This is a genomic window from Myroides sp. LJL115 (genome assembly GCF_054871665.1).
The window spans coordinates 57,672-115,342 of record NZ_JBTXLS010000002.1 but is presented as its reverse complement, the minus strand read 5'-3'; the positions used below and the strand labels follow the sequence as shown (position 1 = coordinate 115,342).

Annotated in this window: 39 protein-coding genes (2 of these 39 cut by a window edge); 13 read left to right on the top strand and 26 right to left on the bottom strand. The window is 33.5% G+C overall.

Features of this window, described 5'->3' with window-relative positions; all coding sequences use genetic code 11:
- The 5 genes from ACYSNX_RS01170 to ACYSNX_RS01150 form a co-directional block, all read right to left on the bottom strand.
- A protein-coding gene (locus ACYSNX_RS01170; RefSeq protein WP_461752860.1) for a hypothetical protein crosses the window boundary here: on the bottom strand, positions 1-447 show its 5' portion. Its footprint begins 3 nt before the window's first position; the window shows 447 of its 450 coding nt (coding positions 1-447); its start codon is at positions 445-447; the stop codon falls past the left edge of the window.
- A 105-nt stretch (positions 448-552) separates the two neighbouring features.
- The gene (locus ACYSNX_RS01165) at positions 553-1,134 is read right to left on the bottom strand and encodes a hypothetical protein (protein ID WP_461752859.1); all 582 of its coding nucleotides are present in this window, start codon (positions 1,132-1,134) and stop codon (positions 553-555) included.
- Between the two features lie 6 nt (positions 1,135-1,140).
- Positions 1,141-1,638: a hypothetical protein gene (locus ACYSNX_RS01160; protein WP_461752858.1), complete on the bottom strand. Its 498-nt coding sequence runs from the start codon at positions 1,636-1,638 to the stop codon at positions 1,141-1,143.
- A gap of 329 nt (positions 1,639-1,967) precedes the next feature.
- On the bottom strand, positions 1,968-3,209 hold the full coding sequence (gene dcm, locus ACYSNX_RS01155; protein ID WP_461752857.1) for a DNA (cytosine-5-)-methyltransferase: 1,242 nt from the start codon (positions 3,207-3,209) through the stop codon (positions 1,968-1,970).
- Between the two features lie 66 nt (positions 3,210-3,275).
- Positions 3,276-4,739 (bottom strand): Sau3AI family type II restriction endonuclease, encoded by a 1,464-nt coding sequence (locus tag ACYSNX_RS01150; protein WP_461752856.1) that lies wholly within the window; start codon positions 4,737-4,739, stop codon positions 3,276-3,278.
- An 885-nt stretch (positions 4,740-5,624) separates the two neighbouring features.
- On the opposite strand from ACYSNX_RS01150, the gene ACYSNX_RS01145 reads away from it, so the two are divergent.
- Positions 5,625-5,948, top strand: a complete 324-nt coding sequence (locus ACYSNX_RS01145; RefSeq protein WP_461752855.1) for an NINE protein — start codon at positions 5,625-5,627, stop codon at positions 5,946-5,948.
- Between the two features lie 66 nt (positions 5,949-6,014).
- Here the strand turns inward: ACYSNX_RS01145 and ACYSNX_RS01140 are convergent, their stop codons facing one another.
- The 9 genes from ACYSNX_RS01140 to ACYSNX_RS01100 form a co-directional block, all read right to left on the bottom strand.
- On the bottom strand, positions 6,015-6,161 hold the full coding sequence (locus tag ACYSNX_RS01140) for a hypothetical protein (protein ID WP_461752854.1): 147 nt from the start codon (positions 6,159-6,161) through the stop codon (positions 6,015-6,017).
- A gap of 444 nt (positions 6,162-6,605) precedes the next feature.
- Positions 6,606-6,812, bottom strand: coding sequence for a hypothetical protein (locus ACYSNX_RS01135; protein ID WP_461752853.1), 207 nt, complete (start codon positions 6,810-6,812; stop codon positions 6,606-6,608).
- A 777-nt stretch (positions 6,813-7,589) separates the two neighbouring features.
- Positions 7,590-9,035 carry a hypothetical protein gene (locus ACYSNX_RS01130; protein ID WP_461752852.1) on the bottom strand — a complete coding sequence of 482 codons (1,446 nt, stop codon included), beginning with the start codon at positions 9,033-9,035 and terminating at the stop codon, positions 7,590-7,592.
- A 195-nt stretch (positions 9,036-9,230) separates the two neighbouring features.
- Entirely contained in the window at positions 9,231-10,481 is a 1,251-nt protein-coding gene (locus ACYSNX_RS01125; RefSeq protein WP_461752851.1) for a hypothetical protein, read from the bottom strand.
- 147 nt (positions 10,482-10,628) lie between these two features.
- Positions 10,629-10,988, bottom strand: coding sequence for a YkvA family protein (locus tag ACYSNX_RS01120; protein ID WP_461752850.1), 360 nt, complete (start codon positions 10,986-10,988; stop codon positions 10,629-10,631).
- A 56-nt stretch (positions 10,989-11,044) separates the two neighbouring features.
- A complete protein-coding gene (locus ACYSNX_RS01115; RefSeq protein ID WP_461752849.1) occupies positions 11,045-11,641 on the bottom strand; it encodes a hypothetical protein in 597 nt (198 codons plus the stop codon).
- A 63-nt stretch (positions 11,642-11,704) separates the two neighbouring features.
- Positions 11,705-12,601: a helix-turn-helix transcriptional regulator gene (locus ACYSNX_RS01110; RefSeq protein ID WP_461752848.1), complete on the bottom strand. Its 897-nt coding sequence runs from the start codon at positions 12,599-12,601 to the stop codon at positions 11,705-11,707.
- 105 nt (positions 12,602-12,706) lie between these two features.
- Positions 12,707-13,339: a YcjF family protein gene (locus tag ACYSNX_RS01105; protein ID WP_461752847.1), complete on the bottom strand. Its 633-nt coding sequence runs from the start codon at positions 13,337-13,339 to the stop codon at positions 12,707-12,709.
- Between the two features lie 93 nt (positions 13,340-13,432).
- On the bottom strand, positions 13,433-14,323 hold the full coding sequence (locus tag ACYSNX_RS01100; protein WP_461752846.1) for a helix-turn-helix transcriptional regulator: 891 nt from the start codon (positions 14,321-14,323) through the stop codon (positions 13,433-13,435).
- A gap of 334 nt (positions 14,324-14,657) precedes the next feature.
- On the opposite strand from ACYSNX_RS01100, the gene ACYSNX_RS01095 reads away from it, so the two are divergent.
- The 6 genes from ACYSNX_RS01095 (at position 14,658) to ACYSNX_RS01070 (ending at position 19,198) form a co-directional block, all read left to right on the top strand.
- Positions 14,658-14,906, top strand: a complete 249-nt coding sequence (locus tag ACYSNX_RS01095) for a type II toxin-antitoxin system ParD family antitoxin (protein ID WP_461752845.1) — start codon at positions 14,658-14,660, stop codon at positions 14,904-14,906.
- Positions 14,907-15,144: 238 nt separating this feature from the next.
- The gene (locus ACYSNX_RS01090; protein WP_461752844.1) at positions 15,145-16,053 is read left to right on the top strand and encodes a hypothetical protein; all 909 of its coding nucleotides are present in this window, start codon (positions 15,145-15,147) and stop codon (positions 16,051-16,053) included.
- Positions 16,047-16,682, top strand: a complete 636-nt coding sequence (locus ACYSNX_RS01085; protein WP_461752843.1) for an ATP-binding cassette domain-containing protein — start codon at positions 16,047-16,049, stop codon at positions 16,680-16,682. The genes ACYSNX_RS01090 and ACYSNX_RS01085 overlap by 7 nt, the downstream gene beginning before the upstream one ends.
- Positions 16,683-17,182: 500 nt before the next feature.
- A complete protein-coding gene (locus ACYSNX_RS01080) occupies positions 17,183-17,905 on the top strand; it encodes a GLPGLI family protein (protein ID WP_461752842.1) in 723 nt (240 codons plus the stop codon).
- A gap of 92 nt (positions 17,906-17,997) precedes the next feature.
- Positions 17,998-18,747, top strand: coding sequence for an SDR family NAD(P)-dependent oxidoreductase (locus ACYSNX_RS01075; protein ID WP_461752841.1), 750 nt, complete (start codon positions 17,998-18,000; stop codon positions 18,745-18,747).
- A 256-nt stretch (positions 18,748-19,003) separates the two neighbouring features.
- Positions 19,004-19,198 carry a hypothetical protein gene (locus ACYSNX_RS01070; RefSeq protein WP_461752840.1) on the top strand — a complete coding sequence of 65 codons (195 nt, stop codon included), beginning with the start codon at positions 19,004-19,006 and terminating at the stop codon, positions 19,196-19,198.
- 158 nt (positions 19,199-19,356) lie between these two features.
- Here ACYSNX_RS01070 and ACYSNX_RS01065 read toward each other — a convergent pair whose 3' ends face one another.
- Together ACYSNX_RS01065 and ACYSNX_RS01060 are read right to left on the bottom strand one after the other, a co-directional pair.
- A complete protein-coding gene (locus ACYSNX_RS01065) occupies positions 19,357-20,787 on the bottom strand; it encodes an RtcB family protein (protein ID WP_461752839.1) in 1,431 nt (476 codons plus the stop codon).
- Positions 20,788-20,890: 103 nt separating this feature from the next.
- Positions 20,891-21,985, bottom strand: a complete 1,095-nt coding sequence (locus ACYSNX_RS01060; RefSeq protein WP_461752838.1) for a slipin family protein — start codon at positions 21,983-21,985, stop codon at positions 20,891-20,893.
- Positions 21,986-22,726: 741 nt separating this feature from the next.
- On the opposite strand from ACYSNX_RS01060, the gene ACYSNX_RS01055 reads away from it, so the two are divergent.
- On the top strand, positions 22,727-23,749 hold the full coding sequence (locus tag ACYSNX_RS01055; RefSeq protein ID WP_461752837.1) for a helix-turn-helix transcriptional regulator: 1,023 nt from the start codon (positions 22,727-22,729) through the stop codon (positions 23,747-23,749).
- Between the two features lie 34 nt (positions 23,750-23,783).
- On the opposite strand, the gene ACYSNX_RS01050 is transcribed toward ACYSNX_RS01055, so the two are convergent.
- The 4 genes from ACYSNX_RS01050 to ACYSNX_RS01035 all read right to left on the bottom strand — a co-directional run bounded on the left by ACYSNX_RS01050 (position 23,784) and on the right by ACYSNX_RS01035 (position 42,876).
- Complete coding sequence (locus tag ACYSNX_RS01050) at positions 23,784-24,398, bottom strand: hypothetical protein (RefSeq protein ID WP_461752836.1); 615 nt, start codon at positions 24,396-24,398, stop codon at positions 23,784-23,786.
- A 229-nt stretch (positions 24,399-24,627) separates the two neighbouring features.
- Positions 24,628-25,599: an outer membrane beta-barrel protein gene (locus ACYSNX_RS01045; protein WP_461752835.1), complete on the bottom strand. Its 972-nt coding sequence runs from the start codon at positions 25,597-25,599 to the stop codon at positions 24,628-24,630.
- A gap of 4 nt (positions 25,600-25,603) precedes the next feature.
- Positions 25,604-41,083: an MBG domain-containing protein gene (locus ACYSNX_RS01040; RefSeq protein WP_461752834.1), complete on the bottom strand. Its 15,480-nt coding sequence runs from the start codon at positions 41,081-41,083 to the stop codon at positions 25,604-25,606.
- A 329-nt stretch (positions 41,084-41,412) separates the two neighbouring features.
- The gene (locus ACYSNX_RS01035; RefSeq protein ID WP_461752833.1) at positions 41,413-42,876 is read right to left on the bottom strand and encodes a hypothetical protein; all 1,464 of its coding nucleotides are present in this window, start codon (positions 42,874-42,876) and stop codon (positions 41,413-41,415) included.
- Between the two features lie 1,360 nt (positions 42,877-44,236).
- Here ACYSNX_RS01035 and ACYSNX_RS01030 point away from each other — a divergent pair.
- The 5 genes from ACYSNX_RS01030 to ACYSNX_RS01010 all read left to right on the top strand — a co-directional run bounded on the left by ACYSNX_RS01030 (position 44,237) and on the right by ACYSNX_RS01010 (position 48,600).
- Positions 44,237-45,688 (top strand): ATP-binding protein, encoded by a 1,452-nt coding sequence (locus ACYSNX_RS01030; protein WP_461752832.1) that lies wholly within the window; start codon positions 44,237-44,239, stop codon positions 45,686-45,688.
- Between the two features lie 870 nt (positions 45,689-46,558).
- Complete coding sequence (locus tag ACYSNX_RS01025; RefSeq protein WP_461752880.1) at positions 46,559-46,939, top strand: metallophosphoesterase; 381 nt, start codon at positions 46,559-46,561, stop codon at positions 46,937-46,939.
- A gap of 186 nt (positions 46,940-47,125) precedes the next feature.
- A complete protein-coding gene (locus ACYSNX_RS01020; protein ID WP_461752831.1) occupies positions 47,126-47,344 on the top strand; it encodes a helix-turn-helix domain-containing protein in 219 nt (72 codons plus the stop codon).
- Positions 47,329-47,649: a HipA N-terminal domain-containing protein gene (locus tag ACYSNX_RS01015; protein WP_461752830.1), complete on the top strand. Its 321-nt coding sequence runs from the start codon at positions 47,329-47,331 to the stop codon at positions 47,647-47,649. Before ACYSNX_RS01020 ends, ACYSNX_RS01015 begins: the two co-directional genes overlap by 16 nt.
- A 6-nt stretch (positions 47,650-47,655) precedes the next feature.
- Positions 47,656-48,600 (top strand): HipA domain-containing protein, encoded by a 945-nt coding sequence (locus ACYSNX_RS01010; RefSeq protein ID WP_461752829.1) that lies wholly within the window; start codon positions 47,656-47,658, stop codon positions 48,598-48,600.
- 480 nt (positions 48,601-49,080) lie between these two features.
- On the opposite strand, the gene ACYSNX_RS01005 is transcribed toward ACYSNX_RS01010, so the two are convergent.
- The 6 genes from ACYSNX_RS01005 to ACYSNX_RS00980 form a co-directional block, all read right to left on the bottom strand.
- Complete coding sequence (locus ACYSNX_RS01005) at positions 49,081-50,190, bottom strand: efflux RND transporter periplasmic adaptor subunit (RefSeq protein ID WP_461752828.1); 1,110 nt, start codon at positions 50,188-50,190, stop codon at positions 49,081-49,083.
- Positions 50,191-50,209: 19 nt separating this feature from the next.
- Positions 50,210-53,386 carry an efflux RND transporter permease subunit gene (locus tag ACYSNX_RS01000; RefSeq protein ID WP_461752827.1) on the bottom strand — a complete coding sequence of 1,059 codons (3,177 nt, stop codon included), beginning with the start codon at positions 53,384-53,386 and terminating at the stop codon, positions 50,210-50,212.
- 10 nt (positions 53,387-53,396) lie between these two features.
- Positions 53,397-54,782 (bottom strand): TolC family protein, encoded by a 1,386-nt coding sequence (locus tag ACYSNX_RS00995; RefSeq protein WP_461752826.1) that lies wholly within the window; start codon positions 54,780-54,782, stop codon positions 53,397-53,399.
- Between the two features lie 102 nt (positions 54,783-54,884).
- The gene (locus tag ACYSNX_RS00990; protein WP_461752825.1) at positions 54,885-55,313 is read right to left on the bottom strand and encodes a hypothetical protein; all 429 of its coding nucleotides are present in this window, start codon (positions 55,311-55,313) and stop codon (positions 54,885-54,887) included.
- A gap of 311 nt (positions 55,314-55,624) precedes the next feature.
- Positions 55,625-56,143 (bottom strand): ankyrin repeat domain-containing protein, encoded by a 519-nt coding sequence (locus tag ACYSNX_RS00985; protein WP_461752824.1) that lies wholly within the window; start codon positions 56,141-56,143, stop codon positions 55,625-55,627.
- A 38-nt stretch (positions 56,144-56,181) separates the two neighbouring features.
- On the bottom strand, positions 56,182-57,671 hold the 3' portion of the coding sequence (locus ACYSNX_RS00980) for a catalase (RefSeq protein WP_461752823.1). Its footprint extends 34 nt past the window's final position; the window shows 1,490 of its 1,524 coding nt (coding positions 35-1,524); its start codon lies off the right edge, out of view; the stop codon is at positions 56,182-56,184.

The following is a 57,671-nucleotide window of genomic DNA, read 5'->3' as shown; positions in this document are numbered from 1 at the left end:
TTCAAATGTATCTATCATATTGAAGTTTGTGTCAAAGTAATTAGTAGAAATCTTTACTTTATCTCTCTCTAAATTATACTTGCGAATTTCCTCTAGTTCGAAAGCCGTCAGCTCCTTTTTATAGTTCTTGTCTTTTTGAGCTATAATATTTTCATTATAAAATAGAACATACCCCACAACAGGTAGACTTTTATCCATTTGATTATCTAGAAAATTAAAATAGTAAAGAATAGATTCTTCGTTGTAAAAATCCACTTTAAAATCTATTCTTTGTCTAATTACCTTCAAACCTTCCTTACCATGAACCGCCAATAAGGCTACTTCCTTGGCATCACATACTAAACTAAACCACTCAGGTAAAGCGTATATAACTTTATGAGAGTACCACTGGTCTTCTTTTTGTTTTACTTGAGTGAGCATCTGCTCTATCATTGTGTTTCCTTCCATATTCAGCTTTTTGTACATCTTTTTAAGAATACTTCTTACTACTTAACTTTTCGCTTGAGAGTGTCTTTGTCAACAGATGTAACACTTATTTTAAATCTACCTTTTCTACACAGCTTTAAGGCGTGGTAAAACTTCTTTCATCTCTTGTATAGTCTGCTTTATTAAAGCAATTAAACGTTGTCCTTGCTCTGTATCCTTGTTTACATGTACTAATAATTGTAATACTTTTGAAATGACTCCTGTACCATAATAAAAGTAATCTAGGTCGTCTTTGCTCTGTTTATATTTATTTAAAGCAGCCTCTACATGTTCCTCTTTACAAATACGTGTGATTCTTTTTTCTCTAAGCACCGCATCTCCTTTCTCCGTTAGGATCGTATATACCTTTTCTTTATTCTCTTTAGAGTCTACAAAGCTTAGATACCATAAAGCTACTTCCCTAAAATAACGGTAATTACTATGTATAGAGGTAACTTCATTTTCTAAGAAAAGCTGTCCTATTTTTACGCAGTACTCGAAGTTGGGATATTCTCTTATAAAAAGAATTTCTAATAGCTCTAATAGTGGTTCATAAGTCATTTTATTAGCCATGTTAAAAGGCTTATTCACTATTTTAGTGATTAACCTACTCTCTACCTCTAATAGGTTATCTTTTGGTAGAATATTTTCTAATTCCTGTGTTGTCATCTTTGTTTAGTTTAACTCTGTTTTAAAGTAGCTATCATGCACGCTGAAATAAGCCTTTGTATCCCATTTATCCTTACCACTTGCTAAAGACCAACAAGACAAGAACCACTTTTCAAACATCTCACATCTTTGCTGGTTGAAGTGTTCTATTTGATCTAAAATATCCTCATCAGATAATTTATCTTCCAGGTATAAGTCATCTTCTAAATCCATAATACTATCTAAAAGGACTTTAGGTAAAACTCCTTCTGGATTATGTGTTGGAAGCTGAGTGACAGAAGAACCAATTAGATCCCCACTTTGATCCTCTCTCCAATAGTAAAGTTGTAAATCATCAAAACTATATTCGAAATAGATAGTACTTACTTTATCAGTACTAGAGGTACTATTCATAGTTGATAAAGTCTCTTGGCCAATAAGTTCTATATCACTAATTAGACTAGAGGTTAAACTATCTAAGCGCTTTTGTATTTGTTCAAGTAAGGAAGTCGTTTTCTTTTGCATTCTATTTTATTTAAAAGCTATAGGCACAATCCCGAGCAATTATGACAAGGTAAAGGTAGTACTTAGGGGTATAAAGTGAAATCCCTATTTTCCATGATATTCACCCATAAACCTTTTGTTTGAGTTATCTAACTTCTAGACAAACAAATACTCATAAAAAACACTTACTTTCCTTTTCCTAAAATAAAGTTATTAGTAATTTTTTGTTCTTAAATAACTTATACTCAAACACTAGCTCTTTAAATGCAGAAGGGTTAAATTTTATAAAATAAAATTTAACCCTTCTAATATATTTTGTCCTTCTTCAGTTCAAGAACAATTCTTTTTTCTTACAATTCATCCTGAATTTTTACCTCCAATGCTAATCGTTCGATGATTCCAATAACTAAAGCATTCCCCATTAAGAAGGCTCTCTTTGTATCACTAACATTATCGTGTTTAGTATGATTATCAGGAAACATATTTAAACGTTCTAATTCCACTGGAACTAGTCTTCTTAACCTATTATTCTTATCTAGTACTACGTGTTTAAAACGTGAAGGACTCTTTCCTCCTTCACCTGTAATTATAGTTCTAGAAGCATCATTTAAGTTATCTGGGAATACCATTCCCCCTTCTGAATAATTATATTCAAAACCTGAGGTACTCTTGCGTACTTCTTTTTTAGCTCCTTTTAAATAATTCCACTTATCAATATCTTTATCCTCAATGTAGTACTCTTGTGGAACATCTTGTTCTTTTACTAAAATGTCTTTCAATAAGGTCTTTTCTCCATCATATGCACAAGTTACTTTAGCTGTATAAATCTGACCGTTATACATCATTCCAGCATTTTGAAAATCAGATATTTTCTTCCCTATTCCAAAGGTTTCACTAACCTCTTCTAAATTTTGGGTAAAAGGAATATACTGTTCATTGGTAACTTGATTGTTAATAGGAAATGATTGAGACATTACCCCTTGGTTTAAACACCAATGGTCTAATTGATCAGCTTGAATCCTATTATAAATAGCACTCCCTTTTAAGTAACCTATAAAGAATACGCGACGACGACGTTGTGGCATACCGTATTCTGCAGCATTGATAACACGCCACTCTACTGCATAGCCTAAGTCATCCAAGCATTTTAACATAATAGCAAAATCTCTTCCTCTTTGAGTAGTAGGAGATTTTAATAAACGGTCAACATTTTCAAAAATTAAATATTTTGGTTTATTTTCTTTTTCACTTAAAATACGGTTGATTGTCCACCATAGCACTCCTTTCTTCCCTAATATACCTTTAGAATTTTTTAAAGTTGTCGCTACAGAATAATCTTGACATGGAAAACCTCCGACTAAAATATCATGGTCTGGTATATCAGAAGTAGGTACCTCTTCAATATTTTCATTACTATGGTTTTGGCTTCCCCATCTATTTTCGTAGATCATTGATGCGTGCTGAGCTTTCGTGGATGGTTCCCATTGACTACTCCAACGCACTGTAAAATAATCTTCTCCAATACTTTGGTTTGCTTTTTCAAACCCTAAACGAAATCCGCCTACACCTGCAAATAGCTCTACTATATCCATTAACTATAAAAATTTAAGGCCCCAAAGATAAAAAATAAAAAACTAGGGATCAAGACTTAAATGCATTTAGCTAAAATATATAGCATCTCGTACGTAATCACCGTTTAACCACAAACATTGTTTGCTATAAAACATTTCCTGGTTTACTTTTAAGGGTACTGGTAATGGAAAAGTATCTTGTGCATTTCCCCCATGTGGTCTTACGTGAGTAATATTATTAAAAAATTTACCAGGTAAATTTGTTTTCCTTTTTCCCTCGGGAGAAATACTATGTAATATTGTACCTTCTTGAATTAATTCTTTCATTCTGTCAAACATGACTTCCACCTTTTCTAAATCTTGCACAGGCATATTCCAAAGTTTTATTTTTTCATAATAATAATCCCCTTGCCCATTGTCTTTTAAAAATACAAATAGAAATTTATTAGAAAGCTGATTGTAAAAATCAGAATCCTCCCATTGCTGCTCATAAATGTCCATAAACTCAAAAGCAGGAAATGAGGTCTGTTCTTTTGGTGTATTGTTATGATCTAATCTTACTGTCCTAATTGTTATACCAGCTTTAACAAACTCCTCAATTTCACTATGTATGTCAACTCCTAGTAAGGACTTAGTAACTGATGCATACTTATTTTTAGCACTTTGCTTTACGTTGTATTTTTCCATCAACTCCTTGGTAGGAGTTTTATTTTTAATGACTTTTTTAAACTTGCTGTATATAATATCTTCAATAGAAGTAGATACTTGTAAAGAATCTAAAATCTTACCATAGGATTTCTTTTTGTCTCCTGCTATACTTGCAATAATATGATTTACATAAGATTGTTTATAAGAGAATGCTCTTTGCATTGCTTTTATATCACTATAAGGCTGCTGGCGAAGACTCTTTGCATTTGCTCCTTTTGTGCAAGCTCCTAAATAAAAAGTGTCTCCTTCAGACAATGTATGGGCATTACCTTGCTCAATTTTCTCTTTAATTGTCAACCAATCCTTTTCAATCATTATAAGGTCTTCCCCTATTAACTTCCATATTCCAACTAGATGTATTTGTAAGTCATAAGCAGATACTCCACTTTGATGAAGATAAAAAATAAGCAAAAGATAAGCATTCTTCGTGTAGAATGAACTTGTTAAGAAATCAGGCTCATTAACTAAAGTCATGTAGTTTATAATATTTAAAACTAGTCTTTCTTTAGCCCTGAACGTTCCGTTTTTCAACCTTTTTAAAGGAGTAGATTTTAATTCTATTCCTATTTCATGAAAATCAGCCCTAGCCTCACTATTTAAATCCTGCCCAAAATAATCACGCTCTAAATATTGGCCAAACTTTCCTTTACCACCTAGTTCTTCACTAATTTTAGGTAAGAAAGATTCTTGTGTATCATAATTTGTTTGCTGTTCATTAAACATTTCTATTATACTCTTTAAGCTGTGCCCTTTTAGCGCATTTGCATAATCTAAAACAGACTTTTCATCGGTAGGATCATAAGGATACTTCTTTCCTTGGTATTCAAACATAATATGACTCATCTAAAATAATTTACTTTTGCTCATTAGTTAGAAAACATTCTTATATTTTTGAGCAACTCTAAGGGCTAAGCTAACTAAAATCTTCTCTTTTTGCAATAATAAAAGGGGAAACAACTAAATCATAGTATTCTATTTAAGTCAACAAAAACAGTACGCTAACCTTAATAATCTACTGTTTCAAGTATATAACAAGTAGCTGTTTTTGATAATCCACCACAATGTAATTATGAGATTTTCTAATTACTCTCATGAAAAACTAGAAACAAAAAGAGATGCACACTATTTGATAAGAAAGTTATTAAAAATAGTAATCGACTAAAATACATTATGAAATGGACATCGTATGGTTATTTCTACTAGGGACATTTTAAGATAGTTACCCTAAAAAGAAATCATCTATTTTAAAAGATTATTTTGGTAGAAAAAACAAATGTCATAGCAGCTATGACATTTTGAAAATCTATTGATTAAAGGCTACACAAGCCCCAATTACTAGTCCTACTAAGAAAAGTCTAAAAGCAAAAGTAATTACTTTGCGTTTATCAAGTTTGAATTCCATATGCTTAGATTTACTATTTAAATTAAATATAGCAATTATTTCTGAAAAGAAAGCTTTTAAAAAAACATTACTTCAATAACATTCAATACTTTAAAAACAACCTAGCCAGGCTCTTTTTATACTCTATCAAATGAAAATAAATATACAAAATAACACCTACTATCTATTTTAAACTTTGCGGCAAAGATTAAAATCACTTTAGAATCACTTTTGTTTACAGTAACTCTTTCTTTAAAAAAAATGGAAAAATAGATTAATACACCATTAAATAACTTTTATTGTTCTAAAAAAGGTATTTTTGTCAAATAATCAACATAACAACTATCATGAAATCTACTGGCTTAGCATATGTATTATTAATCTTTTTTGGCTATTTAGGTATACATAAGTTTTATTTAGATAAAAACTTAATGGGAATCTTATATATATTTACCTTTGGTTTTCTAGGTATCGGTTTACTTATTGATCTTTTTACCTTAGGTATCCAAGTAAGGAACTACAACCGAACACATCAATTAGAATACTCAAACTTCAATAGTAGACCTCAATCGGATATAGCTGATCAATTAAGTAAGCTAAATGAATTAAGACGCCAAGGCGTCATTACAGATAGAGAGTTTTCTGAGCAAAAAGCTAGAATATTACGTTAAGATAACTCTGAAAATATAGAAAGTAACTAACCTATATCCCTTGCGGTATTGGTTAGTTATTTTTTTTCACCAACCTAAATCTGTGTTGTAATCCTCTACCTTCTCTTTCTTCTTTACTCGTTTTGGTAAGTTTTTCTTCCCCTTGGCTAAGCGTAAAGGACTAATTTCTTCTCTTTCTTCAAATTGTTTCAAAATATATAAAGCATCTAGCATTCTTAGTATTTTGATTAAATTAAGTAATGAAATACCTTCCCCTCGCTCTAAAAGGCTAACCGTAGATCTACTCAGTGCAGAGATATTTGCCAGTTCTTGTTGACTTAAATCTTACTTAGAATTACCTTATCTGATAAAATGTTAATGTCGGATATATTACTCATAAACTTCGTTTATATATTAATGAATGATATTTCATTCGTTATCGTATTCTTTTATTCAATAAAATCCTTTATAAATAAACATTACAATGCTTATCCAAACACAAATAATGTATCTTGCCCTTTCAAATGCACATAATACTACTAATAAACTTATTACGTGTATTAAAACTTAATTTGAGCTCCAATTTCAAACTAAAAAAACACTAAATGTTTATAAGATCTTTTTCTAATTAATATAATATTTTCAGACTCCCTTTTAAAGTCGGGAGTGGAGAATATTTTATAAAATTTGTAATCGATCATTTGCTTGTTGGAAGTATTTATCCACAGGTAAGAGGACATAAATATCTTCAAGGTCAATACAAGTTTCCTCAATACCATCAAGAGCTAATTTTAATCGCTTAATTTCTCCTGAGGCAAATTCTTTCGCATTAATATTAATTAAAAGATATCTTTCTAAAACGAGTCTGTGAATATCTCTTGTCATAGAAATAATAGCATTTACTAAATGTAATGTTTCTTCTTTTTTTATGCTATCAGTAATGTCGTTAATCCAAGATTTTTTTCAAAGCGCTCAATTAAACTTTCAAGAAATAAAGAATCTTTATTGATAACGGATTGCAATTTCAAGGTGGAATCTAAAATAGAGTCTATAACTATGACTTCTTTGCTTCTTTTCAACTTACTAAAAAAGCACTCACATCATTAAAAGTCTGTTTAATTTGCTTATTTGCTGTTGTATAGTCCATAATTAAGTATGGTTAAAAAAACATTCGAAATAGTTAAATATTTTTATAGTCTTAGTAAAAATTCTGGCCCAAAGTGAACAGGTAAGATTAACAAATTCATAGTGATTAATAAGCACTTATAAATATAATTGTTTAAAAAACTAAGATAATAATTCGATAAGAATATCTACAAAGAAAATTAATTATTTTATGTAATTAGCCTACTGTTATACTTACAGACCTGTATTGGACATTCTTGTTTATCCGATAACTGCACCATGTTTAATTTCACCATTTGATATTTATAAACCATAATAACACCACTAATCAATCAAAGGGTATAACTAACCAAAAAGCGAAATATATCTGATTGTAAACACTACAGGTTTGAAAGGAATCATCTCTAAAACAATTGCTACTAAAGCTAGAAAATTCTCTTCACTGATTGAGTAATTAAAAAAGTTAAGTCTAGAACTATTTCTATGTATACTATTACTTTAATCAATAGATTAGCCTCTTTAAAAATAGAGTAAAATTTACAACATAGCTTTTTCTAACGCTTTTTGCATTTTCTTTCTATTTGGGTACAATTTAATAATAGAGTCTATAAACTCATGTATTTTATCGGATTCTAAAGGATATAAATTGCTCCATTTTTTAAGCCATTTCCCTATATGCATGTAGTCTAATAACTGGCAATCTTCTTTCAGTTGTTGTAAAAAATAGTCAGTAAAAATAGGATAAAAGTCCTCAAAACAATACTTCTTACTTAAGTACTTCCAATACGGAAATAGATAAAATATAATTTTTACTTCAACTAGTAAGTCGAATAAGTCCTGTCTCCTATTTGCAGCTTTATAAATAGGTAACATAACGTGAACAACTTGCCAGTAATAGTCCGGCGTGTATTTTTCAAACTTTGTCTTTAGATTATTCTTTAATTTGGTTATTTCTTCTTCAATAACAATATTCCACTCTTTTCTAGTATAGGATTTTCTCCATTTCCCCCAATAATATAGATCACCTGGTACTAGGGTAAATACGTAATATCTACCCATCTCTCGAAGTAATGGAATATCTTGTGTTTCTATAGCCAGATCTAATAACATCTGTTTAAATATCCACTCATCCTCTGAGCCTATTTGTATGTATTTTTCTAAGGTATTTTGCATTGACTCTTTAGCCTGCTTGAAGTCTTGTTGCTCAAGTAGTTTTAGCACTTTTCTTCTTTTAAATGTCATAAATTGATTATTTGCTTGTTCCGAACTATCCTTCAAATAAATATCTTCCATTAGTTCAATGCAATTAAGTTCAATTTGCAGCAGTCTCTCTTCCAATGAACCTCCCTCAACTTTTAAGGATTTCCTTATAGTGGTAATGTACTTTATAAACATATCTAAAGTATAACCTTGAAGAGAAATAGAACTATAGGTCTCTAGCATTTTAAAACCATAATCTCCATAAGCAAAATAATAATCTTTAATCAACTCTGCTTGATAAAAGCGTATTAAGTCTGCTATATGACGTACAGGTACATCGAAAGATTTGGTATCTTTGGAACGAACCATTTGACTTAAGCATTCTATAGCTTCCTCTATAAGTTGACCTACTAAATCCTTATTATTACCACTGACTTCTAAAAGGGGAGCTACCTCTCGTAAAAAAATAGAACAAAAAGCAAGGGCTGTTTCTACCCTTCCTTCTTCTAATACCTCAATAATAATTGTAAACTTCTTTCGTAGTTCCTGAATTAGTCTTAAAAACTGCTCATTATTTACAACGGCGTCTTCTTGATAACAAGAAATAGTTTTCTGCACTAGATTGGAATAAAACATTTTAGCAGATTTCCAATCCTTTTCTTCTTTACGAGCTTCTTCCACCCATATTGGAACTATTAAGTGGTTCGGTAAACAACGAGTTTCAGAGCTTGGATTGCTTTGCAAAGCAGATCGTAGTAAGCGTACATCTAAATTAGATCTCATAATAAAATTATTTAAAGTGAAGCATAAAAATAATTTTCCCCGTATTCCAAAAATACAAATAAAATGCCTTCTTTCAAATAAAATCACATCGTAAAGCAGGATTTAAATTTATTTAGAGTCCAAATAACAAATACTCTAGTTACTAAAAATCAATAACTTAAGTACTTTACGATTCTGTTTCCAATTAAATCCATACTAAGAATTCACCATAGGAGTGCGCACCTCAACTAACACACCATGCAACTGTTCTTGTTTGTTTAGTAGATCGTTAAAACAATATAAATCTCCTTGGTATAGGGTCTGAATAGATCTATTATGGAAAGAAATTCTAGTATAAGAGAATCCAGGATTCTTTCCTGGTAATACATCTTGGATAACTAGATTTTTTATATCAGAAATATCACAAAAGTAACAGTACTGTCCTGCAATAAAGCCAATGGTATTATTTTGGGTATCTACCCAGATGGCATTGGTGCAATTTGCTTTATCCTTTATAGCTTTTGGAGAAAGATAAACCCCTTGCGTATCCTTATAATCAGGATAGAAAGATAAGTTTTCTTCTAAAGGGATAATAGTAATATGTTCTAAATCACTAAAAGGCGCTTCTTGTAGCACTACACCTGTGTAATCTCTTTTATTGTTAATCATCAAATAGGTATGACGGTCCTCCGTGGAAGTTTCTCCCTCAAAATCATAGATAAAGCTAAACTCTATATCACTTATTGCATATTTAGTATATTCCCTAGTATCTGTTTTCCAAGTCTCTATAGGTTCTTTGTTTCCACTAGATTTTTTAAATACAGCTTCCAAATCGTAATAGCTACCTACATTGTTCTGTTTGTTGTAAACATCTACAAAGTAATTTTCCACAGCCATATCTAAGCGCTCTTTATTAACGCAGAACTCTAAGTTCTCCACTAATAAATTTCCGATTCTAACCTTGGAAGTAAATTTAAAGTAGGTTTGTTTATTAGATGCTTTATAAGACACCCCATATGTAGAATTAAGAATCTCTTTGTAAGAGGCATCCCATAAGACAAAAGTTGTCTTATCTCCTATTACCTCAAATCCCTTTGTTATATCATCAAAGTTCCCATCAAGCACTTGATAGTTAGGCTGAAAAATTTTAAACCAAATAGGTTTTCTTTGGTCTTTTGTTTGAGCTAAAGTCTCATAAAATACTGTATCATCAAAGCCAAATCGCTTAGATAATACAGGGTATATATTCTCAAGTACATCTTTATCTAGTACAACAAAATGTCTACCAGGCTTATCTCCAAGTAAAAGGTATCCTTGCTTATCCTCCATACAAACGTAGGCCAGATGCAAAGTGGTTAGATCCACCTTACCAACATGGTATCCATTTACAAAGGTTAATGTATCGCCTTTCAAAGAAGTTTGAACCAAAGGCGCTTTTTTCTTAGCTGTACTTTTGTTTTGTGCCATGAGAATTACTTAAGTTATAGATTCAAAAATACAAATAGTATTATACCCTTACAATTACCTAAACAAAATAATCCCTAGTTTCCCATCAAACATATATAAAATATCTTGTAGAGAAATCAATACTATTAAACATAAAAGGCCTAAAATTTATCTTAGGCCTTTCTTGCTTTTATAGGTTTGTAATGCTGAACCTAGAGATGCAACAGCAACTCCAACAACTCCCATGTCATCTGTCCATCCTAAAACAGGAATAATATCTGGAATAGCATCAATAGGACTTACCACATATAGAATACTAGCTCCTATAATAGCTATTTCTTTAGCTCCTAAAGAATGCTTGCCAGAAAGAGTATCTTTCATCATGTTAAGTAACACCATAAAGTCTCCCACTTTATCTCCTAAATTACCAGCCTTCTTTTGAGCTTTCTCTAAATCTTTTTCAGATACTTGTTTAGATTTAAAGCTATTAAACATCTGATTTGCTTTATTGCTTTGGTCTTGATTCATTTTATTTATATTAAATTACTTATACTTTGTGTTTTAAACTAAAAGAAATGCCCCCCTTAACTTTGTAGGAATTCCATAATTCTTAAGTGCCACCAATCCCAACTATATCCAGCACTAGGATGAGTGATACTCATTACTTTGACCTTTTTATTATCGGATAATAAATACTCCCAAGTTTCAATTGGCTCTTCGCCCTGAAATACAATATCTTTGCCTTGTTTACCTACATTGGGTAAATTGTCATACAACCTTTTTCCCCATACAAGTACATAATCTGGTCTTAATAGCTCAAGTGCTTCAAAAAAGGCAGACGTAGACTCTTCAAACTCCTGTGTACTTGGTGATCTTCTTGGTCCAGAAATTGGAAATTGAACATAATTATAAAAAGCGATTGAATCCCAAACCTGCTTCTTTTTTAGTTGATCTAAATCACTACCTATCATACTTTTTGCAAACTTTGTATAAGTATTTTTATAAGGTTCATGAGCACTAAGGGGATCTAGTATATCCTTTATGATATCATTTGTAATACTAGATATAGCCTCACTTGGGTCATTACAATAATGACTCTCTCCTAAAACTAAAACCTTTTTGGATTGGAATCCATCTTGGTAATTTTCTCCAACCCATGGTGTAAATTTGATTTTATTCATTTCTTTTAATATTAATCTTATATGTATTGTAAACTCTAGAGTATCTGGAGTTCCTTTGTTGATTTATTTGGAATATAAATCGCTTAATTCTACTATTATTTGAGCTATTTCCTCTCTTAAAGCAAGTGGCTGAATTACTTGACAGTTACTCCCATACTTCAATATTTCCATCTTAAGTTCATGGGTAGGATACACAAAAAGTTCCACGTCAAATTCATATCCATTAGTACAGATATCTAGTATGACTTGACTAGAATGTATAGGAAGAGATTCTAAATACTTATATTGAGATATATCAAATCTTAAAACTATCTTTTGAAGCTCCCCATAGGTTTCAATTCCGATGGCATCTTTATAGTGCTTATAGACATCAAAATCAATGGGTTGTTGTACTTCTTGAATAATAGCTACATTGTGCATTCTATCTAAAGCATAGTTTCTGATTGCCTTTTTATCCAGATCATAACCGATTAAATAAAATCTACCTTTAGCTTCTTTAATAGCTATGGGAACACATTTCCTGTCACTACTATCTTGCCAATAACTATCTAAAGTAAAACTTAGGGCATAACTATCTTTAATACACTTAGCTATGAGTTCAAAATATTTAGTCCCCTTATCAATAGTTTTCTCTAAGAACAAGAATCTACCAAATTGCTGTTGATTACTATAGGCAGAGACCACATCAACGGCTTCAATAAAACGATCTAATTTCTCTACTTCAGTTTCTAGAACAATGTGGTAGTAGTTATTTTTCCTATCAAATTCAATCTCCACTCCCCAAATAGTTGCAATTTCATTGCAATCCCTTTGAAAAGTTCTTGGACTAATTTGAATATCAAAGCCATCGTAGTTCTGCTTTTCTGCTAAATAATTTTGTATTTGGATAAAGGTTCTACCTCCATTTCGCAAACATTCAATGATTGCGAAATGTCTTTTTATAAAATGCTTTTTAGACATATCTTCTAATTTGACTAACAAATATACAAGTTATCCCATTGCTTTTTATCCACCTCAACAATCCTATAGTCCTATGCTACTGTTTGTTTTATTCCCCTTTATAACTTAAGAGTTCTTATAGCGCTCCATCTCTTTTTCAAACTCTCTTTCTTGTTCTTTAGTAGGCTTAATGCTGTCTTTATTTTTAGAGTATTCCGTTTTACCTTCTTTGATGATATCTTTAATACTCTCTTTATTATTTTTCATGAAATCGTTCACTTCTGATTTTACCTCATCTGCTGAGAAATCAAAACGTCCATTGTGCTTTTGTGCCAAGAGAGTTAATGCTTTAAAATAAACATAACCTGAAGCAAGAGTAACAGCATATAGCGTACCTGCCATTAAAGCCATACCAGCAATTGTTCCAATTCCAGGAATGAGTTTAAAGACACTCCCAAGGGCTACTCCAGCAGCATAACCAAGTAAATTTGTTGCTACTCCTGATACGATGGTCTTGACGATGTTTTCCTTTAATTTTATACCTAATGTCTTGTTTATATTGAGATACATTCCCCATATCGCAGCTCCTGAAGCAACTATATCTACCCCTGGAATTGGGATAAAAGCAGCACCTACTGCAAATACAGCATGTGTCTTAACAATCCCTACTAATTTCTCAGGTAAGATTTTACTTGCTGAAGAGTCAATTGCTATAAGTAAATTAAAGGCTGCTTTGTATAATTTCGTATTGGAATTCATTGTATTTGTTGTTTTAAATGGTTACTTATTTTTGATTTAATAAAGAGTAATAATCTCCTATTACTTATTTTGTGGATTTGCGTTTTACTTTAGTTAAACTCTATATAACTGAGCTAGTTCCTTAACTATATCCAGCATTTCAAGGCGAAAACTCTCTGGAGCTAATACCTCACAATTACTGCCATACCTAAGTAATTCCATTACCAGGTCATTCGTTGGATATAGCTGTAATTCAACTTGGAAAGTATAGCCTTCTTCTTTAATTATTTTCTGAGAAGAATGAATAGGAAGGGATTCTAAGTATTTTAGCTGGGATTGATCAAAGCGTAGAACAATGCGACTTACCTCTCCATAAGTCTCTATTCCAAAAGCATTTTGATAATATTTACTTATGTCAAAATCGGGTGTTTCATATACCTGTTCTAAGACACCAAACTTGGAAATTCGATCTAATCCATAATTTCTAAAGTCCTTCTTGTCTAAATCATATCCGATCAGATAATATCTATTTTGAGACTCCTTGATTCCAATGGGAATGCATTTTCTAGTAGAGGGTGCTTGCCAATAACTGTTTAAAGTAAACTTAACACCATAATTATTTTGAATAGCGTAACCTATACTAAGTAGAAATTCAGTTCCTTTTGCTTTTTTATTCTCTAGATGTAAATAATCTCCTAAGACTTCTCTTTTCTTAAAAGCAGAAACCACATCAAATATTTCTATGATTCTTTGGTTGTAATCTTTTTCTAAATCATCTATAATCTCATAAACTCTTAGTGATTTATTATACTTGATTTCAACTCCCCAAACAGACTCAATGTCTTTGCAGTCTCTTTGAAAGGTTCTCTTACTAATATTGAAATCAATACTATAATAGTTCTCATTATCCTCTAAGTATCTTACAATGTCTTCAAAATTTTTCGGACTCTTTCTAAGACATTCAACTATTGCTAGTTGCCTTTTAATAAAATCTTTTTTAACCATTGCTTATTTATTTATAGGACAAACATAAAGTGACACTCGGCCATATGTTGTCGCTAAGGAAAAAGATTTTGTTTTTTTGTGATAATTCGGAAACTACTACTGTATAATTACAGCTCTGAGATGGTATTTAGTTAATGTAAGTACCTCCTATAAAAATGGAGATTATACTAAAAAAAAACACACTACTAATAACTTTACGCACTTCAAATAAAAACAGCAATCCATTGTATTTAAATACTTTATAAATAAACAACAACTCTTTTCAGTTGGAAATAATTTGGGATAAATACCTTATATTGGTATATATATTTTTAAAAATTTAAATAACGACCTTATGGCTAAGAACACATCCATTTTATTAGGTGATTATTTCGATAAGTTTATAAAGACACAAATAAAAAGTGGGAAGTATACTTCAGCAAGTGAAGTTATTAGAGCTGCTTTACGACTATTTGAGGTAGAAGAATCTAAAAAAACAGAACTTTTACAAGAATTAAGAAAAGGAGAGGAGTCTGGATTTTTAGCCAATTTTGAACGGGAGAACTTTAAGCAAACTTTGCATCTTAAATATGACGCCAAATAAGGCAACTTACAATTCCTAGGAATATAGTTGGATACATAATCTAGTCTATTTTTTACACAATGAACTAAATAGCACAAGATTATTATAAATGGCAAATACTTCTAATTTTAAATTCCCCCATTTCATATCTTCTATGACTAAATATATAATGACTTAAAAATTTTTAAGTAGCTTTAGACTTTTATACAAGTAACTTACACTCTTAGGATTTGCCCTATAATAATAGTAAGTAATCGATATGACAGAGACCTCCATTAGGATCATTTATGACTTAGTCAACATTCGTCTTCGTAAGCTGATTACAAGAAAAGACAAAACAGCAATAGGCTTAATTTGTATGGCATATGGCTTACTTTGCTATTTATTATACGCAAACTGGAAAGAAATTGGCTTTCTTACTTATTTTTTGTTTTTAGACAACCTAATTTATAATGCCACTAGAAAAGATATAAATCTACTTAAGGTATTTAAACATTATAAAATGATACTCTTTGCAGAGTACACCTTTTATACCTTACCCCTTTTATTATTGCTACTTGTAAAAAAACAGTACCTACCCGTTTTGTTCATTCTGGTGGTAACCTATGGCTGTATTGTATTTATGCCTAAGATCAGGACAAAGAAAATCCAATATCCCTTTTACTCTATAGATCCTTTTTGGCGGATATACTTCAGAAAATACTACCTAGCTTTAGTAATAGCCTTTCTATTGTTTATCCATTACATGGGTATTAGAGTAGCAAATAGTAACCTACAAATCTTCTGTCTTCTAATGGCGAGTCTACTAAGCTGCTTACCTAGTTTTGATAGAGAAAATTCTATAGAGATAAATTATAGTCCATATGCACCTAAACAGTATTTAAACCGGCTTATAAAAGCAAATCTCTTAAATAGTCTTTATCTATTTATTGCTTTTATAGGCTTATCCTTGATACTGGCAAAAGACCCAAATATATTACTATGGGCGGTATTAGCTATACTACTAGTGGGATACAATGTTATTTTAAAATATGCTTTCTTTCAAAGTCCTTTAAAGCAACAACTCTATTTTACATTTACCTTTTTAGCAATGGGCTTACCTTTACTTTGTGTACCACTGCTTTACAAAAGAGCTATTAAAAACTTAATCCACATCAAAAAATGTTAGATATTGAAATTTTGCAAAAGAAATATGGCAATCAAATTGTACTTGAAAATTTATATTTACAAATTGATTCTCCGGGTATATATGGTATAATAGGTAAAAATGGACAAGGTAAAACAACTCTTTTTAATTGCGCCTTACACCTAGAAGATTTCCAAGGACATAGCCTTTTGCAAAGGGAAAAAGTTTGTTTACAAAATACAGGGTACTGCCCTAGCGAACCTCATGTATATGATCAATTAACTGCCATAGAGTTTTATCAATTCTATGCCAAGTTATTAAATGTACCTTTTCAAAAAGGCCAAGAACTATTCCCGGTGGACTCTACTAAGTTAATCAAAGACTTATCCACTGGTACCAAAAAGAAAGTATACTTAAATGCAATTTTGCAAAAAAAATACAAAATGTATTTTTTAGACGAGCCATTTAATGGGTTAGATATAGAGTCGAACTGGATTTTAATGAATGCCTTAAAGCATTTAGCTAAAGATGCTATAGTAGTGATATGCTCTCATATACTCGAAGTGTTATATAGTAATTGTGACACCATCTATATGTTAAAAGACAAACAACTTACCTCTTTCAGTAAGGAAGAATACCCACTGATTGAAAAGGTCTTTTTTGCACGATAGAAAAAGGTTAGTTCTAAAAATAAAAATACTCTTTGTAAAGTATCTAAACACCTTTTATGGTCCTAACCACTACTATTATAATCTAAAACGGATTACATAACTATCTAATTGTTTATCAATATAGCAACCAAAAACAAACATTAACACCTTACATACAATCACTTAAAAATAAAATTTTAATAAAAACCAGATTTAAAACTTGGGCACAAATTAAAGAGGATGTTTATGGGAAACCTGGAACTCCAAGACGAGATAGTCTTGAAAAAGATTTTGATCCGTTTGCTAGGAGACTACAATTCAAAAAATAGAATTAAAGAATTTACAAAATACAAAAGCATGTGCATCAAAAATAATAAGATAGGATGGTGTACTTTATTTTGATCATCTCACCTATCACCTGGTCTTGCTTTTAAGAGCATTTTATCTAGATTTTACACCTATTTATCTTGGTTAAAATAAGTATCTTTAAAGCAATCTAACTTCTTTACTTTATATCTGTTATGAGTGATCAAAAAAAATATAATTGGATAGTTTTACTAGGGATGCTTTTACTGTCCTTTACTTTGTTTTCACAAAACATAATAGTATCCTATGGTTATAAAAGCGCAGTAGATACTCTTGAAAACTATACAGATAACTATACTTTAATGTATAAAGATGGTAGGTCTTACTTTACCAAAGATATAGCCAAGGGCAAGGATTCCCTTATTGAAATAGTACCATATACTACAAGACAAAATCAGCTAGTTCATTCAGAACATATAAACAAAGAATCTTATTACTTAACAGATATTAATCAAGACTCTTTATTTGCTATAATAAACAATAAACAAGTAGTAGATCATCTGTTAGACTGGGGGTGGCAACCTAGCACAGGCACCAAAATGATTCAAGGATACCTGTGTGCAAAAGCTGTATCCAACTTTATGGGAAAAGACTTTGAGGTTTGGTATACTATTGAACTTCCCTTTAAGGTTGGGCCTGAATATTACCATGGACTCCCAGGAGTAATACTACAAGCCTCTGATGGTAATTTTCAATATTTAGCAACTAACATAGAATTACCCGATAACCTCCAGGATATTGCAGCGCCTAAGCTTTTACCAGGTAAAAAATACACCTTTTTAGAAACCCAAGTGATTCCTTTAAAACCATCAAAAGATAAACCTCTTCGTTCCATTATACACGACCCTACAGAGCCGTTTCGCTTTAGGGTAGACTAGATTTAAAATAATATAAACACCACTTTTAGCTCCATGTTCTTTTTATAAACACCTGATTTTCCGTATATTTAAGTATTCTAAAAACACTAACTATGAAAACATTAGATCAAAAAGTAGCTTTAGTAACAGGTGGAGCATCGGGTATTGGACTGGCAATTGTAAAAGCATACCTCAAAGAAGGAGCCAAGGTAATGTTATCAGATATAGACCCAATTAAAGGTCAAAAAATCGTAGATGATTTAAAAAGCCAAGGCGCACAAGTGGCCTTCTTTAAAGCAGATTGCTCCTTAGCAAAAGACAATGAAAATTTAGTGGCTAAAACCATGGAGGTATTTGGAAAACTAGATATTGCTTGTAATAATGCAGGTATAGCAGGAGAAGCAAATCTAACTGGAGATTACTCCTTGGATAGCTGGAAAAAAGTGATCGATATCAATCTAAATGGTGTCTTTTTTGGTTGTAAATACCAATTAAAGGCAATGGAGAAAAACGCAAATGGAGTAATAGTAAATATGGCATCCATACACGGTAGCGTTGCAGCTCCTTTATCTAGCGCTTATACCACTGCTAAGCATGCGGTAGTAGGACTTACAAAGAATATTGCAGTAGAATACGCCTCTAAAGGAATTCGATGCAATAGCGTTGGTCCTGGATATATTGATACTCCTCTACTTGCTCATATTCCAATAGAGCAAAGAAATGCTCTGATTGCAAAACATCCTATTGGAAGATTAGGAAAAGCAGAAGAAGTAGCTGAATTAGTACTTTTTCTAAGCTCCGAAAAGGCATCTTTTATAACAGGTGGATACTACTTAGTAGATGGTGGGTATACAGCTATTTAAAACAAAAATATACCTAACTATAGTAATGCTAAAAATGCCACTAGAATAGACTTGCTTAAAATAACAAAGAGGTAAAATAATCCACTTACTTTACCTCTCGGGGGGTGCGGGCTTGCTCCCAACACTTAGGTTGGGTCCCTCACCAGTTCATACAAATATACTAAATTTAAAATACTTCCTCGTGTTTTTTGAAATTCTGGTTACATTGCACTGTGGATTTAAAACTCCTAAGTAAATAATTTTACATACAACAAAGATGAAAAAACTAAAACAAATAAGCATTGCTATTTTTACCGCTCTAGTGCTGAGTTCATGCGCTGTCCAAGTGAAATCCAATGCAAATCACGATATACCTCCTGGACAAATGAAAAAGATAACAGGTTCTAAATCAGCAAAACCTTATGCCCCAGGACAAAATAAGGCTAAAAAGCACAATAAGAAACATCATTAATATTTTGATATGACTTATTAATTGCTGTGTTTATAACCTATAAAAATAGCTTAACTCCATTAGAACTTTATAAGTTTTAAACGGAGTTAAGCTATTTGTTTTTTGCTCACCTATCAGTAGCGGCAGACACTACTGGGATTTGGTTCTGATCTTATTTTTTAGTCCTCCCTACTCCCATCATCTGCCATACGTACAATCTTAGGTATAAATTTAGCCACAACATCTATTAACTCATCTTGGGCAGCCATCACCTGATGTATATCCTTATACGCCATAGGAGCCTCGTCTTTCCCGGCGCCTATAACTTCCACACCATGGTCCTTTAGAACAGCTTTAATATCATTGGTTTTTAAATTTTTAATTGCCTGTGTACGGCTCATTTGTCTTCCCGCGCCATGAGAAGCAGAGTTCAGAGCTTGCGCTTCTCCTTTTCCTCTTACTAAAAACCCAGGCGCTGTCATAGATCCTGGAATGATTCCCATTACGCCTTTAGCTGCAGGAGTAGAGCCTTTACGGTGAACAATCACCTCTTTACCTTGGTAGGTTTCCTTCCAAGCGAAATTATGGTGGTTTTCAATCTTTGCTAATACCTGAGCTCCAATAGCATTTGTTAACTTAGCATGAATCACCTCATGACAAGCAGATGCATAGTCTCCCGCTAAATTCATCAGCGCCCAATATTCCTGACCTGCTTGAGAATTCATATCCAAATAAGCTAAATTCTTAGCCTCATTAGGCAATTTACATACTCCCCTGGCAATATTAGTATACTGTCCTGCAATAGTAGCTCCAAGTCCTCTAGATCCCGAGTGGGTTAATAAAGCTAAATAAGTTCCTTTTTCTATATTTAGAACCTCATCAGTCTTCTCAAACTCCATCAATCCCCATTCTACGAAGTGATTTCCTCCTCCTGAAGAACCTAATTGTTCCCATGCTTTATCCTTTAAGTTTCGTATAAAAGGATTTAGGTTAAATTCGTCTCGATCTAAAATAGCATGCTGTAACTTATACTGTCCTAAAAACCCATGTCCAGCCCCAAATTTGGTATGCTTTACTAACTGTTCTTTTAATAGATTTTCCATTGCGTAGAACTCTAGGCCTTTTATATCAAAAATAGATAAAGCCATTCTACATCCTATATCTACTCCTACTCCATATGGAATAATAGCATCTTGTGTGGCTAAAACCCCACCTATAGGTAAACCATAGCCAAAGTGAGCATCAGGCATTAAGGCTCCTGCAACTGCAACGGGTAATTTTACCGCTACCTCCATCTGTTCTATAGCTCCCTTTTCAATATGTTGGGCCCCAAACACTTTATAAGGTACTGCTTCCTTTTTTAAGGGGATTACCTCATTTTCTATTTCTTTCTGCTCCCCTTGAATAATTGCTCTAGCTAATTTTCCAAAAATAGGATGGCTAATATAATCTTGCGCACTATCTAATACTTTTTTATAATGTTCTAGCATCTGTTTTTTTGTAAGGCCTGTTCTTTTCTTATTGGCCTGTAGAGCAACTTTAAGGATACTTGACTCAGGATAACCTAAGTCTATTAAATCATTTCCATTTATTGGGGTGTTCTTTTTCATTTTAATTCTTTTTCATTCTAGTTAAATGTACTCTTTTAAAAATAAAAGAGTATTAACCAGCATAATTAGGACAATATGTTTTGTTTTATCTGTTTTATCTGTTTTATCTAGCAAATACTTCTTTGAGCTGTGTTAGTACATTCCCACCTCCAGATAAGCTGATTTCTCCAACTTTATCTGCAATCTTCTCGATGTACTCCATCTCTTTTAATCGCATAAGCATATCGTTTTCCTCCATGAGTTTGGCAGTATTTAGCAAACTTCTTGTAGCAGCAGTTTCCTCTCTACGAGTAATCATATTTGCTTGGGCTTTTTTCTCAGCAATTAAGACTTGGTTCATAATCTCACGAATATCCCCTGGCAAGATAATATCCCTGATACCACATGTCTTTAAGGCAATACCTAAAGTGCCTACTTGCTCTTTGGCTTCTTGTAAAATACTTTGGGATACATTTTCTTTACTGTCCATTAACTCATCAAAAGACATACGGCCTACCTTTTCTCTTAACAATAGCTGAATAGTAGCATACATCTGTTTCTCAGCATCCTTATTATCACAATAGGCCTTCAAAAAATCCTCTACTTGAAACACAGCAGTAAAGCTTACCCTTAGCTGTACCTTATCTTTAGTTAAGATTTCCTGGCCATTGATTTCCATGGTCTGCTGACGTGTATCTACCATAACAATATGTACTTTGATATCGTTTTTCCAATAGCTGTATTGCCCAGGGTTTAAAATCCCTTTGAACTGCTCATCCACAAAAAGTAGTCCTTTTTCATTAGCCCCTACAGTGTAATTTCTTAGAAAACAGGACATATTGGCCTTATTTCTAATACTTCTGTGAATACTTGAAGCAACTTCTATATCGCTAATTGTATAACGCTCAAATCTGTACATTTTAGCTTTTTTCCAAAAGATATAACGCCCAGAAGAAAGTACAGTATGAAATACCTTATTCTTATAGACTAATACTACTTCATTATCCATCACATCGATAACCTCTAAGAGATTCGCTAAATCACTATTCTCTAATAATGCATCTATATCCTGTCCATAGGAAAACATTTCCGATGTATTATACTGAGTAACTTCTCTTTTACCCCATAACCAATAGGTTCCTTGGGTATATACTTTATCTAATTCTCCTTGTTTAAAAACTAAGGCTACATGATTGGTTTTTACTTGCAACTTTTTCATAACTATATTTTTATTTTTTTTATCATTGCTTATAAAGCAGCAGTCTAAGCTAAAGTCAACTAGCGCTCAGCGGAAAGGTAAATTGTCTAATAAATAGAATTACTCGTCTATAGTCTAGAGCACCTTAAAAAAGTAAGTGACTCGTCCTATACAATCCCTAATCCTTTTTTATGTAGACTAATCTACTATTCAGGCTTTACTAGCTTTTCAATAAGCTTCTATAAAAGAAACAGATTAAAAACCCCAGTTAGACTGTGCTTTTAAAAATGGAGGATTTTTATTGAAGTCCTTCCTCACTTCTTTTATATTTGCTTTTAAGGCAACTGTCATTCTACTCTAACCCCTTTGGTTATACTGCTTTTGCAATAGTGGGGCTTTAACCCACGACCCGAATCACATAACTAAACCACTAGTCATTCCTTTGCAGAATGTGAGGAGTCGAACCCCATTGATCTATTTCTACAAACAGAATAAGAGAAACTATTGTGTCTTACTTCCGCGCTATACAGAAACGCTTCCAAGGTTTGCATCTTTCGAACATTACAAAGATGCATACCAATATGCGCAAACTAATTGCGTAGTAGAATTTTATTTTAATTAATTTTTCAAAACATTAAAAATCAATTTATTAAATATAATAAATAGTATAAAAACAGTAAACAAACGACATAGTACGCATTTACTCTGCGTAGTTAAAAGCAAAAACAGTATATTTGATATGAAAACAGATCAAAATAAAGCATGGCAACAAATAAATTAGCATTACTGCGCTACCGTCTTTTGGATGAATGTCTACAAAATAGGTTTAGAAAATGGACCTTAAATGACCTTATTGAAAAGGTTGCAGATGGTCTATACCAATACGAGGGAATTGAAACAGGTATTAGCAAGCGTACCATTCAAATGGACATTCAAACCATGCGAAGCGACACCTTAGGGTATAATGCACCAATTATTGTTGTAGACAGAAAGTACTATACCTATGAAGATCCAAACTATAGTATTAGAAACTCTCCATTTACCGATACCGATATAAATAAACTCAAAGAGGCTGTTTCCATATTAAAACACCTCAATGGTTTTAGTCAAGTACAAGAGATGAGTGAAGTTATTGCCAAATTAGACAATAACCTATTAACCCATAAGACAAAGGCTCCGAGTTATATTCAATTGGAAGGTAATCCCCTATTAAAGGGAATAAAGTTTATTACCCCGCTTTATGAGGCCATCAAAAATAAGCAGACTCTTTTAATTGAGTATAAATCTTTTAAATCCAAAGAAGCTACCAAGTTGTTTTATTATCCTTATTTACTAAAGGAATACCGCAACCGCTGGTTTTTAATTACTAGAAGTAATAAGACTTCTCATCTACTTACTCTTGCTTTAGATAGAATGTTACAGGTACATAGTATACCATCAGAACCCTATGTAGAATATACAGGAGTTGACTTTGAAAGATATTTCCAAGATGTATTAGGGGTTACTAAAACACAAATGGACCGCGCTCAAAAAGTAATACTTTGGGTGAATACTTATCATGCTCCCTATGTCAAGACAAAGCCCTTACACCCTTCCCAACAGGTATTAGAGCACAATGAAAAAGGAATGACAATACAATTAAATGTAGTACCTAACTTTGAATTAGAACGTGAGATCTTAGGTTTTGGAGAAGCCATGGTAGTTATCTCTCCACGTTTTTTACAACGACAGATTGCTAAACGAGTAGAGAAAATGCACCAACAGTATTTGAAGCGGGAAATTTAAAACCAAGTAAAGAAATATATTTAGACACTTAACCTTAAATGCTCTGGCCAAGCCATACCGTATCTGTTTTGACTAGATAACAAATAGACTTACCGTATGGCATAATAGTGTAAGCTTTTTCAATCACGTTTAGCTCAAACCACTCTTTACTCTCTAAGTACTCCTTTTCACTACTGTACTGGGAAAGATCCCCTACAAAGTCTGCCTCATATAATTGTAGCTCATAACTTGGTTCCCATTGAATACTAGTCTGTTTTATTTTTTTAGCATGACTAGAGTCTACTAGGAAAGAGCTTGTTTCACATGGCTCAAATACGCTAGCGTAAAAATCTAAACTTTCCTCTATGGCGCAGACTACTTGGGAGCGGTGAAGCTGTTTTTCAAATAACCATATTTTTAAATAATAAGGTTCTTTTAATTGTTCTAAAGTCTGTTTCCAACTGTGATAAATCTCTACTAAACCATTTAAGAAAGCTTCTTTGTATTCCCCTTCTAGTGGTAAAACAGGTGAATCATCCATGTTTAAATTACACCAAGGCTCTACTAAAAATTTCACATTGACTCTTTTTTGCTTGCTTAAATAATTAATTTCTAAGTTTTTACTTGACTCTATCCATCTGGCAATATTGGCTAATACTTTTTGTTTCATAGTAGGAATCCTTTTTGCTTTTAAAGCTTACTTCTTTATTACCTCTATCAAACTAAGTATTAAAGATAGACTTAAAAGAAAAGAGCTAATGTATAAAGATAAGTATTCTGTTTTAAGCCATTTTGAAATTCATCAATGTTGGAAAAAAAAGAACCGCATATCCTTAGATATACGGTTCTAATCTATTATAATTATATCTTATTTTTTGTAAAATACACTAGAGGTAAAACTACCCTCCGAAACTATAGGAGAGTTTCACTCCAAAATTATGTGCCTTAAATTTCTTGGCATTAGCTTGATAAATACTGTTGAGTACAATTGGATTTTCCACTATCCCCTGGTACTCCACCAAATGAACATTATTTGTTTTTCCAGTAGTTTGGGAGGATAATGCTACATCCATAAATAAGGACACATGTATAAAGTCAAAATTGCCAATCTCTATCTTTGTTCCTACTTCAAGAAGATAGGAAAATCTAAAGTCTCTTTTTTGTTTACTACTTTGACTCCAATCTCCTAAATCACCAAACCCTAAATAAAGCGGCTGGTCAAACTCCACATCATACTGTGGGAAATAAGCCCTTGTTTGCAAGTCCTCTACTTTTAAATTCACTTTATTTTTAAGTGGCATTCCAAATTTAAATCCAGTTCTAGCATATACTTTACCTTGGTTTAAAATATCATAATGCACTAAAACAGGAATAGACAAATAAGCCATATTCCATTTTTGAGTAACTTTTTGGCTAGAGTATTTAAATATAAAAGCTTCTTCTTCTATATCGAATGTCTCGTATTCTCCCCTACTATCCTTAGCAGTTACCTTAGAGTTTAATTGACTATACTCTAAACCTACAACTATTGCCCAGTGGTAATCCAAGGCATACTTATAGTTTACTCCCAAATCAAAACCCCCTTCTACTTTACCTGAATACCCAGAAGGTACTTTGGTTAATGAAGTGAAATTAACCCCTGCATAAAACTCAAGGTTTTTATAATCTAAAGGAAAAAGAGGATTATTTGCAAACGGTGAATTTTTCAAAAAAGGTAATTCATCCGAATCTTTTACTTCTTTAGCCTGTAGTAAGCACCCCGTGCACAAGAACAAAAAAAGTACTGTTTGTTTGAAGTTATTTTTAGTAGGTATTAAACAAAGTAAACTTTGTTTAATACCTCTTTCTAATTTATTTATAGTTGTCTTCATTCTATTATTTTTTAACCATTAATGTAAAGGACTTCAATTTGTTATTGTATCTCAGAACTAAGAAATACAGACCTTCTGTTAAGTTATTATTGATGTTTACTTGAGATAAAGTATTTTGTAAATCTCCACTAGCTACAAGCTGTCCCTTGATGGTATATAACTGATAAAACGCACCATTAAAATGCTCACTTGGGAAATCAAAACGTATAGATACATCCTCTCCAATTCTAACTGGGTTAGGAGCTACTTCAATATTATAAGTAGCTTGAACATCAAAACTTACCTCACAAGTATGGATTACCTCTCCATCCAAAGTAGTTAAGATTGCAGAATACTCAGCATTTCTATCAATCACATCATTTATAGTTTGACCAGCGCTGTATACTTGACCCGATGCAATTAACTCCTGATTTTTGAATATCTGGAAATCTTTAAATTGGAATCCTCCATTGGTTAGTGGATTATTGTTTATAAAGATCAGATTATCATACTTGGTCATTAATACATTAGAGGTATCTGGAGCAAGCTCGAACTCTATAGTAAATTCCTTAGTAAGACCGCTACTTGTCGATAGTGTTATTACTAAATCCTCTGATACAGGCTGTCCATTTACAACGGCCACTTTGAAGTCTTTACCTGGAGTTACCTTTGTGTTTGGATCCGTTACTACCTCTACTTCAATAAAGGCCTGGTCTTGTAAACAAGATAAAGGTATTCTCATAATAGGAGATACATCTGTATATACCTCACCATTGATAATTAACTTATCTATCTCTAAGTTTCCTCCCTCTACTATTAGGTCTTGTGTTAGAGAAACAGCATTGTAATTATGATTCCCTTTTTGGGTTGCAGTTACCTTCATACTTCCCACCTGACTAACTGTTACTAATCCATCTATTGTTCCACTAGCTACATCACTTGGTTTTTTATCTTGGTAAGAGTATTCAATAGCCAAGCCACTTGTCGCACTAGCTTTTAATTGAAGGGTTTTAGTTTCATTGATGTCCACCACTATAGTAGAGTCAAAACCTACAATTTGTTGGTCAGCCTTTCTAATTTGGAAAGTAGAACCAATAAACTCAAGGTCATAATTGGCATTAGCCTCTAAGGTTCCTTGCTCAATTGGATAACTTCCTACATCCTCTCCACTTTGACGCTCTAAAGATCCTTTAAGTAAGCTACTAGAGGATTCACCAGTTGGAATACCACTTACACTGTAAGTCAATACAGGATCCTTTTGCCCATAGATCTTAGATCCATTTTCGGCTAAAACTATCAATTTAGAAGCAACGATTTGCAATTGAGCACCTGAGAAATCCACTTTATAATTACCATTAGAAACTAAACTTCCTTGGGTAATAGCATATTTACCAACGTTCTCTCCTTTTGCTCTATCTAACTTACCACTTAATACCTTATCGGCTAGGTCTTGGAATTGTAGTCCTTGTACCTCATAAGATAACACAGGGTCTTTCTGCGAATAAACCTTCAGCTGATTATTGGCTTTTACCTTCAAGGTACTCGGTGTTATACTCAGCTCATTACTACTAAAGTTTATAGCATAGTTTCCACTAGCTGTTAAGCTTCCTTGGTTGATAGTATACTTTCCAACATTCTCTCCCGAGGATCTTTCTAAGCTACCTGTCAATTTATCCTCATAAGCCATTTCACTTACCTCATAGGTCAATACAGGATCAATTTCACCATAGATTTTTTCCTGAGCCTGAGCCTGTATATCCAATCGCAATGGAACAATCTCTAAGGTATTACTCACAACAACCGGCTCTTGGTAATTGGAATTACTCTCTAAAGTACCAATGCCAATGACATAACTACCCACATCTTCTCCTTGGTCTCTTAATAAGTTACCCCAAACTATTTGATCTGGGCTTTGATCATATTGCATTCCTTCTACCTCATAGGTAAGCTCTGGATCAACTTGACCATAAGTTTTAGTTTGATGATCCACTACAATTTTCAAACTTGCAGGATTAATCAACAACTTAGCCCCTTGGTAAGTCAGGTCATAGTTATTATTAGCAACCAATGATCCTTGTAAAATAGAATACTCCCCAACATCATTTCCTCTTACACGGGTTAGATTACCCTCTAATGTATCCTGATATACTAATCCGTCGGCTTTATAAGTAAGAATAGGATCTGCCTGTCCATACATTTTACTTTGACCATCTGCTTGTATGGTTAAAGCAGCTTTTGTAATAGTTAGATAATTCGAAGAGTACTCAAAAGTGTAATTGTTCCCAGGATTAATACTTCCTTTTTCAATTAAATAGGTTCCAATTTCAAGGCCTGGTTCTCTTTCTAAACTACCTGTAATTACACTTTCTGTATCCCCATTTTCAAGCCCTTGTACTTGGAAAGACAATTGCTTATCCGTTTGTCCATATACTTGGCTTTGAGCATCTGCAACAATGGTTAATTCCGCAGGTACAATATCTAGATAGTCTTCTATGAAGGTCACTTTATTACCTTCTCTAGAGACTAAGGTCCCTTGGGTAATAACATATCTACCAACATTTTCTCCTGCAGGGCTATTAGCCTGTTCTCTAGTTAACTCACCTACTAATGCATCGTTTTTAGTTATACCTGAAATCGAATAAGATAACACAGGCTCCTGTTGTCCATAAACTTTATAAGCCGCATTAGCCGTTACGGTAATTTCATTTGGAGTGATATAAAACACACCTGGTAAATAATCAATAATATAGTTGGCATTAGCTCCTAAACTACCTTGACGTATAGCGTACTGATCTATTACTTCTCCTGGATCTCTTTCCAAAGATCCATGAAGAACACTTAAAGTGGAGTCACTATATTCAAAGCCATGGGTTTCAAAAGTCAATATAGGATCTTCAGTATCGAATACTTTACTTTGATTATTGGCCTCAACTATTAGCTTCTTAGGCGTAATCTCGAAGGTATTAGACTTATAAACAAGTTTATAGTTAGGAGTTGCTTTTAAACTACCTATTAAAATATTATAAACATTTACCTGTTGACCAGGCTCTCTTTCTAGCCCTCCACTTAAAACTTGGGTTTGTTTATCTTTATTTGTCAAACCGCTCACAAGGTAAGTTAACCCTGGATCTATTGAACCATACACTTTAGTCTTAGCCACTGCAGAAACAACTAACTCAGCAGGGGTAATACTTAAATCAGCACCCTTGAAATCTAAGTAGTAATTCTTATCCACTACTAGCTTATCCTCTAAAATAGGGTAGTCTCCTACATTCTCTCCTGCTTGTCTATATAAAGATCCTTTTAAAACATCTACTTGTTTATCGTTCGCTTTTAATCCCGTTACAGTATACTGAATACTCGGATCTGGTGAACCATACACTTTTGAATCCGGCTTAACCTCTAGAGTTAGAGCAGCAGGGTTAATATTTAAAACCGAAGGTACAAACTCAAAAGAGTAATTTCCATTAGCTTCTAAATCTCCTTGTACAATAGAATACTTCCCTACATTTTCTCCTTCTTGACGGCTTAAACTACCTGTAAATACAGTCTCTTGGCCCTGCTGGTTTTGTAATCCTTCTACTGTATAATCCAATATTGGATCTGCATCCGCGTAGGTCTTCGTCTGAGGGTTTGCAGAAACAATCAACTTACTTTGTGTAATAGTAAAGTCTGCTGGCTTATAGGTGATATAATAGTTGTTATTAGAAGATAAGTCTCCTTTCAAAATAGAATATTTTCCAACATCCTCTCCTTCTTCTCTTTTAATATCACCAGTTAATACCTCCTTCGGAGTTTGGTTGAAAACTAATCCTTGGGTGTTGTATTTTAATACAGGGTCGTTCTGGCCATACACCTTTTGAGCAGCAATGGCAGAAATAACCAGCTCTTTACTTTCAATAGTAAAAGTAGCAGGATCAAATTTCAACTCATAGTTATCTGAGGTTTCTAAACTACCTTCTAAAATAGAATATTCCCCTACATCTTCTCCTTTTTTTCTAGTTAACTTTCCTTTAAGTACCTCATCTACTTTATCCCATGAAGCTACTCCTTGGTACTGATAATCTAAAACAGGATCTACTTGTCCATATACCTTACCATGGGCAATAGCGTGTATGTAAAGAGGACTTTTTAAGATAGTAAAGGTACTATGGGTAAAAGAAATACTGTAATTGTCTCCCGCACTTAAAGTTCCTTGTTCTATAAAGTACACCCCAACATCTCTATTGCCTTCCCTTTCTAAATTACCCGTTAAAATCGCTTTTGTATCTCCATTTTGGAATCCTTCTACTGTGTAGGTTAAAACAGGGTCCGTATTTGCATACAGTTTTGTAACCGAATCAGCCACTACAGTTAGTTCAGCTGCAGTAATGTCAAAGTCATCTTCAATAAATACTAGAGAATAGTTACTTTCTACCTCTAAGGTTCCTCGTACAATTTTGTATGTTCCTACATTCTCCCCTTCTTCTCTTTCTAATTTTCCAGTTACAGAGTCTCCAGGCTGTAATCCTGTAATGACATAAGTTAGCTCCGGATCACCTTGTCCATACACTTTACTTTGAGCATCTGCTAAAACAGTTACTTGTTTTTCGGTGATATGAAACTCCCCTTTTTCAAAAGCAATAATATAATTAGCATTGCTTTTTAAACTGCCTTGCAAAATAGCATACTCACCTATGTCTTCTCCAGACTCTCTAGCTAGAGCTCCTTCTAACACATTACCTTCTGAATCTCCACTAGCAAAGCCTGTGGCTAAATAGTTCAATTCAGGATCTTTTTCCCCGAATATCTTACCTGTATTTTGAGCCTCTACTTTTAACTGTAGTGGTGTAATGGTAAATTTACCATTTGTGAAACTCATCGTATAGTTTTTATTACTTTTTAGAGTTCCTTGCTCAATTGGATAGGTACCAACATTTGTTTGGGTAACATTCTTTAAACTTCCATAAATCACATCTCCGATGATATCCTGGTTAACTAAATCCTCTTTATTATACCCATAGGTTAAAGGTGGTTTATTTTGAGCATAAGGGCTTGTTTTATCCTCTGCCCATACCTTTAAAGGCGCAGGAGTAATCGTTAATTTACCCTCCACGTACTTTTGGATAGTATAGTTTTTATTTACCACCAACTCATCTCCATGAATAATATACTGTCCAACATCTGGCCCAGAATCTCTTGTAAGAACTCCTTTTACTATTTCTTCTTTAGTCTCATCATAAACTAATCCTTCTACTTGGTAAGTAAAAGCCTTATCGGCTTGTCCGTATACTTTAGTATGGTTATCGGCAGTAATTACTAAGCCTTTTGGCTCTACGGTTAGCTCACCTGGTTCAAAGACTATAGTATAGTTTGGATCAGATGTAAGACTTCCTTGCTCAATTACATGAGATCCTACCTCTGGCTTATCCTGCGAAGATAAACTACCACTTAATACACTATTTGCTTCTTGTCCAGGTAAAAGACCAGAAACACTATAAGGTAGATTAACAGGCTCTGTTCCATAAGTTAAAGTAACATCATCGGCTTTAACGGTTAAAACACCTGGAGTAATACTCAATATACCAGGGGTATAGTCAATGGTATAATTACCCGTTACATCCTCTAAAGTACCTTGAGTGATAGTATGATCCCCTAGAGCTTCTCCTGGTTCACGAGAAAGCTCACCTTTTAATACATCTTGAGAGGAATCATCCAATTGTAAACCATCTACCTGGTAGGTAAATGCCGGATCATTCTGACCAAACTCCTTACTTACATTATCCGCTTTCACAGTTAATTCAGCTTTTGTAATAGTTAATACATTAGAATTAAAAGTAGTAATGCTATAGTTTTCATTAGAGTATAAGTGGTCTTTTCCAATAGCATAAGAGCCAACGTCTTCGCCTTCTACTCTAGTTAAAACACCTTGTAAAGCATCTTTTGGCTCTTGCTGGTTTACTAAGCCTTCAACACTAAAGGAAAGCACTGGATCGTTTTGTCCATATGTTTTTTGTGCTGGCTTAGCACTAATGGTCAAAGGAGCCGGAGTAATGGTATAAGTACCCGGAGTAAACGAAATAGAATAATACGGCGCACTTTCAAGACTACCTCTTGAAATTACATAACTACGAGCATCATCTCCTTTTTCTCTTACTAATTCACCAGATACTACTTCTTTTGTGTCCCCATTTACTAATCCTTGTACCGTATAATCTAAAGACTCTTCCGAAGCTCCGTAGACTACACTTTTATTATTAGCTGTAACCTTTAACTCTGCAGCATTGATCCTTAAAATACCACTACTAAAATCGATAGTATAATTATTATTTGAAACTAAAGATCCTTGTATAATAGTAGATTGTAATGGATTAGCAGTCTCTTCTACACTTAACTGCCCACTAAGTACATTTTGGCTAGAATCATTATACTGCCATCCCCTTGCCTGATAGGTTAACTCAGGAATAGTTTGACCATAAGTCATATTTTGATCCACTGCCTTTATTTCTAAAGTAGCAGGTGAAATAGTAAATAAAGCAGGATTAAATTCGTCTACTTCATAGTTAGCATTAGGCTCTAAAGTTCCTTGAAGTATAGGATAATCCCCTACATCCTGATTTTGCTCTCTAGATAAAGCTCCTGTAAATACCTGGCTAGCTAGCTCATTGTATTGTAATCCTTCTACTTTATATAAAAACTCTTTATCCTCTTGTCCATAAATTTTAGAGGAAGCCATAGGTGTAACAATAAGTTTAGCTGCTCCTATCACTAAATTATTACCTATGTAATTGATTTCATAGTTATCATTTCCTTCAACTAATGCTACAGTTCCTCGATTAATAGGATATACTCCTTTTGGCTTACCAGGATTTCTGGTTAAACTTCCTTCTAATATATCATCGGTATCTCCACGAACAAAACCAGAAACGCTATAATCTAACTCTGGATCTACCTGTCCATATATTTTATTTTTCGCATTGGCAGTGATAGTTAATTCAGCTGGTGTAATAGTAAAATTTTCTCCTTGATAATCTACCGTATAGTTATCTGCTTCAACTATTTCTTTTAAAGTAATAGGATATTCACCTACATCTTCTCCTTGTGCTCTTTCTAAAGACACTTGAATTGAATGACTAGGTAATCTTCCTGAAATAGTATACCTCAAGGCATAAGGGTCTTGCTCTCCATAGACTTTTCCTTGAGGACTCACTATAACCTTTAAAGGTGCTTTTTGGATGGTAAAATTAGCCTGGCTGTAAGTTAAATTATAATTATCTCCAGCAGTTAAGTTACTTTGCAGAATTGCATACACTCCAGCATTCTCTCCAGGTACACGGCTTAATTCACCTGTAAAACTATCTCCTTGCATTAAACCTTCAGAAGTATAACTATAAAACGCAGGATCGTTATCTCCATAAACTTTACTAGAAGCTGTTGCCCAAACATGAACTGGAGCTGGGGTAATAACCATTTGAGCCTCTAGAGTTAAATCTTGGTAATTACTTCCCTTATCTACTAAAGCCCTTACTATATATGTTCCAACATTAACTGGTGCCCCTTCTAATGCATTATTATCATCAGAAGTATCAGCATCACCTACAAAATAAGTATAAGTAACCTGATCTGTAGAAACATCTCCGTCAACCAAAATACTTTGGCCTTGTTTATTGTACACAAAAGTAGCATCACTTAAAGTCACGTCATCAATAGGAGCTGGAGTAATATTTAATGTTCCTTGAAACACTCCTACCTGGTAATTTGGTCCTCTATTAACAGTAACAGTCAAAGTGTACTGGCCAACATCTGTAGGACAGTCTACTGAACTATATCCATTTGGACCTGTGTAAAGCCTTTCAACTTCATCCCCCTCTAGTAAGCCATCTATCTTTAAGCAAATTGATTTGCCTTCATAGAGCTCCTCACTATCAATGACATCCACCCCTTGAATAGGAGCAGGATCAATAGTCAAGGTGCTAGATAAAGTTAATGTAGTAAATCCTGGTGCTAGAATTATGGCTTCTACTTGGTAAGTCCCAGCATCAATAGGTCCTTCAACAACTTCAACCCCATTACTATCGCTATAGGTATAGTCAATAAAAGCATTAATCGGGATTTCACCTGTAACTTCCAACTCGTGTGGATTTCCATCATAAGTAAATGTCTGGGGATCTAAAAACAAAGTCTCACTTCCATCCACAGGCTCAATGCTAAGAGTAGCTATTTCACTCCATAGGTTATAATTGCTTCCTCTATCAATGGTGGCTTTTACACTATAAGTACCAACATTAATTGCTTCTGTAACTACTGATTCTTGCCCATTTACATCTTTGAATGTATAAACATAAGTAGGATTATCTGTAGGTAAATCTCCTTGTACCTCTAGGGTAATTGCCTTTCCAGTATAAGTAGCTGTATGATCAGTAAAAGTAACTCCTGTAACATTAGCCTTGGCTATAGTTAAAATTCCCGTTAATTCCTTAATCTCGTAATTCTCATTACGCTCTACTGTTGCCTGTACAGTTTGCTCACCGGCATCTGTGCGAGAATTATTTTCATAGCTAACATCATCTGTAGATAAATCATTTATAACGGTAAGATTCTTTTGGGTACCATCATAGGTAAATTCTTGACTAGGAAGTTCTACATTAGGTATTTGTGCTTTAGTTATAATTAGATTAGCTTCTAAAGTTAAAGACTCATAGTTTGGATCACTTATTATTGCCTCTACCTGATACTCCCCAGCATTAATAGCCTCTTGTACAACAATGCCATTTAAGGTATAAATATATTCTACCCCACTTTGATCACTAGGAAGAGCTCCTGTAATTTCAAGTTTTTTACCTTCTCCATCATAAACAAAGGACTGGGATGTAAGACTAACTCCTGGAATAGTTGTTCCAGGGGTAATTGTAAGTACATTTGGAATAAACATATAGTCATAATTGGAGGAGGCGCTACTAGACAAAGTACCTGCAGAAATAGCATACTCCCCAACGTCTTCCCCTTCTTTTCTTGTTAACTTTCCTTCTATAGTATCCTGGTAATACAAATCACTACTTAAAGTATAACTAAGTACAGGATCTACTTGTCCATACATTTTAGTTTGTGGGTCTGCTGTTATTTTCAGTGGAGCTTTAAATATATTTAAAACACCTGGTTCAAAGGAAAAATCATAATTACCTATGACATCAATATTATTTCTTTTTATCGTTAAAGTTCCTTTTAAAATAGCATAATCGCCAACCTTTGTTCCCACCTCTCTAGCTAAACTACCCTGTATTTGATCATTACTTCCTATGATACCATCTACAGTATAAGTTAAAGTAGGATCTGGTAATCCATACTGTACGCTTTGATTATTTGCTTTGATTTTAAGTGGAGCCTTTGTAATAGTCAAGGTAGCTTCCTTGTTTAAAACCTCATAGTTTGCTCCATTATCTATAACTCCCTGTACTTTGTAGGTACCAACATTAATTGGATTGTGATTCATTTGTTGATTATTAGAATCAAAATATTGGTAATTTACTCGACTACCCTGTGGGATACTTCCTGTAAATACAATAGTTTGCTCACTAGAGTTATATACTCTTGAGCTATTGTTTAGTGCTACATCCTCTATTGGGGCTGGTAAAATAGTAAGAGTCCCCTTAACTGTTTGTGTTAAGTAGTTCTCATTTCGATATACAGTAACCTCTAAAGTATATACACCTACGTTAATAGGACATTCTGAAGAGCTAACACCATTTTGATCGGTATAAACTAAAGTTAGAGTATCTGTTGGTAAGTAACCTATTACTTCCAAACACAAAGGAACTCCCTCATAATTCTCTTCAGAATCTACAATATCTACTCCTTCAATAGGTGCTTGTAATATAGTTAGTGTTGCATCTAGATTAATATCATTATAACCTTGGGCAACAACTTTAGCGCTAACCTTATAAACACCTGCAGCTATAGCGCCTCCATGTACTTCATTCCCCTTACTATCTTTATAAATATAAGTAATATCTGCCCCTGGAGGAATCTGACCACTAACTTCTAAAAAGTGAGGCTTGCCATTATAGGTTTCTTCCTTACTATCTAGGTATACTTTATCATCACTAGATGCATTCTTAATAATAAGAGTAGCTGTTTTTTCCCAAGTTAAGTAATTCGGGTTTCTTGTAACACTTGCCTCTACGGTATATATTCCCGGTAAAATACTTTCTGTTACCGTATTTCCATCCTTTTTATATACATATTCTACATCATCTTCCGCAGTAGTTCCTTTTACAAAAATCTTAATATTCTCTCCAGTATAAGTAACCTCCTGATCATTAAAGCTCAAACCTGTAATAGGCGCTTGTTCAACTTTTAAAACCCCAGAAAGTGTTTTGTCTTTATAATTTTCATTGCGCTTTACTAATGCCACTACATCTACTTGTCCAACATCTGTTAAACTATTATTTTGATAAGTAATATTATCTCCCGTTAATACATTACCACTTACCTCTAAGGATTTCTTACTTCCATCATATTGGAAGGTTTGGTCTTTAAGCTCCACACCTGTAATTTCAGCAGGTGTAATGGTCATATCCGCCTCTAAGGTTAAAGTAGTATAGTTAGGATCACTTATTATAGCGCTTGCCTTATACACACCTGCATCTGTAGGCGAATTTATTAACTTATCGTTTTGTCTGTACTGGTATACCACCTTACTATTTTCAGAAGGCAATGTCCCCTTAATTTGTAAACCTTTGGCAGCTCCATCATAAATAAAACTATCCTCTTCTAAGCTTACTCCTATAATGCTAGCAGGTAAAATAGAAAAAGTAGATCCAATAAAAGTTAGATCATAGTTTTGCTCTGGTAGGCTCAAATCACCTTGAATAATTTCATAATCTCCAATGTCTTCCCCAGGATTTCTTTGTAACTCTCCTTGAATACTATCTTGATAATATACCTCTCCTATTTGAGTGTAAGTAAGCAAAGGATCATTAGCACTATAAACTTTACTACTTGGAGTAGCGTTAATTTGTACACTAGCTTTTTTTATAGTGTAGTTTGCTCCTATGAAAGTAAAATCATAATTGCTCTCTACTAAAACACCTTTATTATAAATATGTAAAGTCCCTTGGGTAATTGGATAATCCCCTGCATCTAAACTAGATTCGCTTTGTAGATTACCAATTAACTGATCTGCTTGTCCTAGTTTACCCTGTGTTATGGTGTAGTCTAACTCAGGTTTATCTTGTCCATAAATACTTGTCTTATCATTAGCCCTGACAGTTAATGGAGCTTTTGTAATAGTTATTTTAGCACTCTTTTTCAAAGTAATATAATTGGGTCCATTGTCTAAAACCCCCTCTACATTATATACACCAACATAAATAGGTGCATTATTCATTGGATTATTATTGCTATCCTTATAAGAAAAGCTTGCTGTAGCACTTGAAGGTACATTTCCTGTAAAGGCAATAGTCTGCATTTCTCCATCATAGACAAAACTCTGGTCATTGAAATACACCCCTGTAATTGGAGCAGGTAAAATCTCTAATGTCCCTTTTACAGTAGCTGTATTATAATTTTCATTTCTATACACAGTAGAAGTCAAAGTATAAACACCCACATCTACAGGACAATCTACTGAGGTATATCCATTGCTACTTGTATATATGCTTGTTATTTGATCTGTAGATTCACTTCCATCTAGTGTTAAACACAAGGGAGTCCCTTCATAGTCTTCTGAACGTCCTTTAATAGATAAACCTCCTATATCTGCTTTTTCAATCACTAAAGTAGCACTCTTGGTAACTTGTGCAACATTGTCTCCTTCTAATGTTCCTACTACATTATAAGTACCTGCATTTACTGGCATTTGATTAGTAGTAGAACTCTGATCTAATACATTGGTATAAGTAAAGCTTGATTGTGGATTATCTGGAAGATCACCTGTAAATTCTAAACCATGGCCTTGCCCATCATAAGTCACCACTCTACCTTGTAAGAAAACTTCCCCATCTATATTTTTTGGCGTGATTGTTAAAGTAGCAGTATCACTCCAAACATTGTGATTTTCATCCCTTGTTACTGTTGCCTTAGCCTGATATACTCCAGGATTTACTGGGGTCACCTCTATTCCTTTTTGGGTGTAGGTATAGGTTACCTGATCGCTTGATAAGGCTCCGTTGACCTGCATGCTTATAGGTGTACCTGTATAAGTTACACTTACATCATTAAAAGTCAATCCTTGTAAATCTACAGGGGTAATTTCTAAGTCAGCTTCTAGAGTAAGAGTATTAAAGTTATTATTCCTAGTAACAGTAGCCTCTACCTTATATACTCCTACATTTACTTGATCGTTACCTTGGTAAGTAACATTATCCTGGGCAGTGTTTCCTGTTACTAATAAAGATTTAGAGTTCCCATCATATGGGAAAGTTTCTCCTTTTAACTCTATATCAGTTATATCTGCCTTAGTAATTTCCATCTGAGCCGTTAATTCCAAAGGAATATAATTTGGATTTTGAACAGTAGCTTTAACCGTATAAGTACCTACCTCTGAAGGCGGATTTACACTAGGAACTGTGATATCAATTTTTCCATAGCTGTATGTCACTGTTGTACCAAGTGGCAAATCACCCTCTACTTCCAAAGTATGCGTTTGCCCATCATAGGTGAAATTTTGAGTATTTAGCTCCAAATTTTCAAAACTAGCAGCTAAGATCTGCAAATTGGCTCCTTCGAATGCTAAATGGTAATTGGAAGAAGGAGCAAGAAGACTACCTATCTCAATGGCATAAGTTCCTACATTTTCCCCGGAAACTCTAATTAACTCTCCCTGAAGGCTGTCTTGATTGTATAAAGTACCATCAACTTTATAAGTTAAAACAGGATCTGGGGTATTAAAGACTTTACTCTTAGCTTCAGCAGTGATTAACAGCTTTTCTGGCTCAATGGTTAGTGTACCATTTTCAAAGTTGACTGTATAATTACTTTCTACATTTACTCCAGTATTTATTATAGTTAATCCTGCTTTAGAAATATTATAATTTCCTGCGTCTTGTCCAGTTTCTCTTGAAAGTTTACCTTGAAGAGTATCTCCAAAAAACAGCTCACCCTGTGTAATAGTATATGTTAACTCAGGGTCGTTTTGCCCATAATATTTACTAAGGTCTGTAGCTTTAATACTTAAAGGCGCTGGATTAATGGTAAACTTTGAGGTAGTATCTACTTTAAATGTAATATTTTCCATAGAAAAACCTTCTTTTAAAACAAAGTTATAGTCACCTGCATTTTCTCCAGGCTCTCTTTGTAATAAGTCTGTAGGTAGAGTTAATTCTGAACCAATTTGATTAACGCTATAGCTTAATTCAGGATCCTCTTGCCCATAAGTTTTAGCTAAATTACCAATAGGTGTAATAACTACTTCAAGAGGCAATATTTCAAATTTCTGGCTAGTATCTAAAGTAAAGGTATAATTATCAACTCCATTACTACCCTTAGAGCTATATAGGTTTTTCGCATTATAAGAATATTTACCCACATTCTCTCCAGGTTCTCTTTGTAGTGCACCACTTACAGCTTCTTGTTCTACAACACCATTGACTTTACTTATTGTGTACTCAAAACTAGAGGGATCTTGTTGGCCAAAGTTTTTGGAATAATTTTTAGGCACAATTTTAACCTCACCAGGAGCAATAGTAAATATACCTGGGATAAGTAATAGTTCATAATCACTTGTTGCTGGAGACAAAGCTAGACTTCCTTGGCTAATAATATACTCTTGTACATTCTCTCCAGGTTCCCTTTCTAGACTTCCTATAATTTCAAAATTAACTTGTTTTACACTTTCGGATAAAGAGTCGCTTGTTTGTGTTGTCTGGGTATCAAAAATATGTGTTGTGAATGTCAATTCAGGATCCTGTTCTGCGTAATATTTGGATATATTATTGGCGGAAACTTTAATTAATTGTTCTTTTACCGTTACTGTAAATTCTATAGGTTCACTTTCACATCCACCAGAATCAGAACTAACCACAAAATACTTAGTAACTCCAGCGTTACTAGTACTAGGCACAATTGGTAATTCTTTATCTTTTATAGGTGAATTATAATCTATCTTACCATCGCTTCCTTGATTAAACCAATGCAATTCACTTGAAGTTCCGCTTGGATAGGCCACCAAAGGAGCAGACTTTTCATTAAGCCCATAAACAAAAGAAGTGGTTTCCACAATTGGTGGAACAACATATTGGCAAAAATATTGATATGCTCCCATAATATTTTTACTCTTGTTATATCGTATATTACCCCCTAAATCCTTACCATCTATCCCGAACTCAGAAACAATTTTATTATAAGCTATTGTATTACCTGAGGTGGTAAATCTATTATTAGAAGTACCTGCAATTAATGAATAATAGGGAAAACCCCAGGGATTATCTTTATATAAATCAACACCATAGCTAAAAACCCCTATATTTTCCTTTCCCATATTATATGAACCATCATAAATAGAATTTTTCTGTATGTAAGATTGCCCAAAAAAATTTCCACTACCAGAATAAAAATAAGAAGGGTTACTTTTCTTGGCATAATTATAGAAAATAATATTACTTAATAAATCTGATGTATAAGCAGCGTTTTCTCCATTTTCATTAAAGAATAAAGCTCCTGCTCTATTTTCTGCTAGATTATCTGAAATTGTAACATTTTGTAGAAAGAGTTGCCTTTGTGGAGTAATTTCCAATGCCCCTCCATCTGCTTTGGAATAATTTTGATACAATAAACTACTTACAAGGTATACTTGGTTATCTGGGGTTAAAGCTGCCCCTCCGCTAACTGATCTAGTGGATAAAACTCCTCCATTACTTAAAGACTGATTGGCATGAAAAATAACATTATTGAAAACAATCTTTCCTTTAGTAGCCCCATTATAATTACCCAAGAAAGCTGCGCCACCACTATCAAATCTCATTGATATACCTTGTACTGTATTAATAGAGGTCAAACTTGCGTTACCACCGAAAATAGTAACTCCATCAATTAGAATCTCATCTTGAACAAAAAGATTTAAAACGCGCAATGCATTGTTATCATTACCTTGTATTTTCATGTTATTTTCCGTACCACTAACAATTGTAGTGTCGTTAAAGTCTCCACTTAATATGGTAACATTATTATAGGAATCCCTTTGATCTAACTGTGTTTCATCCCCATTAAATCCACCATAAATACGCATATTTCCAGTAATGGTAAAACTAGAGTAACGATTTGGATTAATGTCATAACCACGAGCATCAAAATAAGGCTTATGGGTACCTTTGGCAACCCAAATTTCATATTTTGCGGTTTTTCCCTCTAAGAACTTTAAGGCATCGGCCAAATTTGCCGCTTTATCCCAAGAGCTCCCATTGCCAGAGGCATCTGGTTTTACATAAACCCTACCGTTTTGAGGTAATATAGTTACAGGTCGATTCTGAGAATAGAGCAAAGTGGAGCTCAATAATAAAATCAAGGTTAGAAAAGAGTAAATTTTTTTCATTATAAATGGATCAAAATTGATTTATACTTAAACTACAGTTGATACATGTGTTTTTTATCGCAGAAATATTTTCATAAAATTAACGATTACACAAATATCACAATACAATTAATCGCACTTATTTTCCATAAATTACAATCAATTATCCATAAATTTAGTACATTTTACAACATAAACCACATATAAATCCAAATACTCAAAACAAAACTATCATAAAGTAAAACACTTAGAGTTGTTTTTATCTATTGTCAATGTTCAAAGAAAGCGAAAAACTACCATTGTAAATAAATTAAAATGGTAGTTGAAGGGATAGAAAACAAATTCTTTCTTTACTCTTTATAGCTAATCTTATTGATAAAATCCATATAGTAAGCTTTTTGTATCGGCTGAGTTGGTACTACAAGACCACTGGACTGCATTCTACTATACCCACTGTTTTGCTCTATATATCTACTTGAACTATCATATAGAAAAAAGGGATCATCTTTGCCTTTTTGTAAACCAAATACTCCTTTTTCACTATCCAAACTTTCAATCTCCCAGTATAAAGGCAAAACCTCCCAGGTTTTGGTCTTTGTATTCCAGATTCCTCTTAAAAACTCCTGATCTTGTTCTTTCTTACTGACTATATACAAGGGACTACCCTCACCTACTCTATATATTGTACCAATAGAACTAGGTTCCTCCAATTCTTGACTACTCAATAAATCAAACTTGGTTGGCCAAATAAGTCTTCCTATCTGATCTACTACATAAAAGGAATTAGGCTCAATACTATTTAATAGCTTTCCCTTTTGATCTAGATATATAAAATCATATGCCCATATATCGTGGTGGTAATTAAAACGCCCAACTAAAAAATAAGGAGTATCGAAAATAGAAAGTACGAGCTGGCTTTTGGTTAAGAAGTCCAATTGCTCTTTTGTTGCGCTTTGTATAGTTTGAGGTAAAGGCTTATCATATTTAGGATAGAGATAGGTTTGTTTTGTTTTTGTATCCTGCAGGACTTTAGGCAAACTTGCAAATCTCTCTTTGTGCAAAGAATCCAGTACAATGGTATTCCCTTTATATTCAAAGCTAATAGTCTCTTGTGGTACTAAATTGGTTATCACTTCTTTGTCTTGAGAGGCATCGTAGAAGGCAAATTCTTTACCTTTAGATACAATGTATTTATCATTAGATAAAGCCCTCTCTATGCTCTTTTTCACTTTTGAAAAACGCCCATTTTTAAAAGTATATAAACTACCATCGACCAGGATATCTTTTTTATCTATCACTTCTATATCTACAGGACTACTAGAAGAGTTGAAGTAATCATAAGAAGTATCTACTAATACTTGTCCTGTTTCTATCACCTCTAAATTTACCTGCATATAAGTAGCAGTCTTTTTAATGGAAGAGGACAGAATATTAAAATCCCACTTATAGAAAGGAAGCTTCTTTTCAAACTCTCTATACTTAAATAGTAGAGTGACCCCACTAACTTGCCATAAATATTTACTATGCTCACTAAAAGGATCTACTAAATTACCTAGTGAATCTATAACACCTTGATTGCCTATATCATCGAGTACTAAGGCATGTCCCGAGGATAGAAATGGCTGCGCAAACACAAAGGATTTGTCTATCTTGTGATTACCTTCTTTATCTACATAAATATAACTACCATCCTTTTTTAAAAAGGGTACCCAGTCTATGCTTCCGTTTTCAAACTTAAGGTCAATCTCACTAGCCCCTTGCTTTTGACAACTAAAAGAAAGTATACCTAAGAGTAATAGCTGTAATAGTTTCATAATCTGCACATTTAGTTTTGCATAGTCCTCTTATTGCTCCCCCTATAGATAGGGTAAATTACAAAAGAGAGACCTTTCAAAATATAAAAGTAAAATTACCGCTTTGACCCCTTGTGAACTATCCCTTGAAATAGCCACTTTTAAACTTTACAATATATCGAACTTTGTTTTACATCAATCACTTATTGCATATGGGGCTACTATTTTTTCTAAAAACACATATAAAAAATAATCTTTACTCGTTTTACTTCTTAATTTCTTATTATACCTCAAAAACAAGCGTTTTTTGCAAGCTTTTCCAAAATGCTTTCGAGAGATAAAGAAACAAAATAGGAACTTACCCACTTCATAAATTCGGAAGAGGGATTTATCGTTTTTTTATAAAAATTTTCGTATTAAATTTAGCTTTAAATTATGTTTAATTTTTAATTAATTATAATGGATATGAAATATTTTGCAATAACTATGGCTTTATTTTGACTAATTAGCAATTTGACATTAGGATATCAAATTGCTAATTCAAAACAGAGAATCTCTTTTTTAAATACCATATTAATGTTTCTATTTCCTTTTCTATGGGTTTTTTTCATAAAAAAAATTAATAGTATTGATGTAGGTAATAAAAAAAGATATCATTAATTATATGTAGATAATGTTTGGTTTAATATCCTGTCTATTTTAATCCTTGTTCTTCGATCGTTTATCATTGCATGAGTCCTAATAATTCCTTTGCCATTTACCCAAGCAATAGCTTTATTTGTATCGAGTACATATTCAAAAAATAATCTTTTAAAATCATTGTCATCAAAGATCCCCTGCTCTATTGAGGATGCGAAAAAATAATTATTTGTACAAAGTATATTTTCAAGAGTGTTTCTTTATCTCTCGAAAGCATTTTGGAAATTGCTCTACTGCTTCCTTTAAAAAAGGATTTTCTCGATTCATTTCAAACTCTTTTATACTAATGGAATTCCTTTATTTACTACCCATAATTAATGTTGTTCATCACTATTTTACTTGATTAGTTGATGCTAATACACAACATTATTGCTGAATTACATCAACAAAAAGTAAAAAAAATTGATGCTTAGCTCCAACACCTTTGAATTCAAACATCAACATATCATCAAAAATGTTGACGTCAAACAAAGGTAGTTTTGATGTTTGACAAGCGTAGTGTTGATTTAAGGTATATTGATTATCGATTAATTAAATACGGATTAAAAGCAAAAGACTTTAAATCCTTAATCTTATTTAGAGGGATAAAAAGAGAAAAAAAAGCTTAAATGATACAAATATGTAAAAATAAGCATTTAAAAATACCCTTATTTTCACTATATTTGTACAAATAATGTTTTTTATGAGAGAAAATAGGCTTATTCCTACAGAAAAAATTATTGAACGTTTACAGTATGAAAATCCTTGGTGGTTAACCAACCAAATTCCTACTATCTACAAAGAAATGTCGAAACGTTTATATTTTGATTTATTTTACCCTTTTGTAAAAGAAACGGATATCCGAAGGGCTGTCGTCTTGATGGGACCTAGACGTGTAGGTAAAACTGTAATGATGTTCCATACCATTGATCAATTAATCAAAGAGAATATTAATCCACAACGTATCTTTTTTGTTGGAATTGATAACCCTATTTATGTTAATCTAAGTTTACAAGAAATTCTGGACTTATGCAAAGAATCTGTAAAAGCGGAAAATCTTGAAAATTGCTTTGTTTTTTTTGATGAGATACAATATCTAAAGGACTGGGAACGTCATTTAAAGGTTTTGGTTGATACCTACCCTAATACCAAATTTATCGTGTCAGGTTCAGCCGCAGCCGCTTTAAAATGGCATAGTACAGAAAGTGGTGCAGGAAGATTTACAGATTTTATGCTCCCTCCTTTAACCTTTCAAGAATTTATCCACCTTAAAAACAGAGACCATTTAATTACACAAGGTAACATTACCTATGGAGAAATTCAAATCCCCTATTGCTTACCCTTGAATATAGATGAATTAAATGATGAGTTTTTACAATATTTAAATTTTGGTGGCTACCCTGAGGTTGTACTTTCAGAAAAGATCCAAAAAGATATGGGTAGATATGTCAAAAGTGATATCGTAGACAAAGTATTATTAAGGGACTTACCTAGTTTGTATGGCATAAAAGATGTACAAGAGCTCAATCGCTTTTTCACCTATATTGCTTATAATACAGGAAACGAATTCTCTTATGAAGCTATGGCAAAAGACAGTGGTATTCAAAAAGACATCTTAAAAAAATATCTTGAATATCTAGAGGCAGCCTTTCTAATTAAAGTACTAAATAAAGTAGATATAAATGCTAAAAGATTGAAGAGGGTTACTAGTTTTAAAGTATATTTAACTAACCCATCGCTTAGAACTGCCTTGTTTTCACCAGTAAAAGCAACAGATAGCGAAATGGGTAATATGGTAGAAACAGCAATCTTATCCCAATGGATGCACAGAGAGAATTTGGATTTAACTTATGCTAGATGGAAAGATGGAAGAACTCAAGGTGAGGTAGATTTAGTATTAGTGGATGATAAAAGGTTTAAACCACTTTGGGGTGTTGAAATTAAATGGAGTAATCGATATTTTGAAAAGCCTCAGGAATTAGCTAGTCTTATTCAATTCTGCAATTCCAACGATTTCAAAAGCTCACTTGTTACATCCATTGATAAGCTTGGGACTAAAGAAATCAATGATTTACTCTTTACATTTGTTCCTGCATCTGTTTATGCTTATAACATTGGTGAAAATACCTTACGAATGAAAACTAGTAGTTATTAAAGCAATAGCGTCCTAAAAATTTAGGACGCTATTGATCATATATACTTTCCTTCACCGATCGTTTACTTGCTTAAAAATATTGTCCAAATGGAGTTTTTTCAGAGCCTTATTTTTTACTTTATCAAATAACGATCAAATAAAAAAAAAGTTGATTTTAAGCAGTTTAACTTCCAAAACTAGCGTAATATCAAATAAGATTAAAACAAAAAAAAATTAGTCAAAGAAAATAACAAAAGCAGTACCTTTAATAAATATAGAGGATAATTCCTTTTCCAAATATAAAAAATACTACCGTATTTTAGATAAGTGGAGAAGTCACTATCTACCTAAAAATAAAGTCGATTCTCTCTCTTTATTTTTAACTTGTAACCAGGATCTAGATTAACGTGTTCAAATGGAACTAGAAGACTAATTACTAATATATTATATTTTTCTTGTGAATTTATTTTTATCTTTCCTTAATAAACACACTATGCATAAATTGCTTTTTTTAGGGGCAAATATGGCTAAAAAAAGATAATCAACTACATCATGAAAATACAATACTGCTCTGATTTACATCTGGAGTTCTCAGAGAACAAAAAATATATAGTTGAAAATGCAATACAACCAAAAGCTTAAATTAAAATTTTAGCTGGGGATATTGTTCCTTTTGCTGTAATAGACCAACACCAAGATTTTTTCGACTATGTTTCCAAACATTTTAAATATACATTTTGGATTGCTGAAAATCATGAATTCTATTATAGTGATATTAATAATAGGACAGGAAGCTTTGAAGAAAAAATAAGAGAGAATGTGTTCTTACTCAATAAAACCATAAAAGAAATAGATCAGATTCGCTTAATCTTTTCTACTTTATAAACAGAAATCTCCCCGGAAAGACAGTTTCTGATACAACACTCGCTTTTTGATTTCAAAGTAATTAAAAATGATAATCGTTTATTTAAAACCGATGACTATAATTTACTTCACAAAGATAATATAGCGTTTTTAAAAGAGTCCCTTAAAGAGTCTAACGCTAAAACATCCATCGTAGTAACGCATCATGCTCCTACGTTTCAAAACTATCCTAAAAAATACAGAGATAGTAAAATAAACCAAGCTTTTGCAGTGGATTTAGATAACCTAATAATAGATAATTCTATTGATTATTGGATTTACGGACACCACCATAGTAATATAACTGATTTTAATATTGGAAAGATCAAAATGCTTACTAATCAGCTCGGATATGTACACAATAAATAAAACATCGGATATAAGCAATGTGCTATGTAGAAATAAAGCCATAGACTATAGAGAAATCATTTTCCACAAATCTGTTAATACACATCAATAGCAACATAAAACCTGCCTAAAAATTATTAACTTATTTATATTTATTTGCATATAAATTTAAAACAAAGACCAATATCAATGTAATTGCATATAATTATGAAACAATCACTGGCAAATTTTGTGAAGGAACAACGTAAAAAAGCAGGATTTACTCAAGAAGAATTTGCGGAACGAGCTGGAGTAGCTTTAACTGTAATTCGCAAGATAGAACAAGGAAAAGACAACTTAAGTATGTCTAAAGTTAATCAAGTATTATTGATGTTTGGGCATACCTTAGGACCTATAAATATTAAGGAATTATGCGACAAGCTTTGATTAAATACGATACTGTTGATGCGGGAGTCTTAACTGAAACGGATCAAGGAACCTATATTTTTGAATATTTACCTGAATATATAGAAAATTTCCCAGAACGTTTTATTACATTTCAAATGCCAGTTAGTAAGCACAGTTATCATAGTAAACATTTATTTGCTTTTTTCGATGGATTAATTCCTGAAGGATGGCTATTAAATATTGCTACAGATAGTTGGAAAATCAATCAAAATGACCGCATGGGGTTGCTTTTAACTTGTTGTCAAAATTGTATTGGTGCAGTAAGTGTTCATCCTCTAAATTAGAATAAAATGAATAAATGTTTGTATTGTTATCAAGGGTTGCAAGCAGATGCAACACAAGAATATCATGAAAAATGCGCTCAGAAATTCTTTGATTCAAAAATAGCTCCTGTACTACCCTATAAAATGAGCGATATGGTCTCTCTTGCAAAAGAAGTAGTAGAGCGCTCAGTAACTGTACCTGGAGTTCAACCAAAATTATCCATGGGTGTAATTAATGATGCTCTGCAAGATGGAACTTCCGGTAGGATGACTATTTTAGACGCCTTGGAAGGTTTCTATATACTAAAACCACAAAACGAACAATTCAAGCAAATGTCCGAAAATGAGCATTTATCGATGCGATTAGCTGAATTTTTTAAAATATCCGTTGTCTCTTCATCATTAATACGTTTAGCATCTGGTGAATTGTGTTATCTAACAAAACGTATTGATCGAACACCTCAAAACACAAAAATTCATATGATTGATTTTTTGCAGATTTTAGAACTAGAAAGTAAATATCTAGGTACCATGGAACAATTAGGAAATACTATTGGTGAATTATCCACGCATACTTTATTAGACAAGTTTCGTTTTTTTGAGTTAGCAGTGTTTAATTTTATTATTGGAAACAATGATATGCATCTAAAAAACTTTTCAATGATACATTCGGATGCTGGGTGGGTTTTGGCTCCTGCATATGATTTATTAAATGTAAAAATAATTCTACCAAAAGACGATGAAGAAATTGCTTTATTACTAGGTGGGAAAAAGAAAAATCACAATCGAAAATATTTCGAGCAATTTGCCTCCTTATTACAACTTAACAAAAAGCAAATGAGCGCTGTTTTCAATCGAATCTCAAAATGGCTACCTAAAGCAGAAAAACTAATTAGAGAATCCTTTCTATCGGAAGAATTAAAAGTTGATTATATAAAAAGTATAAACAGACAAATAAACCAATTGAAGTAATATAAAAGTATCCTTAGCATTATAAATAAATGATCTGTGCAAGGCTGAAAATACTCACGTTAAAAGACTCCATTCAGATTTACTCGTAAATCTATTGTTCAATAACATATATTTCACTTGGATAGCTTTGCTATATTAAATTTATAGATCATATATTACTAATAATCATAATTTTAAAACTATATAGTACTATACTAGATAATACTTTTATCAGAAACATCAGAAATCAAAATTGCACTAGTGTAAAAAAACATAAAACATCTGATTATCAAAACAATAAACCTACGAAAGCATAATAAACCTAATAGGTTTATTATCGCTACTTCAAGTTTATTATTATTAGGTACCACAGATAATATATCTAAAAAACCCCTTAACACTAAATGAAAAGGGGTTTACTTTAAAAACCAATTAAGTAATGCTATAAGGATACTTATATCTACTTAGTTACAACTTTAAATCGGGATAAAGCATACAAATCTAAAGAGAAATCTTACCTGGTTTTATTTGTTCGGTTGGCTTTATAATAACCTTGTCCAAAGGATCAAATTCGGCAAAAACTTCTGTAGTGGCATCCATGGTTTGTCCTAACTCCACACTAACTTTCTTGATTTGATCTTCATTGATTACATAAACGAAACTCCCCATTTGAGTGTGTAATATACTTGGAGTAGCTACCCAATAAGTAGGATTATCCCTTTGTAAATTTAACTTAACCTGAGCGTAATCTCCCCCATGTAAAACGTTATTTACATTGTCAATGTCTATTTCTACATAGAGTGATCTATCCTTTTGATTCAACACTCCTGAGGTCCTAGACACTATCGCTTCAAATACTTTATTGGGCACAGAACTTACTGTAAAGCTAGCTTTAGCTCCTATTTTTAATGCAGAAGAATATTTTTGTGGCAAATAAACCACTAAACGCAGTTTATCATCTTGTGCCATTTTAAATAAAGCAGTATTACCTGAAGCATTAGTAAGGGCTCCCACAGAAACCTCTCTAGAGGTAATTATCCCATCAAAAGGCGCGGTAATTCTCAAATACTCACGCAGCTCATTACTTTGTGTAGCAGTTGCTTTAAGAGCGTTGTAAGTAGCTAAACTACTATCCACTGCTCCTTTAGCTCTATCTAATTCAATACTAGCTACAGCTCCGGTAGTTAAAGATGCCTCTTGCAGTCTCTCATAGGTTTGTTTAGCATAAGTATAATCACTAAATGCCTTGTCAACTTTAGACTGATCGGCTAAAACCTGATGCTGCATCTCAGGGGCTTTTAAAACAGCTAAAAGCTGCCCCTTTTTCACATAGTCTCCTGTTTGTACTAAAATTCGATCCACAAACCCACCAACCTTAGCGTAAATCTCCACTTTTTCATAAGGTTCTAATTCCCCTGGTAATGAAATCTGAAACACTGGATTAATCAGCTGAATTTCTTCTGTTGGGTAAGTAATGGTTGTTGTTTGCTGCACTTGTTCTACCTCTTTTTTGGAAGTGTTTTCAGAACAGCTCGATAAGCCAATAGCAATAAATGGTAATACTAAGCCTCTTAGTAATGGTTTTATATTTTTAAATATATATGGATACATAGTAAATAAACTTTTAAAATTAACAATGGTTGTCTGTCGTCTCTTTATAAAAAACACTCTTCGGGTCATAAGGATCTAATGAAGGGCTCTTTATAGAAGTTCTATTCATAGTAGAAGAGAAGAAATGAGGCACTAATAATAAAATAGTTACTGTGGAAGCAATAAGTCCACCGATTACTGCTCTAGCTAGTGGAGCAACTTGTTCTGCACCATCCCCAAGACCTAAAGCCATTGGTAACATACCTGCAAACATTGCTGCGGCAGTCATTAAAACAGGCCTTAAACGGGAAGAGGCAGCAAGGCGCGCCGCATTAGCAGGTTTTAGACACATATCCTTTCTGTAATACTCTGCTTGATTTACCAGTAACACCGCATTGGAAACCGATACTCCCAAAGACATAATAATCCCCATATAGGACTGTAAATTAAGGGTACTACCCGTTAGAAAAAGCATAATCATACTTCCTGCAATTACCCCAGGTAAAACCGACAAAATAACTAATGGTACTTTAAAGGACTGGTAATAGGCCGATAGCATTAAAAATATAGCAATTACTGCCACACCTAAACCGCTTACTAAATTTCCCAAAGTCTCCTCAAGTAATTTAAGCATACCTTCGGTCCAAATTGTAGCACCAACAGGAGGTTCTCCTGCATCTTTAATGGCCTTATTAACTGCCTTAGAAGCTGATCCTAAATCCTTATTATACACATTAGCAATAACAGTTACATATCTATTTGGCCCTTTACGGTTAATTTGTCCTGGACTTGTAGTATGCTTAATGGTTGCTACATCTTCCAACACCGGACGTAGACTTCCTTTTTTTATAGGTAGAGCTCTTAACTGAGATTCCGACTGCATAATTCCCTGAGGAATCTGCACTTGGCTCTGGAATACAAGTCCGCTTCTAGGGTCAAGCCATAAGTTCTTATCACTAAACTGCGTTGAAGAAGTTGCTGTTACTAAACTCTTGTGAATATCAGCCATAGTTAAATCAAATTCTCCTGCAAGCTGCCTGTCTACATTTATCTCCAGGGTTGGATAAGAAATAGACTCCACTATACGAACATCTCTTAAATAGGAAACCTTCTTTAAATTCTCTTCAATTTTACTGGCAAAATCAAAGGCATTTTTAACCTGGTTTGCTCCTACTTTTACTTCAATTGGCGTCATAGCACCTTGGCCCATAATCTTTTCAGTAAGCTCCATTGGCTCAAAATTAAAGGCTATATCGGGATATTTCTGGGCTATATGCTGGCGAATATTCTCTTTTAAATCCTCCATAGAACCTTTATATAGATTTTGATCAATGGATACTTGTAGAACCGATTCATGTGATGCGCTGGTAAATAAGAATATTGGGTTAATAGGCGACCCTGGAGGTTGCATCCCAACATATGCAGAAGTAAGATTAACCGCTCCATTTGGGGTAATATCCTTTATATCTTGGGTAATATTATTGACTAACTCCTCACTCACCTCTAACCTACTTCCATCACTAGCAGCAATACGTAGTTGGAATGCGCCATTATTAGAAACTGGCATAACATCGGTTCCCACCACATTTAAAAGGGCAACTACTAAAGCCACACACACTACTACATAACCTATAAATAAAGGCAAGGCCTTAGTAGACCATTTACGCATTTTAAAGGAATAGTTCACACGGAATTTTTCAAAAAAGGCCTTTTTTCTTCTAGTATTGGCTACATTTGTCTTTTTTGTTTTCATCATCCAATTGGCCAGTATAGGTACAAAAGTCTGAGAAGCAATAAAAGAGGCAATCATGGCAAAGGCAACAGCCATGGATAATGGCATAAACATATCTTTGGATATACCACTCATGATAAATGCCGGAGTTAGAACAGCCAAAATACATAGTAAAATAAGCATCTTAGCTATGGATATTTCATACAAAGCATCTATAATAGCCAAGGGTTTTGGCTTTCCTAAGTCCATATGCTGGTGGATATTCTCAATGGTTACCGTGGCCTCATCTACCAAAATACCAATGGATAAAGCAAGTCCACTAAGGGTCATAATATTAATGGTTTGTCCTAGTAAGTATAAAACACTTACAGCAGATAAAATGGCAATAGGAATAGTAAAAACCACTATAATCGCTCCTCTTGTATCTCCTAAGAAAAGTAGAATCACAAGTCCTGTAAATATGGCTCCTAGAAGTCCTTCGTGGATAAGATTAGTTAGCGATCTCTCAATATAAGTGGATTGATCAAACTCATAACTAATTTGAACATCCTCTGGCAATTGTTCTTTTATCCTTGAGATAGAATTCCTTAAGTTTTCTACTGCATCTAAAGTAGAAGCATCCGCCTTTTTAATGATAGGCAGGTAGACAGATCTTTTACCATTAACTAGGGCATAACCGGTAGTATTATCCCCATCATCCTTTACACTTGCTACATCTTTGATGTAAATGGTGCGCTTATCCTTAGTTGTAATTGGAGTGTTTAAAAATTCCTCTGGTCCTTTAGCTATAGAGTTTAAAGGAGTCATTAAATTTTGATTTCCAATTCTAATATTTCCAGCTGCAGAGGGCAAACTATTTTTAGTAATTGCAATAGTTACCTCTTCACTAGAGAGTCCATTAGCCTGAAGGGCTACAGGGTCAATGTTTACCACAATAGAACGGTTATTCCCACCAAAAGGCGCAGGAGCAGTAATACCAGGTATCTCAGCAAACATTGGCCTTACTTTGGTAAGCACTAGGGTTTTAATATCGTTTACCGATCTTTGATCACTCTCAAAGACTAATTGCCCAATAGGCAGTGAGCTACCATCAAAGCGAACCACCATTGGCGGCACAGCTCCCTGGGGTAAGAATCCCATTGCGCGATTGGTAAAAGTAGACACTTCCCCAGCGGCCTGGGCCATATTAGTTCCTGAATAAAAGGTTAACTTCATAAGAGTTAATCCTTGTACACTTTTAAAGTCAAGACCCTGAACTCCATTTACAAATAAGAGTACTTTTTGGAATTCATTTGCCATAAAACCATCCATATACGCAGGGGATAATCCCCCATATGGCATGGCGATATAAATGGCCGGAAGCTCTACCTCTGGGAATATATCCACATTGATATTCTTTACACTATGGTAGGAGTAAAAAACAATGGAAAGAACCAAGACCATAATGGTTATTGGTCTTCTCAAAGCGAATTTTATAAGATTCATTTAGCTTAGATTAAAGATTAGAAAATAGATAGGAGAAATCATTGCTCAGCTCTGCTTCATTACAAAGCAATAGCCAATAATCCATAGAAGCTTGTAAGTGGGTATTTTCACTTTGTTCCAATACTAAGCGGATTTGCAATAACTCACTTAAAGAAATAAGCCCGCTTTTATATCGAGCTAGATACATATTATAGGCATTAGTAGATTGTTCCACTGCTTTATTTGTATCTAAAAGCTGTTTGTATCTCTGGCTCTTTTGAGCTTGTAAAGCCAATAAATCTGCCTGCATAGCTTGAGAATACTCCTTGTAAAGTAAATCTGTACTCTTTGCTTTTTTCTGCAGTGCACTAGAGGTTATTTTCTTGGTATGCAATTGGGTTAAGTTCCAAGTAATGCCAATTCCAAAGGCGTAGTTATTAGCTGTATTTTCCCATCCTTGGCTATACTTTTCAGATACATTTCCATTGGAGTTTACCCCTGATCCTCTCACAGAATAACCTGCTAAAAGATTTACCGAAGGTAAATAGCCTTTACTCTGGGATTTTGCGCTCCACTGATAAAAAGATTTCTGATTATCAAGGGCCTCTAAAATAGGATGACTCAAATCTACCTCAGCCTTATCTTGAGCTAGATAATAACTAGGGTTAAGAAAAACCTGAAGATCTACCACATGAGGTAAATCACTTTGTCTGGTTAGCTCTAATACTTTAATTAAAGAGCCTTGTTCTAATCCTTGGTTTTTATTGTACTCTGCTCTAGCTTGCATATAAGAAGAGCTAGCTAATAGACTATCGGCTATAGGTTTTAAACCCGATAAAGACAGTCCAGAAGCAATGCTAGTAACTTCCTTTAGGCGTTGCATATTTTTGTTGGACCAGTCTAACTTAGCCCTTTGATATAAGAACATTACATATCTTTGAGAGAGCTCCTTTTTAACACTTAAGATGTAGGTATCTTGCTCACTGATTGCCTTTTGATATAAGGCCTCCGCAGACTTATTATCTGCCCTATTTTTACCAAAGGAAAATACCTCCCACTCCATAGTGGTAGATCCATAGGTACTAAAAGTAGTAGAGCTTTGACCATTATCTGTTTTGCTTCCATTAATGGTGAAGGTTCCTGGCTGAGCAAAAAAGCTTCCAATGGCAGGCTCTAAAGTGCTAAAATTATTTTGTCCTTGTAATTTAATTTGAGGTAATAGGTTACTCCTTGTAGCTCTTTTGTCTAATTCCACTGACTCTACCTGAGCAGTTTTGGATTGTAATCCAGGGAAGTTTTGCTCTACCTCTGTCCACAAATCCCTTAATACAAAAGAAGTACTTTGCTGAGCTACCACACCTTGAGGTATAGTAATAGCTATCCACCAAAGGGTAGATAACGAAATATATTTCATCATATTACGATAGTAATTTCCTGTAGATTCCAACACAGAATCTATAATTATCTAATTCAAAAATGTCTCTATAATCACTAAGGGTATCTTAGTGAAAACAAACATCTAGGCGTAAATAATGATTTTTTGGTATTGTAAGAATAAAGGGATGCGATAACCTCTTTTACGGGTATCGGAGTATTTTGGATGATTCTGTTCTTTTGCAATATAAAACAGAAATAGCATGCCAAATAAAGCGGCGCTAAACAGTAATACAGGTAAGAAGTCCTGTAAATCTAGTTGTTGACTCTTTACAATCTTAGCGTCAAGCTCTTGGTATTTACTACAATTCTCCATAGAAATATTACCAAAAGTATATCCTGATTTACCAGAATTAACCCCAGAAGCTAAAGAAGTCTCCACACTAGTTGTGTGTAATAGATTTTTAATTCCACCTTTGATAGAACAGGAGGAAATCAACACCAAGAATACTGCAGCATATACCCATTGGTAACGCTTTAAATTAGTAATAATATGGTGTAATTGCTTTATCATTTGTCAACGAAAATAGAATTATTCATCTAAGTAAGCAAATATATTATTTTCTGTTATAAAAACTTTAACAATAATTCTTAAAAAAAACTGACCCGGCTAGTAGGTTCACATCCTCTGTATAGTCCACTAAACTTAGTGTTGGCCTAGGATAAGTCCCTTTCTTGTTCATAGAACTAATTTCTATAATAAAATTGCTACTTATAGACGGAAAAAGCCTTATTGCTTGGTAGTAAACCAAAAAAAAGACTGTCTACACAAAGTGCAAACAGTCTCTTTCAACTATAATTTAAAAAAACCTTATAAAGATTCTTTTAGTTAGAAAGTAATTCTATAACTTGAGTGTTTTCTTGCAAGATAGCATGATCTAAAGCAGTCTTACCGAACTTATCTACTATGCTCCTATCGGCTTTATAGGACAATAGCAATTCTATAATTTCTGCTTTTGAAAAAGTACTTGCAAAGATAAGTGCACTAGCTCCGTTATAATTTACTATATCTACTTGGGCGAAGTGTTCTAATAAAAACTTTACCATAGAGAGATTACCTTTAAATACAGCTCCCATTAAAGCAGTATTACCCGAATTATCTTGCATATTGATCTCTGCTCCATACTTTAGCAAAACCTCAGCCCCATCTACATTATCGTTATATACCGCTAAAGTTAAAGGACTAAATCCTTGTGGATTTACTTGGTTTACCAAGCTTGGATCTTGCTTTAAGATAAGCTCTAATTCTTGTGGGTTACCACCTCTTGCTTGTTGGAAAACATCTTGTGCTTGAACAAGAGTTAAACATAATAGGCAGCTTAGTACTAAAAATATCTTTTTCATCTCTACGTGTTGGTTTTACTAGATTATATTTTTTCTAATTAGTTGTTTAAGTAAGGCTCTATTTCTGAAAGATTCATCTTAGTTGCCTGTAATAATGCTTTACCATAGTTTTGATCTGCCATGTAAAAATGTGCAATCATCTTAGCTACAATAACTTTGTTTTCTACACTGTTTAAAGCACCACTTAAGTTTTGGATTAAGTTCTCTTTATCTTTTTTAGAGAAAGAACGGTATAACTCTCCAGCTTGGTAGAAGTTATTCTCCTTGTCAATCACTTGTTGTACAGCTTGTGTATTAGCTTCAAACACAACTGGTGCATATTTAAACTTAGCATCTTCCTTTACACTTGGATTATTAGTAGAAGGTTGGTAGTTGATATCTCCACTTTGCTCTCTAATACTCATAAAACCATCTTGGTTATATGTAGTTACTTTGTTTTTAGGTTGATTAACTGGGATTTGTTGAAAGTTCCCTGTTAATCTATGACGTTGAGTATCTGCATAAGAGAATAAACGACCTTGTAATAATTTATCTTCTGAGGGCTCCACTCCTGGTACTAAGTTAGAAGGTGCAAAAGCAGCTTGCTCCACTTGTTGGAAGTAGTTCGTAGGGTTTTGGTTTAAAGTCATTGTTCCAACTTTTACCATTTTAGCTACGCTCTCTGGCCAAACTTTAGTTACATCCACTGGATTAAAGTCTAAAGAAGCAAAATCTTCTTTTTTAAGCATTTGCACATATAAATCCCAAATTGGGTAGTCATTGTTTGCAATTGCATTGTATAAATCTAAAGTAGCATGCTCAATATTTTGGCTTTGAATTTGATCTGCTTGCTTTTGAGTTAAGTTTTTAATCTCCTGACGTGGTACCCACTTATATTTTACGTAAGTCACCTCATTTTTATCATTTACCCATTTGTAAGCGTGAACTCCGTTTCCTTCCATTTGTCTGTAGTTAGCTGGAATTCCGTAATCGGAGAATAACCAAGTTAACATATGTGTAGACTCTGGAACATTAGAGAAAAAGTCAAACACTCTATTTGGATTAGACGCTCCATTAGTTAGTGGAGATGGTTTAAAAGCGTGAACCATATCAGGGAATTTGATAGCATCACGGATAAAGAACACTGGTAAGTTGTTACCCACTAAATCATAGTTTCCTTCTTCTGTATAAAACTTCACTGCAAATCCTCTTGGGTCTCTATAAGTCTCTGGAGAACCTGCTTGGTGAGTTACCGTTGAGAAGCGAACCATCACTGGAGTTGCTTTACCTTTTTCAGATAAGAAATCTGCTTTAGTAACCTCTGAGAAATCTGCATCTGCTACAAACTCTCCAAAAGCACCTGCTCCACGAGCGTGAACTACTCTTTCTGGAATTCTCTCTCTATCAAAAGCTGCAAGCTTTTCTATTAAATGAATATCCTCTAATAATACTTGTCCGTTTCTACCAATTGTTTTGGAGTTTTGGTTATCCCCAACTGGAGCTCCGAAGTTAGTTGTAAGAGTTTGTGCTGAAACTAAACTCGCACTTA

Excerpts from the sequence above, each read along its gene's own strand:
- ACYSNX_RS01165 (WP_461752859.1), bottom strand. The coding sequence starts at position 1,134 with ATGACAACACAGGAATTAGAAAATATTCTACCAAAAGATAACCTATTA.
- ACYSNX_RS01160 (WP_461752858.1), bottom strand. The coding sequence starts at position 1,638 with ATGCAAAAGAAAACGACTTCCTTACTTGAACAAATACAAAAGCGCTTA.
- dcm (WP_461752857.1), bottom strand. The coding sequence starts at position 3,209 with ATGGATATAGTAGAGCTATTTGCAGGTGTAGGCGGATTTCGTTTAGGG.
- ACYSNX_RS01150 (WP_461752856.1), bottom strand. The coding sequence starts at position 4,739 with ATGAGTCATATTATGTTTGAATACCAAGGAAAGAAGTATCCTTATGAT.
- ACYSNX_RS01145 (WP_461752855.1), top strand. The coding sequence starts at position 5,625 with ATGAAATCTACTGGCTTAGCATATGTATTATTAATCTTTTTTGGCTAT.
- ACYSNX_RS01140 (WP_461752854.1), bottom strand. The coding sequence starts at position 6,161 with ATGCTAGATGCTTTATATATTTTGAAACAATTTGAAGAAAGAGAAGAA.
- ACYSNX_RS01135 (WP_461752853.1), bottom strand. The coding sequence starts at position 6,812 with ATGACAAGAGATATTCACAGACTCGTTTTAGAAAGATATCTTTTAATT.
- ACYSNX_RS01130 (WP_461752852.1), bottom strand. The coding sequence starts at position 9,035 with ATGAGATCTAATTTAGATGTACGCTTACTACGATCTGCTTTGCAAAGC.
- ACYSNX_RS01125 (WP_461752851.1), bottom strand. The coding sequence starts at position 10,481 with ATGGCACAAAACAAAAGTACAGCTAAGAAAAAAGCGCCTTTGGTTCAA.
- ACYSNX_RS01120 (WP_461752850.1), bottom strand. The coding sequence starts at position 10,988 with ATGAATCAAGACCAAAGCAATAAAGCAAATCAGATGTTTAATAGCTTT.
- ACYSNX_RS01115 (WP_461752849.1), bottom strand. The coding sequence starts at position 11,641 with ATGAATAAAATCAAATTTACACCATGGGTTGGAGAAAATTACCAAGAT.
- ACYSNX_RS01110 (WP_461752848.1), bottom strand. The coding sequence starts at position 12,601 with ATGTCTAAAAAGCATTTTATAAAAAGACATTTCGCAATCATTGAATGT.
- ACYSNX_RS01105 (WP_461752847.1), bottom strand. The coding sequence starts at position 13,339 with ATGAATTCCAATACGAAATTATACAAAGCAGCCTTTAATTTACTTATA.
- ACYSNX_RS01100 (WP_461752846.1), bottom strand. The coding sequence starts at position 14,323 with ATGGTTAAAAAAGATTTTATTAAAAGGCAACTAGCAATAGTTGAATGT.
- ACYSNX_RS01095 (WP_461752845.1), top strand. The coding sequence starts at position 14,658 with ATGGCTAAGAACACATCCATTTTATTAGGTGATTATTTCGATAAGTTT.
- ACYSNX_RS01090 (WP_461752844.1), top strand. The coding sequence starts at position 15,145 with ATGACAGAGACCTCCATTAGGATCATTTATGACTTAGTCAACATTCGT.
- ACYSNX_RS01085 (WP_461752843.1), top strand. The coding sequence starts at position 16,047 with ATGTTAGATATTGAAATTTTGCAAAAGAAATATGGCAATCAAATTGTA.
- ACYSNX_RS01080 (WP_461752842.1), top strand. The coding sequence starts at position 17,183 with ATGAGTGATCAAAAAAAATATAATTGGATAGTTTTACTAGGGATGCTT.
- ACYSNX_RS01075 (WP_461752841.1), top strand. The coding sequence starts at position 17,998 with ATGAAAACATTAGATCAAAAAGTAGCTTTAGTAACAGGTGGAGCATCG.
- ACYSNX_RS01070 (WP_461752840.1), top strand. The coding sequence starts at position 19,004 with ATGAAAAAACTAAAACAAATAAGCATTGCTATTTTTACCGCTCTAGTG.
- ACYSNX_RS01065 (WP_461752839.1), bottom strand. The coding sequence starts at position 20,787 with ATGAAAAAGAACACCCCAATAAATGGAAATGATTTAATAGACTTAGGT.
- ACYSNX_RS01060 (WP_461752838.1), bottom strand. The coding sequence starts at position 21,985 with ATGAAAAAGTTGCAAGTAAAAACCAATCATGTAGCCTTAGTTTTTAAA.
- ACYSNX_RS01055 (WP_461752837.1), top strand. The coding sequence starts at position 22,727 with ATGGCAACAAATAAATTAGCATTACTGCGCTACCGTCTTTTGGATGAA.
- ACYSNX_RS01050 (WP_461752836.1), bottom strand. The coding sequence starts at position 24,398 with ATGAAACAAAAAGTATTAGCCAATATTGCCAGATGGATAGAGTCAAGT.
- ACYSNX_RS01045 (WP_461752835.1), bottom strand. The coding sequence starts at position 25,599 with ATGAAGACAACTATAAATAAATTAGAAAGAGGTATTAAACAAAGTTTA.
- ACYSNX_RS01040 (WP_461752834.1), bottom strand. The coding sequence starts at position 41,083 with ATGAAAAAAATTTACTCTTTTCTAACCTTGATTTTATTATTGAGCTCC.
- ACYSNX_RS01035 (WP_461752833.1), bottom strand. The coding sequence starts at position 42,876 with ATGAAACTATTACAGCTATTACTCTTAGGTATACTTTCTTTTAGTTGT.
- ACYSNX_RS01030 (WP_461752832.1), top strand. The coding sequence starts at position 44,237 with ATGAGAGAAAATAGGCTTATTCCTACAGAAAAAATTATTGAACGTTTA.
- ACYSNX_RS01020 (WP_461752831.1), top strand. The coding sequence starts at position 47,126 with ATGAAACAATCACTGGCAAATTTTGTGAAGGAACAACGTAAAAAAGCA.
- ACYSNX_RS01015 (WP_461752830.1), top strand. The coding sequence starts at position 47,329 with ATGCGACAAGCTTTGATTAAATACGATACTGTTGATGCGGGAGTCTTA.
- ACYSNX_RS01010 (WP_461752829.1), top strand. The coding sequence starts at position 47,656 with ATGAATAAATGTTTGTATTGTTATCAAGGGTTGCAAGCAGATGCAACA.
- ACYSNX_RS01005 (WP_461752828.1), bottom strand. The coding sequence starts at position 50,190 with ATGTATCCATATATATTTAAAAATATAAAACCATTACTAAGAGGCTTA.
- ACYSNX_RS01000 (WP_461752827.1), bottom strand. The coding sequence starts at position 53,386 with ATGAATCTTATAAAATTCGCTTTGAGAAGACCAATAACCATTATGGTC.
- ACYSNX_RS00995 (WP_461752826.1), bottom strand. The coding sequence starts at position 54,782 with ATGATGAAATATATTTCGTTATCTACCCTTTGGTGGATAGCTATTACT.
- ACYSNX_RS00990 (WP_461752825.1), bottom strand. The coding sequence starts at position 55,313 with ATGATAAAGCAATTACACCATATTATTACTAATTTAAAGCGTTACCAA.
- ACYSNX_RS00985 (WP_461752824.1), bottom strand. The coding sequence starts at position 56,143 with ATGAAAAAGATATTTTTAGTACTAAGCTGCCTATTATGTTTAACTCTT.